Source organism: Billgrantia montanilacus, from assembly GCF_003336675.1.
Lineage (GTDB): Bacteria > Pseudomonadota > Gammaproteobacteria > Pseudomonadales > Halomonadaceae > Halomonas > Halomonas montanilacus.
Genome location: NZ_QPII01000002.1, coordinates 288,358 through 345,012, shown reverse-complemented (window position 1 = coordinate 345,012; position 56,655 = coordinate 288,358). Strand labels below are relative to the sequence as shown.

Below are 56,655 nucleotides of genomic sequence, written 5' to 3'. Positions count from 1 at the left end.
CGGGCATTTCGCTCGCGCCATTCATCGAGGCGTGTGAAGAGTTGCTCGATATCACCACCGCTTTCGCGCACCAGGTTGGCGAGCACCAGCCAGCCCAGGCCCAGGGCATCCATCTCGTCACGCATGCTGGCAAGCTCGGACCCCTCGAGGCGAGAGAGCGAGGCCCAGATGGGGTCGTTCAGTGCCTCGCTGTCCGTTTCGGCCTGTACGCCGATCAGGATCCTCGCGGCAGCGCGATGTTCGTCGACCTGGGCCAGGGCCCGGCCGTGCCGTTCGCGGAGTATCAAGGCGGCGTCTCGTGGTATCTCGATTTCGTCTAGTAGCTGCGCGGCCTGAATCACGGCCCAGGGTTTCCCCTCGGACTCGCCGAGTTCGGAGAGCAGCATCGCCCACTGCAGGCGATATTCGGTGGGTAGCCGCTGATCGTCGATCTCCATGGCCACTTCGAGTGCCTGGGTACGCTGACCCTGGCGTGCTAGGATGTCGGCCGCTTCGAGGCGGCTGAGCGCTGCCTGTTCGGGCTCCTGTTGCCGGGCCTGCTCGAGGAGATAGCCCGGGTCGTCGTCGGGAACACGATCGACGATGCCGGGAGGCGCACAGCCGGCCAGCAGTATGGCCAGAAGTGCAGTGGCCAGCAGGCCGCGGGGCATTTTCAGCATGATTCTTCCTTGTCCGGGGAGCTTGCCAGGGAGCCGACATGACTGATGTGAATCAGGGAACATTGTACGTGGTCGCCACGCCAATTGGGAATCTGGAAGACCTCTCGCCGCGTGCAGCCAGGGTGTTGAGCGAAGTGGCGGTGATTGCCGCCGAGGATACTCGCCATACAGCGCGGCTGATGCGCCACCTGGGGCTTGCCATGCCCATGCTCTCGCTCCATGAGCATAACGAGGCGGCGCGCGTCGCTCAACTCGACGAGCGGCTGGCCGGCGGCGAGGATATCGCCCTGGTCTCGGATGCCGGCACGCCGTTGATCAGCGATCCCGGTTTCGTGCTGGTGCGGGAGCTGCGCGCCCGGGGGCGGCGCATCGTACCGGTGCCAGGCGCCTGTGCCCTGGTGGCGGCGCTCTCGGCTGCTGGCTTGCCCACGGACCGTTTCCTCTTCCAGGGTTTTCTGCCGGCAAAGGGTGGGGCGCGCCGCTTGCGCCTGGAGGGGCTTGCCGCCCGCGAGGAGACGCTGGTGTTCTACGAGTCGCCGCACCGTATTCGCGATACCCTGGCGGATATCGCCGGTACGCTGGGTGGGCGACGAGTGGTATTGGCGCGGGAGCTGACCAAGGCCTTTGAGACCTTTCTGGACGGCAGTGCGGAGGCGCTCCTGGCGCGCATGGAGGAGGACCCGGACCAGGCTCGGGGGGAGTTCGTGATCATGATAGCCGGGGCTGAGCCGCGCGACGCGCCCGAAGCCGGCGATGTCGAGGCCGATGCCTTGCTGGATGCGATGCTGTCGGAGGATGTCGGTGTCAAGCAGGCGGCAGCCGTGGCCGCACGGCTGCTGGGTGGCCCGAAGAAGGTCTGGTATGGCCGGGCCCAGGCGCTCAAGGATGCGCGCTGACTTGCTCTGTCCCATCCAAGGCAACACGGAAAGACATTGAGAGGGCCCCGGCGCGCTGTTATTCTTGCGCTCGGAGTCGGCCAGACAGTCGCCGCCGTGCCGGCCCTCGCGGTCGGTCGGGGGAGGAAAGTCCGGGCTCCATAGGGCAGGGTGCCAGGTAACGCCTGGGCGGCGTAAGCCGACGGAAAGTGCAGCAGAGAGCAGACCGCCTACGTCTCCTTCGGGAGGCCGGTAAGGGTGAAAGGGTGCGGTAAGAGCGCACCGCGCGCCTGGTAACAGTGCGTGGCATGGTAAACCCCACCCGGAGCAAGACCAAATAGGAACCCAATGACGTGGCCCGCGTCGGGTTCGGGTAGGTTGCTCGAGGGCCGTGGTGACGCGGCCCCTAGATGAATGGCTGTCCTCGACAGAACCCGGCTTATCGGCCGACTCCCCCTGATTTCAATCTTCCGTTACCGGTCCTAGGGAAGCGCTGAATAAATTGGCGAGCGGGATGAAGCACAAGGCGCACGGAGCGCAGAAACCGGAGCCTATGGGGTAGTAGGTGAGGATTTCGAGCACCGCGCAACGCAGTGATTCGCACGCAGCAGACATTTATGCAGTGTTTCCCAGGCCGGTAGGTACACCCAGCGACCGACCATCCAGAGAAGCGCATGTCGTCAACCGCACCTGAATCGGCCCACCGCGGCTTTCGCCATGCCAGCGTATTGCTGGACGGCGCCGTGGAGGCGCTCGTTCACGACCCCCGCGGCGCCTACCTGGACGGCACCTTCGGCCGAGGTGGCCATTCCCGGGCCATTCTTGCCCGGCTGGCCCCCGAGGGGCGCCTGTTGGCCATCGATCGTGACCCCCACGCCATTGCCGAAGCGGCGGACATCGACGATGCCCGCTTCACCATCGAGCAGGGAGAATTTGCGCGACTGGGTGAGCTGGCCGAGCGCCATGGCCTGCACGGAAGGCTGGATGGCGTTCTGCTCGACGTCGGTGTCTCTTCGCCACAGCTGGATGATCCCGAACGTGGTTTCAGTTTCCTGCGCGACGGTCCGCTGGACATGCGCATGGATCCGACCCGTGGCGAGAGCGTGGCCGCCTGGCTGGCTCGTGCCGGTGAATCGGATATCGCCCATGTCTTCAAGACCTACGGCGAGGAGCGTTTTGCCAAGCGGTTGGCCAGGGCCGTGGTAACGCGTCGCGCCGAGCGTCCCTTCAGCCGGACGGCGGATCTGGCCGATGTGCTGAAGGTCGCTCATCCAGCCTGGGAGAAGGGCAAGCATCCAGCGACTCGAGCCTTTCAGGCGTTGCGTATCCACATCAACGGCGAACTGGAGCAGCTCGATGCGGCTCTCGAGGCTGCGCTGGAAGCCTTGGCCCCCGGTGGTCATCTTGTGGTAATCAGCTTTCACTCGCTGGAGGACCGTCGGGTCAAGCGATTCATTCGTGAGCACGTGCGTGGGGATACTGACTTGCCTCGCGGGGTTCCGATCCGTGATGATCAGCTCGCCAGGCGCCTGGCCCCGCTGGGCAAGGCCCAGCGCCCGACACCAGAGGAGGTCGATTCCAACCCCCGAGCCCGTAGTGCGGTCATGCGCGCCGCGCGCAAGCTGGTCTGAGGTACGGCATGAAGCAAGGACTGCAATCCTCACGCGCCAACCTGTCCCGCTGGGCGCCTGACAGCATGCCGAGTACTGGTCTTCTGGTCGTGGCGGGGCTGGTGGTGGCTTGCCTGATCACTGCCACTGTGGTGATCAACGTCAGCCACCTGACCCGCGAGCAATACGCCCGCCTGCAGGATCTCGAGCGTGAGCGCGACCAACTGCAGACCGAGTGGGGGCAGCTGCTGCTGGAAGAGAGCGCCTGGTCATCGCCGGCGCGAATCGAACGCCTGGCCATCGAGAGGCTGGAAATGCGCTTGCCCCATGTCAACGAAGTCGAGGTCATCCGACCATGAGCACGGAGACCCGTAACGGTGTGTCGCCACGCCGTCGTGCCCCTTCGGCCCCCATGGGCGGCGCGCGCTACAACTTGATTCTCTTTCTGGTTCTTGTCGGCATGTTGCTGTTGGCGGGGCGCATCGTGACGCTGCATGTCATCGATCGCTCGTTCCTGCAAGGGCAGGGAGACGCGAGGACGCTACGCACCGAATCCCTCACTGCCCACCGCGGCATGATCAGCGACCGTAACGGTGAGCCGCTGGCCATCTCCACGCCGGTGGTGACGCTATGGGCAAACCCCCAGGAAGTGCCCGAGGATCGTATCCAGCGGCTGATGCTGGCCCAGGCCCTGAACATGTCTCTGGACGATCTCGATGCGCGTCTGGAGCGCTTCAGCGAGCGTGAATTCATGTACCTGCGGCGGCAGCTGACGCCGGAGGCGGCACAGCGCGTTCTCGGCCTGCGCATGGCTGGAGTCTATGCCCAGCATGAGTACAAGCGCTACTACCCGGCTGGCGAGGTGACCGCTCAGCTGCTTGGCGTGACCAATGTCGACGACCTGGGCCAGGAGGGCGTGGAGCTTGCCTATCAGCCCTACCTGGCGGGTACGCCGGGGCAGCGGCGCGTGATCAAGGATCGTCGCGGCCGCCTGGTCCGCGACCTGGCCGTACTGCGCGAGGCGCAGCCGGGCGGCGAGCTGGTGCTCTCCATCGATCAGCGGCTTCAGTACATGGCCTATCGTGAACTCAAGGCCGCGGTGGCTGAGCATGAGGCCGATGGTGGCGTCGTGGTGATGATGGATGCCCGCACCGGCGAGGTGCTGGCCATGGCCAACCAGCCCTCCTATAACCCCAACAACCGCGCCGGTCTCGACCCTCGGGGGCTGCGCAACCAGGCCATCGTCGATGTCTTCGAGCCGGGTTCGGTGATGAAGCCGCTGGCCATGGCGGCGATCATGGAGAGCGGTCAGTTCGACCTGGATGTCGTGGTCGATACCTCGCCCGGCTGGATGATGCTGGACCGCTTCACCATTCGCGATATTCGCAACTATGGTCGGCTGGATCTTGCCGGGATTCTCGAGAAGTCCTCAAATATCGGCATGTCGAGGCTGGTGCTTGAGCTAGACGAACCCCTGGTGCCCGAACTCTATCGTCGCCTGGGCTTCGGCCAGAGCACCGAAACGGGCTTTCCTGGCGAGGCCGTTGGCCACATGCCGGCACCGGTACGCTGGTCGCGAAGCCAGTGGGCCGCTCTCTCCTACGGCTATGGCCTCTCGGTTTCTGCTCTGCAGCTGGCGAGTGCCTATACGGCACTCGCCAACGACGGGGTGCGTATGCCCCCCTCGCTGCTCAGGTTGCCGGAAGGCCCGCCCGGCACGCCGACCATCGATCCGACGATAGCCCATAACCTGTTGCGCATCATGGAGGAGTCCGTCCAGCCTGGAACGGGGGGGCGCCGGGCGGCGGTGCCGGGCTATCGGGTGGCCGGCAAGACAGGGACGGTGCGCAAGACCTCGGCCAGCGGCTACGAGCAGGATGCCTACCGCAGCCTGTTCGCCGGGGTTGCGCCGGTTTCCGACCCTCGCATTGTCACCATTGTGATGATCGATCACCCCCGTGCCGGTGACTACTTTGGCGGTGCCGTGGCGGCTCCGGTATTCTCTCGTGTCACCGGCGGTGCGCTGCGGCTGCTCGATGTGCCGCCAGATCAGCGCATACGATGACGCTATCCTGCTTTTCCTCGGAGGTGACCCCATGGAGGTGAGTGCTTCCCGTTTTCAGGCGGCGCTGAAGCGATGCTGGCCCGGCCTGGCAATCCCCGATATCACCTCGGAAGAATCGGTACGGCTGGTGCTCGACAGCCGCCGCCTGTCGCAGGGAGACATCTTCGTGGCCGTCCCGGGGGTCAGTGTCGATGGACGCGCCTTCCTTCCTGATGCCCTGGCCGCCGGGGCCGGACGGGTGCTCTACCATACCGAGCCAGGGGAGGCCCTGCCGGCCTCTGCCCAGGAGCAGCGAGTGCTGGCCTTGCCCTTTCTGCGCCAACGCCTGGGCGAACTGGGCCACGAGCTCTTCGCGGTCCCCGAGGGGCTCGAATTGATCGGCGTCACCGGCACCAATGGCAAGAGTTCGGTGACGCACTATTTGGCCGAGCTGAGTGCCGCCGTGGGGCGGGATGCGGGGGTCGTCGGGACCTTGGGCCATGGCCGCCCTGCCGCTCTGGCAGAGGCCGGGCTGACCACGCCTGGGCCGCTGGACCTGCAGGCGTCGCTGGGCAACATGGCCCGGGACGGCATTGGCCGCGTCGCCATGGAGGTGTCCTCCCATGCCCTGGAGCAGGGTCGGCTGGACGGCTGCCGGCTAAGGGCAGCGATCTTTACCAACCTGAGCCGTGACCATCTCGACTATCACGGCAGCATGGCGGCCTATGCCGCCGCCAAGGCACGGCTGTTCCGGCGCCCCGAGCTGTCGCTTGCCGTGGTCAATGCCGACGACCCCCTGGCACGCCTGATGCTGGCCGGCGTGGCGCCAGGGGTGCGGGTGCTGGCCGTGGGCGACGATGCCGCAGCGACGCTGCGGGTGCTCGACTGGAAGCCCTCCGAGCATGGTCAGCTGGCGTTGGTGGCCACGCCCGAGGGGGAAATGGCCCTGGAACTGCCGCTGATGGGCCGCTTCAACCTCGACAACGTGCTGTTGGCCATTGCCACGCTCTACGGTCTGGGAGACCCCCTGCCAGCGCTGTTCGAGGCAGCAACACGACTGGCGCCGGTGCCGGGGCGAATGCAGGCGGTGCGTCGGCCTTGCTGCCCCACGGTGATCGTCGACTACGCACACACGCCGGATGCCCTGGAAAATGCCCTGATTGCCCTGCGCCACCACCTCCCCGGCGAGGGGCAGCTCTGGTGCCTGTTCGGCTGTGGCGGTGATCGGGACGGCGGCAAGCGGCCAATGATGGCAAGGGCCGCCGAGCGCCATGCGGATCGGCTGGTGGTAACCGATGACAACCCCCGCAGCGAGGACCCTGCTGCCATTCGCGACCAGGTGCTGGAGGGCCTGTCGGCTGAAGCTCGCCGACAGGCCTGGGTCATCGCCGGGCGCGGCGAGGCCATCGATCGGACGCTGGCAGAGGCGGGCGCCGACGACCTGGTGTTGATCGCCGGCAAGGGCCACGAGACCTATCAGGAGATCGATGGCGTGCGCCAACCGTTCTGCGATACGCAACGGGCCGAGGCAGCACTGCTGCGGCGTGGGAGCGACAACGATGCCTAGGCCCGGACTGACGACACTGGCGGAGGTGGCCGAAGCGCTCGGGGTGGCCCTTCCCGGGGAAGATAGGCGGTTGGATGACATCGTGACCGATTCACGCAGGCCGGTCCCCGATGCCCTGTTCGTGGCGCTTCGCGGCGAGCGTTTCGACGCCCATGACTTCATCACCCAGGCGCGGGAAGCCGGGGCGGCAGCGGCGCTGGTCGAGGAGCCGATAGACGACCCGCTGCCGCAGCTGGTGGTGCCGGATACCCGCCTGGCCCTGGGGTTGCTGGGGCGGGCACGGCGCCGGGCCTGGGGTGGACCGCTGGTAGCAGTGACCGGCAACAGCGGCAAGACCAGCGTCAAGGAGATCCTCTCTCAGCTGCTGGGCGGCCCCGGCGAGACCCTGGCCACCCATGGCAACCTCAACAACGATATCGGTGCACCGCTCACCCTGATTGCGCTGAGTTCCAACCATCGGCAGGCGGTGGTGGAGCTCGGTGCGAATCATCTGGGCGAAATCGCCTGGACCACGATGCTCGCTCAGCCGCAGGTGGCGATCATCACCAACGTCACCGGCGCGCATGTGGGCGAGTTCGGCGGCATGGGACAGATCGCCCAGGCCAAGGCGGAGATTCTCGCCGGCCTGGGCGACGACGGCATCGCGGTGCTCAATCGCGACGATCGCTACTTCCCGCTCTGGTCGCGGCTTGCCACTCCGCGGCCGGTGATGGACTTCGGCTTTGGCCCGAAGGCGCGGGTGCATGCCGTCGAGCTGGCCTGTGACGCCATGGGGCGCTATGCTTTCACGCTTGTCGTGGACGGGCGTCGATGCGGACGGGTGCAACTGGCCCTGCTGGGACGTCATGGGGTGGCCAATGTGCTGGCGGCAATGGCGGGTGCCATCGCGTTGGGGCATGCCCCCGAACCACTGCTGGCCCGGCTGGAGGCCGTCGTACCCATGCCAGGCCGCCTGAGCCCGGAACCCGGTATCAACGGATGCCGGCTGCTCGACGATACATATAATGCCAACCCCGGCGCGGTGAAGGCGGCCCTGTCGCTGCTGGCCGAATTGCCGGGGCCGCGATGGTGCCTGCTGGGGGCCATGGGCGAACTGGGGGAGGCATCGGACCGACTGCATGCCGAAGTCGGCCGCTATGCGCGGGAACTGGGAATCGACGTGCTCGGCACCTGCGGCGAGCTGGCGCAGCCAGCCAGCAGCGCCTTCGGAGAGGGCGGGTGCCATTTCAACGACCGCGACGCGCTGACGCGCCACGTCCTGAATCAACTCCCCCCCGGGGCAAGCGTACTGATCAAGGGATCGCGCAGTGCCGGAATGGAGCGGGTCGTGGCCACACTACGCGCTGACGCATCAAGGTGAACGCAACACATGCTGCTTTTTCTGGCTAATATCCTGGCGCAATACCAGAGCGCCTTCAACGTCTTCAATTACCTTACCCTACGGATGATCCTGGGGACCATGACGGCCCTGCTGCTCTGTCTGTGGCTAGGTCCATGGATGATTCGCCGGCTGGTCGAGCGCCAGATTGGCCAGGCGGTGCGCGATGACGGCCCCCAGTCCCACCTGTCCAAGGCCGGCACGCCGACCATGGGTGGCGCCATGATCCTGATGGCCATCGCCGTCAGTACGCTGCTGTGGTCGGACCTGAGTGTGCACTACGTCTGGGTCGTGCTGGTGGTGACCCTGGGCTTCGGTGCCATTGGCTGGGTCGACGACTATCGCAAGGTGGTGGAGAAGAATCCCAGGGGGTTGCCGGCACGCTGGAAGTACCTGTGGCAGTCCGTGATTGGCCTGATCGCCGCCCTGGTGCTGTATTACACTGCGGGCAGTCCGGTGGAAACCAGCCTGATCGTGCCCCTGTTCAAGGACATCGTGATACCGCTGGGGGGCTTCTACATCGTATTGACCTACCTGGTGATCGTCGGTAGTTCCAATGCCGTCAACCTCACCGATGGCCTGGACGGGCTGGCGATCATGCCCACTGTGATGGTTGCCATGGGCCTGGCGGTATTCGCCTACGCCAGCGGCAACGCGGTATTCGCCAACTACCTGCAGATTCCCAATATCGTCGGGGCCGGCGAGCTGGCGGTCTTCTGCGCCACCATTTCGGGAGCCGGCCTGGGCTTCCTGTGGTTCAACACCTATCCGGCCCAGGTCTTCATGGGCGACGTCGGAGCGCTGGCCCTGGGGGCCGCGCTGGGGGTGGTGGCGGTCATCGTTCGCCAGGAGATCGTGCTCTTCATCATGGGCGGAATCTTCGTCATGGAGACGGTCTCGGTGATCCTTCAGGTAGGCTCGTACAAGCTGACGGGGCGCCGTATCTTCCGCATGGCGCCGCTGCACCATCACTTCGAACTCAAGGGATGGCCCGAGCCGCGTGTCATCGTGCGCTTCTGGATCATCACCGTGGTAATGGTGTTGATCGGCCTGGCTACCCTGAAGATACGCTGAGTCACCAGGTCTGGCCTATTCTGTGCAACGGACAGGAGTCGAGCATGCATAAGGTGCCGAAGGGTATGACCCTGGTGGTCGGGCTCGGTATATCCGGTCGTGCCATATGCCGGCACCTGTCGCGCCAGGGGGTGCCCTACATGGTGGCCGATACCCGTGCCGTTCCGCCCGATGTCGACGATTTCCGTGCGGCGCATCCCGGTGTCGAGATTCATTGTGGCACGCTGACGTCGCTTGACCTGAGCGAAGTGGAGGAAGTGGTGCTCAGCCCCGGGGTGGATCCTCGCGCCCTGGGGCTCGCCGAACTTGCCGGGCGGGTGCGCGATGCTACCGGCGATCCCCTGGTGGTCGGCGAGATCGCGCTCTTCGTGCGCGCCTGTGGCGCGCCCATCGTCGCCATCACCGGCTCCAATGCCAAGTCCACCGTCACCACCCTGATCGGAGAGATGGCCCGGGAAGCCGGCCGCCGCGTCGCGGTGGGCGGCAACCTGGGTACGCCAGCACTGGACCTGCTCGATGACGAGCCGAATGCCGACTGCTACGTGCTCGAACTTTCCAGCTTCCAGTTGGAGACCACGCCACGCCTGGGGGCCGAGAGCGCAGTCTTCCTCAACCTCTCCGAGGACCACCTCGATCGCCACGGCGACATGGCCGGCTACCGGGCCGCCAAGCTCGGGATATTCCGTGGCGCTCGCCATGGGGTGGTCAACGCCGAGGATCCCATGACCTGGCCCGAGACCCGCCTGCCGGCGCAGGATCGCTTCACCACCCGCGCCCCCGCGGCCGGTGAGTGGGGCGTCGGCCGCCGTGAGGGTCGTGACTGGCTGATGCACGGCGACAAGCCGCTGATGCTCGCCGACGAGGTGCGCCTGCCGGGGCGCCACAACCAGGCCAATGCTCTGGCGGCCCTGGCCGTGGGGCGCCACCTCGCGCTGCCGCTGGACGCCATGCGCCGCGTGCTGCGCCGCTTTCCCGGATTGCCGCACCGCTGTGAGTGGATCGCCGACATTGGCGGGGTGCGCTGGATCAATGACACCAAGGGCACCAACGTGGCGGCCACCCTGGCCGCCATCGCCGGTCTCGGCCCGACCCTTGAAGGTCGGCTCGTGCTGCTTGCCGGCGGCATGGGTAAAGGGGCCGATTTCCGTCCGCTTGCCGATCCCCTCGCCCGGTATGGCCGTGAAGCGATCCTCTTCGGCCTGGACGCCGGGCGCCTCGAAAAGGCGCTTGGAGGGGCCGTGCGCGTGACCCAGGTCGACGACCTCGAGGCGGCCATGGTGCGGGCACAGGCCATCGCCGAGCCGGGAGACTGTGTGCTGCTATCGCCGGCATGTGCCAGCCTGGATCAGTTTGCCAACTACCAGGAGCGCGGTGAGGTATTCCGGCGCTGGGTCGGCCTCTGTGCCACAGGAGTCTCTTCGTGACCCGTCTTTCCAGGCTGCGCCAGCGTCTCTCGACCGAGCACCAGTCCTTCGACGGCTGGCTGGTATTCGCCGCCGTAGCGCTGATGCTCATTGGCTGGGTGATGGTGACATCGGCCTCCACGGAAGTGGCTGCCGGGTTGACCGGCAATCCCTGGTACTTCAGTCAGCGCCATGCCCTTTTCGTGGTCGTTGCCCTGGTGGCGGCCGGCTTTACGCTGCGCACCCCGCTGGCCTGGTGGCGGGCCAACGGCCCGCTGCTGCTGCTGGTCAGTATTGTCCTCCTGGTACTGGTTTTATTCGTCGGCCGCGAGGTCAACGGCAGCCGGCGCTGGCTCTCTATTCCCGGGATACCCTTCAACCTGCAGGTGTCGGAAATCGCCAAGCTCTGCCTGATTGCCTACCTGGCCGGCTATCTTGAACGTTTCCTGCCCCAGGTGCGGCGTCAGTGGGGCGCCTTCCTGCGTCCCCTGCTGGTGATGGGCGTCATTGCCGTGCTGCTGATTCTCGAGCCCGACTATGGCGCCGTGGTGGTCATGACAGGGTGTGTGATGGGCATGCTGCTGATGGCCGGGGCGCCCTGGGTTCGCTTCGTGCTGATACTCGGCGGTATCGGGGTGCTGGGTTTCTATGTCGCCATCGCCGAGCCCTATCGCCTGGCCCGACTGACCAGTTTTTCCGACCCCTGGGCGGACCAGTTCGCCAGCGGTTACCAGTTGACCCAGGCACTCATCGCCTATGGCCGAGGCCACTGGCTGGGCATGGGGCTGGGCAATAGCGTTCAGAAGCTTTTCTACCTGCCCGAGGCCCACACCGATTTCGTGTTCGCCGTGCTGGCTGAGGAGTTGGGGCTGTTCGGTGCGATTGGCGTTGTAGGACTCTTTGCTCTGTTGATCTACCGGGCCATGGCGATAGGGCGGCGTGCGGAACTGGCCGGTAAGGCGTTCGCGGCTTACCTCTGCTATGGCATTGCCCTGGTGGTGGGAGCCCAGGCTTTCATCAACATTGCTGTCAGTACCGGCATGCTCCCCACCAAGGGCTTGACCCTGCCGCTCTTGAGCTACGGAGGGTCGAGCCTGTTGATCAGCGCCATGATGATGGCGCTACTGCTGCGTGCCGATATCGAGACTCGGCTGGCGCAGCAAAAAGCGAAGCCCGTCGCGCGTCGTGAGACCGAGGCCGGGCGCCGGGTGCCCGAAGCACAAGGAGTCGGCAAGTGAGCGAGGCGAAGACACGGCGCGTAGTGATCATGGCGGGAGGCACCGGAGGACATGTCATACCTGCTCTGTCCCTGGCCAGAGGGCTTCAGGCACAGGGAATGGAAGTCCACTGGCTGGGTAGCTCACACGGCATCGAGAACCGCCTGGTCCCCGCCGCCGGTATCCCTCTTAACCGCATCTCCGTGACCGGACTGCGTGGCAATGGCCTGACCGGCTGGCTGCTGGCCCCCTTCAACCTGACCCGTGCCATATGGCAGGCTGCCGGTATCCTGCGAGGGCTCGATCCGCAGCTGGTGGTGGGGCTTGGCGGCTTTGCCAGTGGACCTGGCGGGCTTGCCGCCTGGCTGATGCGGCGTCCGCTGATCATCCATGAGCAGAACGCCGTGGCGGGCTTGACCAACCGGGCTCTGGCGCGGCTTGCGAAGCGGGTCTACGGCGCCTTCGATCACGCCTTTCCCGGCCGTGCCGAGGTGATCGGCAACCCGGTGCGCGCCGATATCGCCACCTTGGGAGAGACCCCGCGGGACAGTGGAACGATGACCGGCCGCCCTCTGCGACTGCTGGTAGTTGGCGGTTCGCTGGGGGCGCAGGCATTGAATCAGCGTGTGCCGGAAGGTTTGGCACAGCTGCCGGAAGCGTTGCGGCCCGCGGTGAGGCACCAGGCCGGACGTAACAAGGAGGCGGCCACCCGAGCGGCCTATGCCGCACAAGGGGTCGAGGCTGAAGTGGTCGACTTCATCGATGACATGGCGGCGGCCTACGACTGGGCCGACCTGGTGGTGTGCCGTGCCGGGGCGTTGACCGTTTCCGAGCTGGCTGCCGCCGCCAAGCCGGCTCTGTTCGTGCCTTTGCCCCATGCGGTCGATGACCACCAGACCGCCAACGCTCGTGCCCTGGTCGCGGCGGGGGCGGCCGAACTGCTGGCACAACACGACATGACGGCAGTGTCACTCGCCAATCGCCTGACGACACTGCTGCAACCCGATACCCTGGCCACCATGGCGCAGCGCTCGAGGGCGTGTGCGCATCTCGACGCCGTCGAGCACCTGGTGGCCGGTTGCATGGAGACAGCTCTTGAGCGATAGCACCCTGAGGCCGGTTCCCGGCCAGGCAGCCTTGCCCCATCATGGGCGTGGCCTGGGCATGCGCCGTATCCGGCGCATCCATTTCGTGGGCATCGGTGGTGCCGGCATGTGCGGCATCGCTGAAGTGCTCGCGAATCAGGGCTACCGAGTCAGTGGCAGCGATCTCAAGGCCTCTCCGGTCGTCGAAAGGCTGCGGGAGAAGGGCATCCAGGTCGCCATCGGCCACGGCGTGGAGAACGTGATGAGCGCCGATGTGGTGGTGGTCTCAACCGCCGTGGACGAAGCCAACCCGGAGATCCTCTGGGCGCATGAGCATCGTGTGCCGGTGGTGCGCCGCGCCGAAATGCTGGCCGAGCTGATGCGCTTTCGACATGGCATCGCGGTTGCCGGCACCCATGGCAAGACCACGACCACCAGCCTCACGGCGACGCTGCTGGGCGAAGGGGGGTTGGACCCGACCTTCGTGATCGGCGGACGGCTGACCAGTGCCGGCACCAACGCGCGGCTGGGGGAGGGGGACTACCTGGTGGCCGAGGCCGACGAATCCGATGCCTCCTTTCTCCACCTTCAGCCCATGGTGTCGATTGTCACCAATATCGACGCCGACCACATGAGCACCTACGGCGGTGACTTCGATCGTCTCAAGAACACCTTTATCGAGTTTCTGCACAATCTGCCCTTCTATGGGCTGGCCATTCTGTGCATCGACGATGAGCACGTGCGTGGCCTGCTGGAGCAAGTCCAGCGCCAGTTCGTGACCTACGGTTTCAGCGAGGATGCCGATTACCGCATCGCGGACTTCGTCCAGCAGGGTGGCGAGGTCTGCTTTACCGCACTGCGTCCGGACGGATTCGCACCGCTGTCGGTGCGCCTGGCGATGCCGGGGCGCCACAACGCCCTCAATGCCTTGGCCGCGATTGTCGTGGCTACCGACGCAGGCGTCGAGGATGCCGCCATACTTCGCGGCCTGGCCGGCTTTGCTGGGGTGGGGCGTCGGTTCCAGGTCCATGGCCACTTCCCGCCGCCCGACGGTGAAGGGGAGGTCATGCTGGTGGACGATTATGGCCACCATCCGCGGGAAGTGGAGATGGTCATCCGCGCGGTTCGCGCTGGCTGGCCAAAGCGCCGCCTGGTGATGGTCTATCAGCCCCATCGCTACACTCGCACCCGTGACCTCTATGAGGATTTCGTGAAGGTGCTTGGTGAAGTCGATACGCTGCTGTTGCTTGACGTCTATAGTGCCGGCGAGGCACCGATTCCCGGCGCCGACGGCCGGACACTGGCGGGCTCCATTCGCCAGCGGGGCGGGCTCGATCCGATATTCGTACAGCACAAGTCGGAGCTGCCCGACCTGCTTGCCCGGGTACTTCGTTCCGGAGACATCCTGATCACCCAGGGTGCCGGCGATGTGGGTGGCATCGCCCTGGGGCTGGCCGAGAGTCGGCTCAAGCTCGATGAGGTGTCGCTATGATCCAGGCAAGGGATTTTGGGCGAGTGGTGGTGCTCTATGGGGGTGACTCCGCCGAGCGTGACGTGTCGCTCAGGAGCGGGGCGGCGGTATTGAGAGCGCTGGAGCGCAGCGGTGTCGACGTCATCGGCTACGACCCCGCGGATGGCGGGCTGGGCGGGCTCGAGGCGCTGGCGCCAGATCGCGTCTTCATTGCCCTGCATGGCCGCGGCGGCGAGGACGGCACCTTCCAGGGGGCGCTGGAACTGCTGCGCATTCCCTATACCGGCAGCGGCGTGCTGGCCTCTGCCCTGGGGATGGATAAGCGGTTGACCAAGCAGATATGGCAGTCGGTGGGCCTGCCGACGCCGGAGTCGTTGATGCTCGAGCCGGATGCTGACTGGGATGACGTGATCGCCCACCTGGGCCTGCCACTGATCGTCAAGCCCGTCCATGAGGGATCGACGCTGGGTATCGGTATCGTCGACAGCCGGGAAGCGCTGGTGGCAGCCTACCGTGATGCCGTCCGCTACGACGCACGGGTGATGGCCGAACGCTTCATTGAGGGTGAGGAGTACACGGTCTCGTTGCTTGGCGACGTGGTGCTCCCCGCCATACGCGTCGAGGTGCCTGGTGGCTTCTACGACTATGACGCCAAGTACGTCTCCAACGATACGCTTTACCACTTGCCGTGCGGGCTGGAGGCCCATGAGGAGGCGGAGCTGGGTGAGCTCTGCCGCCAAGCCTTCGATGCCGTTGGCGGTGAAGGCTGGGGGCGGGTCGATGTCATGCGCGATGGGGAAGGCCGCTTCTGGCTGATCGAGGTCAATACCTCGCCGGGCATGACCGATCACAGCCTGGTGCCCCAAGCGGCCGCCCACGCGGGGATCGATTTCGATACCCTGGTGTGTCGTATCCTGGCCACCACTTTGCCAATCGAGCGGACATGAGCAAGCGCGGCTCGCTGACGGGACTGCTGCTGCTATTGATCCTGCTCGGGGCCGGGGGGCGGGCGCTCTGGACGTGGCTGGACCGACCCATAGAGCGGGTCTCGATTCGTGGGGATCTCACCCATGTCAACGCCGACTACCTTCGCTCGCAGCTGGCACCCCTGGTACAGGGAGAGACCTGGCTGTCGGCGGATCTGCCTGCACTACGCCGGCGGGCGAGGGCGGTCAACTGGTTGGCGGAGGTCCGCGTGGCGCGGGAGTGGCCTTATGCCCTGGCCTTCGAACTGGTCGAACAGGTCCCGGTGGCCCGTTGGAACGACGACTACCTGCTGAACCCCGAAGGTGAGCCCTTCGCCTATGCGCCGGTACTGCCTCCTTCCGGCCTGCCCGATCTCGCCGGTCCCGTGGGCAGTGGGGCCGAAGTGCTGGCCTATCATGACCGCCTGGTACCCCGCTTCGACGCCCTGGGGCTGACCATCAGCCAACTTCGGCTCGAACCCCGTGGCGCCTGGCGACTGCAGCTCGATGACGGGGTCTGGGTCATGCTGGGACGCAGCGATCGCGAGGCTCGTCTGGCACGCCTGGGGGCCGCCTGGCAGCGACAGCTGGGTCAGCAGGCTGAGCATATCCGCTATATCGACCTGCGTTATCCCAATGGCGTTGCGGTGGCCTGGCACGGTGAAACGGATATCGAAGAATCGGATAACGACGATGCAGGATGAGTCCTTTTTTGAATGCACGGCTACAGGATTCGAACGAAGCCGGTGTTCCTTTTGTGAGAAATAACCCGTATCGTGAGCGCAGTTTTACGTATTGGACTGGTGGTTTAACGCTAGTTGTTCCTATAATGGGCGCAATGACCATTTAAAGCAGTTAGTGGAATTCCCAGCGGGTCAAGTTTTAGGAGATACCCCGGCGCATGGCAGTCACTTCCAATTCATCTAACATGGTAGTCGGACTGGATATCGGAACATCCAAGGTGGTGGCGATCGTCGGACAGCCAACCGATGATGGCGGCATCGAGATCGCTGGCATCGGCTCACACCCCTCCCGCGGTATGAAAAAGGGTGTCGTGATCAATATCGAATCCACGGTGCAATCTATACAGCGTGCTGTGGAAGAGGCCGAATTGATGGCCGGTTGTGATATCCATTCGGTCTATGTCGGCGTTGCCGGCAGTCATATCAGCTCGATGAATTCGGACGGCGTGGTTGCGATAAAAGATCGCGAAGTCATGTCAACCGACATCGATCGGGTTATCGACTCGGCAAGGGCAAGGGCAATATCGGAAGGGCAGCGAGTCCTGCACGTGTTGCCCCAGGAGTTTTCCATCGACACCCAGGGCGGTATTCGCGAGCCGCTGGGCATGTCAGGTGTTCGCCTCGAGGCACGCGTCCACTTGGTAACGGCGGCACTCAACGCGGTCCAGAATATCGACAAGTGCGTTCGTCGCTGTGGCCTGGAGGTGGATGCCATCATCCTTGAGCAGCTTGCCTCCAGCATGGCGGTGCTCACCGAGGATGAGCGGGAGCTGGGTGTCTGCATGGTGGACATCGGCGGTGGCACCACCGATATCGCCGTTTTCACTGAAGGGGCCATTCGCCATACGGCGGTGATACCCATTGCTGGCGATCAGGTCACCAATGATATCGCCATGGCATTGAGAACGCCGACCCAGTACGCTGAAGAGATCAAGGTCAAGTACGCCTGCGCATTGACGCAGCTGGCTTCCAGCGACGAAATGATCAAGGTACCCAGCGTTGGCGACCGTCCGGCCAGGGATCTCTCCCGCCAGGCGTTGGCAGAGGTGGTCGAGCCCCGCTACGAGGAGCTGTTTACCCTGATCCGTGACGAGCTGCGTCGCAGCGGCTTCGAGGATCTGGTGGCGGCTGGCGTGGTGCTGACCGGCGGGACGTCGCGGATGGAGGGCGTGGTCGAGCTGGCCGAGGAAATATTCCATATGCCGGTGCGCATTGCCTGTCCGCTCAACGTGCGCGGCCTGGCCGATGTGGTCCGCAACCCGATTTATTCTACCGGCGTGGGTTTGCTACATTATGCCCTTCAGGAGGTGCGGAATGGGCGAGGTCGCGAAGGCAGATTGGTTACGACACAACCCGGGCGTGATGACGTCTCCCGGCGTGGGGTAGTGGAAGGGATTCCGGCGCTGGCAAGAATCAAGGGCTGGTTGAAAGGAAATTTCTGACAGGGCCGCGGCGCGGTCCAGGAGACGGGGCTTATGTTCGAACTGGTAGATAGCGCACCCTCGAGCAGTGCGGTCATCAAGGTCGTCGGCGTGGGCGGTGGCGGTGGCAACGCCGTCAACCACATGGTCGAAAGTAATATCGAAGGCGTGGAGTTCATCTGCGCCAACACCGACGCCCAGGCGCTCAAACGGGTGTCGGCCAAGACCGTGCTCCAGCTCGGTGGCGAGATCACCAAGGGCCTGGGCGCGGGTGCCAATCCCGATGTCGGCCGGCAGGCCGCCATGGAGGATCGTGAGCGCATCGCCGACTTGATCCGCGGTGCCGACATGGTCTTCATCACTGCGGGCATGGGTGGCGGTACCGGCACGGGCGGTGCACCGGTGGTCGCCCAGGTGGCCAAGGAGCTGGGCATCCTCACCGTGGCGGTGGTCACTCGCCCGTTCCCGTTCGAGGGGCCCAAGCGCATGCGTGTCGCCGAGGAGGGCATGAAAGAGCTCTCAGAGCACGTCGACTCCTTGATCACCATTCCCAACGAGAAATTGCTGTCGGTGCTGGGCAAGAACGCCAGTCTGCTGACGGCGTTCAGTGCTGCCAACGATGTGCTGCTGGGCGCGGTACAGGGCATCGCCGAGCTCATCACCAGCCCCGGCATCATCAACGTCGACTTCGCTGACGTGCGCACCGTGATGTCCGAGATGGGCATGGCGATGATGGGAACCGGCGGTGCTACCGGTGAGAATCGTGCCCGCGAGGCCGCCGAGAAGGCGATCCGCAGTCCGCTGCTCGAGGATATCGACCTGCATGGGGCTCGCGGCATTCTGGTCAACATCACTGCCGGACCGGATCTCTCCATCGGTGAATTCAACGATGTAGGCGCCACCGTCCAGGAGTTTGCCTCCCAGGATGCCACCATCGTGGTGGGCACCTCTATCGACATGGACATGACCGACGAACTTCGCGTCACCGTCGTGGCGGCTGGTCTGGAAGGACGCCAGCAGAAAGTGGCCGGCCGCGAGAGTGCCAAGCGTTCCGAGGGCAGCGACTATCGCCAGCGTGCTCAGCCGGCCATGCGCCAGCAGGGCGCAGCGGCCAAGGCCGAGCCCCAGGAGGCCCCGAAGCCGCAGCCCGAGAAGCGCCGCACCCCTCAGGAGTTGGATGACTATCTCGACATCCCGGCCTTCCTGCGACGCCAGGCTGATTGATAGCGGCTGTTTGCGCGATCAGGCAGGGTCAGGAGATGTTTTTTTGTTGAAACGCCTGTTCGGTGTTATAGTGAACGGTGTTTGATAACTAACAACTGCCTGGCTACTGCCCATGATCAGACAACGCACTCTGCAAAACAGCATCCGCGCCACCGGCGTCGGACTCCATTCCGGCAAGAAGGTCTATCTGACGCTGCGCCCGGCACCGGTAAATACCGGTATCGTGTTCGTGCGTACCGACCTCGACCCGGAGGTTCAGGTACCGGCTATCGCGTCCCTGGTTACCGATACGACGCTGTGTACCGCGCTGTCGCGGGATGGCGTCAAGGTCGCCACCGTGGAGCATCTCATGTCGGCCCTGGCGGGCCTGGGCATCGATAATGCCTACGTGGATGTCAGCGCCCCCGAAGTGCCGATCATGGATGGCAGCGCCGGCCCCTTCGTTTTCCTGATTCAGTCGGCGGGTATTGCCGAACAGGAAGCACCGAAGCGATTCATTCGTATCAAGCGTGAGGTGCTGGTCCAGGAGGACGACAAGGAGGCGCGCTTCCTGCCCCACCAGGGCTTCAAGGTGTCGTTTGCCATCGAGTTCGATCACCCGGTGTTCGAAGACCAGAAGCAGACTGCCGTGGTGGACTTCTCCACCACCTCCTTCGTCAAGGAGGTGTCTCGGGCGCGTACTTTCGGCTTCATGCGTGATCTGGAGTACCTGCGCGCTAATAACCTGGCGCTGGGCGGGAGCCTCGACAACGCCATCGTGGTCGACGATTATCGCATCGTGAACGAGGGCGGCCTGCGCTACGAGGACGAGTTCGTCAAGCACAAGGTGCTCGACGCCATCGGCGATCTCTACCTGCTGGGCTACAGCTTGATCGGTGAGTTCCGTGGCATCAAGTCGGGCCATGCGCTGAACAACCAGCTCTGTCGTGCCCTTCTGGCCCAGCCCGATTCCTACGAGATCGTGACCTTCGAGAACGAGCGCGAGCTGGCGCCGATCTCCTACGCCCAGCCCGCCATGGCCTGACCGCCGACGACGCGCCCCCTAGCCAGGCAGAACAAGCGCCGCGCTCCGTGAGGAGTGCGGCGTTTGTGCATCAGGAGAACCAGGCTTTCATCACGCCGGTGATGCGGCGCATGTCCTCTTCCGCGGTGATATAGGCCGGCATGGTATAGAGCCAGCGGCCGAAGGGGCGCAGCCAGACGCCCTGGCGGCGGGCGTACTCCGCGACGCCTTTCAGCGAGGCGGGATCCCGGACTTCGATCACGGCGGTGGCGCCGAGGGCGCGGACATCGGCAACCAGGGGATGCGCGCGCAGCCGTGTGTCCAGCACCAACTCCTCGCGCAGTATCCGATGAAGGACGGCAATACGGTCCAGGTAGTGCTCCTCCTCGAAGATGGCGAGACTCTCCAGCGCGACCCGGCAGGCCAGCGGGTTGCCCATGAATGTGGGGCCATGCATGAAGGCATGATAGGGGCTGTCGCCGATGAAGGCGTCATGCACCCGGTCAGTGGCCAGCGTCGCCGCATGGCCGAGGTAGCCGCCGGTCAACCCCTTGGAGAGCACCATGATGTCCGGCGTGATGCCGGCGTGGTCGGCGGCGAACAGGGTGCCCGTGCGGCCAAAGCCGGTTGCCACCTCGTCGAAGACCAGCAGCACGTCGTACGTCTCGCATAGCGCCTGCGCGCCAATGAGGTAGAGGGGGGAGGTCATGTTGAGACCACCCGCCGCCTGCAGCAGCGGCTCCATCAGCAGGGCGGCGATCTCCTGATGGTGACACTCCAGCACCGCTTCGAGGCGGTCGAGATCGGCCTGGACCGAGGCCGGATCGGCGTCGAAGGGTGCCGTGGGGGCGGGGGCGAAGTGGTGCCGGGGCAGGTAGCCGGCGAACAGTGAGTGCATGCCCTCCTCGGGGTCGCAGACCGCCATGCAGCCAGCCGTGTCGCCGTGATAAGCCTTCATCAGGGAGAGCAGCCGGTGCTTGCCGGGCTTGCCTCTCAACTGGTGATACTGCACCGCCATCTTCATGGCCACTTCCATGCCCACCGAGCCGCTGTCCGAGAAGAAGACATGGTTGAGGCCCTCGGGGGTCACGCGAACCAGCTCCCCGGCCAGGCGATCGGCTGGTTCATGGCTCAGCCCGCCGAGCATGACATGGCACAGCTCGCCGGCCTGTTCGCGTATCGCCGCCACCAGGCGGGGGTGGCCGTAGCCATGGATCATGCACCACCAGGAGCAGGTGGCGTCGAGCAGCCGTTCCCCGTTCTCCAGGGTAAAGCGTGGACCTTCGCCGCCGATTACCTTTGGCGCAGGCGACTGTGTCTTGAGGTGGGCATAGGGGTGCCAGACGTGGGACATCAACGAGCCTCCGTTGAGTGGCGACGGACGGGAAGGGAGCGGGGGCGCGCGTTCAGGACGGTACGGTACCAGGCTACCAGGCACGCGAAATGCATGCCTCTCATTGCGAAGCGGCAAGAAACGAGGGAAATCAATGTATTGAAATGGTGCGGATGGGGAGACTTGAACTCCCACGCCCGAAGGCACCAGAACCTAAATCTGGCGTGTCTACCAATTCCACCACATCCGCAGGGTTGGGCAGGCGTCCACATTGTACGGACGCCCGCCGGCAAGTCAATCGTCATCGGGCAGCACGAGACAGGTAGCGGCGGACTCGGGGCGCCTCTGCTCATCGACGGCGTCCAGGCGTGGCAGTATGCCGAGACAGGGACCGGGGAGGGTGCGCTCGAGGGTGTCCAGATTCTCTTCATAGAGGGGTGCATCGGTGGCAAAGTCGGCGTCGAGCAGGTTGCCTATCCAACCGGCGAGGCGCAGGCCATCGGCTTGGATCGCCTCCGCCGTCAGTCGCGCATGGCTGATGCAGCCAAGCTTCAGGCCGACGACGAGGATCACCGGTAGCTCGAGGCGCAGGGCTAGCCCGGAGAGGTCCTCGCTGTCATTGAGCGGCACCCGCCACCCACCGGCACCTTCAAGCAGGATCAGGTCCTGGGGGCCTTCCAGCAGCGGCTCGACATGGCTTGCCAGGGCCGTCAGGGTGACGACGCGGTCGTCCCGCCTTGCCGCCAGGTGGGGGGCGATGGCGGGCGCGAAGGCGAAGGGGTTGACGACGGCATAGGGCACGGCCGGCTCGCTGCGCGACTGCAGGGCAAGGGCATCGTCGTTGCGCAGCCCTGCTGGAGTGAGCCGACAGCCTGAGGCGACGGGCTTCAGCCCCAGGGTGGTGAGGCCCTGGCGACGAGCCAGGGCCAGCAGGCCGGCGGTGGCCAGCGTCTTGCCGGCGTCGGTGTCGGTTCCGGTGACGAAGTAAGCAGGCATCGTGCTTATTTCCTGTCGAGAATCAGGGTCAGGCGCGTGTAGCTCACCGGCAGGCCCTGGGATTCGCGCAGGGGCTCGTAGCGGCGTTTGGCTTGGGCCAGATCGGCTCGGGTGAGGCAGGCGTCGGGGCGTGCCGTCTGAGCGCCGACCCCCTTGATGGATGCCATCACCGCGGCCAGGTCCGGATAGAAGAAACGCTCGACTTTCTCCTCCAGCCGGACGGCGTCGAAGCCCGCCAGTTGCGCACCGAACAGGTGGTGCTCGCGGGAGCGGAAGCCGAGCAGGGCGGCGGAGGACCAGGCATGGGCCACCTCGCCCAGGGTGCCCGGCCCCAGGGTGTTGATGAGGGCGCGGCCGCCTGGGCGCAGTACGCGCTGAATCTCCGACAGCACGACATCCAGGTCGGGACACCACTGAATGGCCAGGTTGGAGAAGACGAGGTCCTGCGTCGCATTGTCCAGCGGCAGAGCGCCGGCATCGGCCTGGAGCCACCGGATGCCCTCGCCATGGTCGTCGCGAGCCTTTGCGAGCATGCCGGGGGCCAGGTCGAGGCCGGTTACCCGGGCACTCTGCCCGTAGCGAGAGGCCAGGCGCGCGCTCCAGTGCCCTGGGCCGCAGCCGAGGTCGAGGATGGCTGTGGCACGCGAGGGCAGATGGCGCCAGAGTGCCTCGCCCATGGATAGCTGTGCTCCGGCCAGGATGGCATAGCGGGAAGCGGCGCGGGAGAAGGCGTGCGCCACCCGGCTGCGCCATGTCTCGGCTTCGACAGGGGTGATGACCACTTGAGCGGCCCCCGTCATGAGACTTCCTCCCTGCTGTCGGTGATTTCGTTGCGGCCATCGCCAGCGCGCTGGGCGATATCTACCAGGTGGTCTGCCAGCAGGTCTGGACGGGTGAGCATTGGGCAGTGCCCTGTTGCGCTGAGTGTGACGTCGGCGGTGTGTCGCGAAGCGGGCGAGAGCAGGGGGTCCTGTTGACCTGCCATGCGCAGTACGCTGCAGGGAGGGGCGGCCAGTATAGGGGCAACATCGAGCGTGGCCAGTTGGATGAGCCCCGCGGCCATTGTCGCGTGGGATGCGCTGGGCTTTCTGCCGATCAGGTCCAGCAGGCGCCGATGTGCGGTGCGTGCATCGGGTTCGCCCTGCAGCTGCCAGCGCAGGAAGTGTTGCCAGGTCGCATTCGGGTTGCGTGCGAAGGCGCGTTGGAAGGTGCCCAGTTCCTGCGGAGTGACACCCTCCGTGCTGCAGAATCGGGGGCCGGTTCCCAGCATGGCCAGGGAGCGTGGTGCAGGCAGGTACGCAAGCAGTGCACAGGCAAGCAACCCGCCCAGCGACCAGCCGACCCACACCGCATCGGCAGGAAGTGCCGCCGCCATCCGGCGACCAAGGCCGGCCAGGTCATCGGGGGCCAGCATTTCATCAAGCGCCTGACCGGCATAGCCCGGCCAGTCGGGTGTCGTTACCTCGACGTCATCGGGCCAGTAGGGGGCAAGGGGCTGCCAGATACGGGCATCGATGCCCCAGCCGGAGAGTAGTACCAGTTTCGTCATGCCTCACGCTCCGCCTGTTGAAGGCCGGCCAGGGCTTCCAGCAGGGCATCGAGGGTGTCGTGGGTATGTCGCGCACTGAGGGTAATACGCAGGCGCGCCTGGCCTTGCGGTACGGTGGGCGGTCGAATGGCACCGACGAGAAAGCCGGCTTCCCGCAGCGCGGCGGCCCAGCGCAGGGTGCGAAGGCTCTCGCCCAGCAGCAGGGGCTGTATCGGCGTGTCGGAGTGGGCAAGCGGCAGCCCGACCCGCTCGGCCTCATGGCGAAAATAGCGTACCAGGCTCAGCAGCCGGGTGCGTCGTTCGGGTTCGGCAGCGAGAATGTCCAGCGCCTTCAGGGTGGCGGCGGCCACACCCGGGGGCTGGGCCGTGGTATAGACATAGGGGCGAGCGAACTGGATCAGGTGGTCGATCAGTTCATGGCTGCCGGCGACGAAGGCACCGGCGGTTCCCAGCGCCTTGCCCAGGGTGCCGACCAGGATCGGTACCCGCGCGGCATCCTGGGCTCGTCCTGCACACCCTTCCCCGCGGTCGCCGAGGACACCCAGGCCATGGGCGTCATCGATCATCAGCCAGGCATCGTGTCGGGCGCTGACGGCGGCCAGGCCCTCGATATCGGCCACGTCGCCATCCATGCTGAAGACCCCGTCGCTGATCACCAGCTTGAGGTTGTCGGACGGCACCCGTGCAAGAAGGCGGTCAAGGTCATCCAGGTCTCGGTGGTGAAAGCGTCGCGACCGGGTACCGGCAAGGCGCGCGCCATCGAGCAGCGAGGCGTGATTGAGACGGTCTTGGAAGAGGTGGGTATTGGCATCGCAGAGCGCCTGCAAGGTGCCCAGATTGGCCATGTAGCCGGTGGAAAAGAGCAGCGCCCGTGGCCGGCCGGTAAGCTCGGCCAGGCGCTGCTCCAGGGCCTCATGGACGCCGAGGTGGCCGCTGACCAGGTGCGAGGCGCCGGCACCGGCACCGAAGCGTCTGGCGCCTTCGGCCTGGGCCTGGGCCAGGCGTGGGTCCCGGGCCAGGCCGAGGTAGTCGTTGCCGGCGAAATCATGCATGCCGCTGTCGGGTCCGTACGTATCTCGCTGGCGCCAGAGCCCCTGGAGCCTTCGCTCCTGTGCTCGGGCAGCAAGCCGCCGGGACCAGTGGTACTGCTGGATCACGGCGCGCCTCAGGCCAGGGTGGCGTCGTAGGCGAGGGCATCGGCTCTGGACTGGCCCGTCTTGAGGGCCATGGCCGCTTCCAGGGTTTCCTGCTGGCGTGAGTCGTCCGTGCAGGTCTCGCGACGCTCGGGGTGCAGGCCGAGCTTGTCGAAAAGGGCGCGGTCGCGCTCCGCCTGGGGGTTGGCGGTGGTCAGCAGCCGCTCGCCGTAGAAGATGGAGTTGGCGCCTGCCAGGAAGGCCAGCGCCTGGGTGGACTCGCTCATCTGCTCGCGCCCGGCGGAGAGTCGCACGTGGCTCCTCGGCATCAGGATGCGGGCCACGGCGATGGCGCGGATAAAGACGATGGGATCGAGGTCCTCGACGTCCTCCAGCGGCGTGCCGGGTACCTTGACCAGCATGTTGATGGGCACCGACTCGGGGTGCGGCTCCAGGCGGACCAGCTGCTGAAGCAGGGCCGCCCGGTCACGAGGGGCCTCGCCCATGCCCAGTATCCCCCCCGAACAGACCTTCATGCCCGCTTCCCGCACGCTCGCCAGCGTCTCCAGCCGGTCGCCGTAGGTACGCGTGGTGATGATCTCGCCATAGTACTCAGGGGAGGTATCGAGGTTGTGGTTATAGTAGTCGAGCCCGGCGCCGGCCAGGCGCTTGGCCTGATCGCTGTCCACCATGCCCAGGGTCATGCAGGTCTCGAGCCCCAGCGACTTGACCCGGCTGACCATCTCCATTACCACCTCGAGGTCCTTCTCCCGGGGGCTGCGCCAGGCGGCCCCCATGCAGAAGCGGCTCGCACCGGCGTCGCGTGCCGCTTGGGCCTGTTCCACCACCTTCTCGATTTCCAGCAATTTTTCCTTGTCGAGGTCGGTATTGTAATGCCCTGACTGGGGGCAATACTTGCAGTCCTCGGGGCAGGCGCCGGTCTTGATCGACAGCAGGGTGGACACCTGCACGGCGTTGGGGTCGAAATGGGCGCGGTGCACCTGTTGTGCCCGAAACAGCAGGTCATTAAAGGGCAGGGCAAACAGCGCCTCGATTTCGTCCAGGGACCAGTCGTGGCGGACCTCGAGATTTCCGGCTAGGGTCTGCTCAGAAGGGCTGGGAAGAGTAGGCGCTGAGGACATGATCAGACTCGCTGTTGGTCAACCGGTTGAATAGATTTGGTTGACGGTAGGATTGCGTAGAGGCTTATTACTGTCAACCCTTGGCTGCTTCAGTGTTGACAAAGTCGAGGATGGGTGGGGAACGCGATGGAGAAGAGGGCGAACAAGGCGACGGCGAAGCGGCGGGCGCTTGGCACCGGGCATGGCTGGACGCATTGGCCCCGGCTGGCGCTGTCGGGTCTGGACGGTGGCCTGAGGCGCGTGCTGCCCGGGCGCTGCGCCTTCTGCCTGGCGCCCGGAAAATCCGGGCAGCCCTGGTGCCAGCCCTGCTTCGAGGCGTTGCCCTGGAACCTCCCGGCCTGCCCGCGCTGCGCCGAGCCGCAGCCCCCCGGTTCGCTGGCTGGGCGGCTCTGCGGTCGCTGCCTGGAGCACCCCCCGGGCTTCGATCGGGCCTGGGTACCGTTGCGCTACCAGGACGAGGTGGCGTCCCTCATGCAACGCTTCAAGTTCCAGGCCTCGCCGCGAGCGGGCAGCGTGCTGGTGGCGATGCTCGAAACCCGGCTGGCCGACATCACGTGCCCTGATGCACTGCTCGCCGTGCCGCTGCATCCGAACCGGTCACGACAGCGGGGGTTCAACCAGGCCGAGTGGCTGGCCCGGCGACTGGCCCCGCGCCTCGGCGTTCCGCTTCGGTCGGCCAGGCGCCTGGGCGACACTCCCTCCCAGCGGGGGCTCGACCGCAGCGAGCGCCGGCGCAACCTGAAGGATGGCTTCGACGTGGCCGGGCCGTTACTGGGAAGGGTAGTGCTGCTGGACGATGTCATGACCACCGGGGCGACGCTGGATGCCCTGGCCCAGGCATGCCGCCGCGCCGGCGCAGAGGAGGTGGAGGCCTGGGCGGTGGCGCGTACGCCAATTTCGCAACTCTGGTAGCATGCTACTCCCTGACTGGTCCCTTACTGGAACTTCGGAGGCAGCATGGCGTCGACGCACCCCTTTGCCCGGCTTGAACCGTCACGAATCGTGGCGGCGGTGGAGTCCCTGGGCCTGTGGCTGCCCGGCGAACCCTTCGCCCTGAACAGCTATGAGAACCGTGTGTTTCTGGTGCATGACGACGAGCGCAGGCGCTGGGTGGTCAAGTTCTACCGCCCCGAGCGTTGGAGCGACGCCCAGATCCAGGAAGAGCACGACTTCCTGATCGAGCTGGAAGAGGCCGGGGTCGCGGTATCAGCGCCCTGGCGGGATGCGGCAGGGCAGTCGCTGCATCATGACCAGGGGTTTCGTTTCACGCTCTTTCCCCAGGTGTCGGGGCAGGCCCCCGAGCTGGAAAACCCCGCGCACCTGTTTGCCATGGGCGAGGTCATCGGCGCGCTGCATGCCGTTGGCGAACGATCGTCATTTCGGCACCGCAACACGCTCGATCTCGATACCATGGTACTGGAAGCGAGGGAGCGGGTGCTTGGCAGCCACTGGCTGGGGCGTCAGCAGCGCCGAGCCTATGAGCGGGTGACCACTGCCCTTCACGAGGCCCTTCAGCCGCATGCCTGGGCTGGGGAGAAGGCGATCCGCGTGCATGGCGACTGTCATATCGGCAATGTGCTCGGACGCGACGAGGATTTTACCCTGGTGGACTTCGATGACTGCCTGACGGCACCCGCCATTCAGGATCTCTGGATGCTGCTCACGGCGGAGCACGACGCCGAGTGGCAGATGCAGCTGTCAGAGGTGATGGAGGGCTACGAGCAGCACCGCGACTTCGATCGGCGTGAGCTGACGTTGATCGAGCCGCTGAGGACCCTTCGGCTCCTGCGCCACAGTGCCTGGCTGGTGGCGCGCTGGGAGGATCCCGCGTTTCCGCCGGCCTTCCCCTGGTTGGCCGATGCTGGTTACTGGGACGGCCATATCCGCATACTGGAGCAGCAGCGGCTGCTTCTGGAAAAGGCGCCGCGCTGGCTGGCGTGAGTCATTGCTGGAGTGGCCTACGAAAGCAGACGCGCCCCTGGGGGCGCGTTCGCGTGTGTTGTAGCGAGAGGGTCACTGGTCCGGGTCGGGGCGCTCGGCTGGTATGGGATTGGCAACGCCGGCGCCATCCGTCTGGCGCCGTTGTTCATTGATACGAGCCGCCGGGTTGTCCTGCCGCTCGATGTCGAGGGCGCTTGCCAGCTTGAGCTGAAAGGCGTGCTCCGGCGTCAGCTCGCAGCGGCCGGCGTCACAGGCGTCTAAGCCATAGCTGCCGTCCATCTCGTAGGCGGCGGCCGAGATCTCGCCACTGAATATCTCGCTGTCCGCGCCCTCCGTCTCGATGCAGGTCAGTGATTTGGCGGTAATACGGAGCCGTTCAGCGTCCAGCCGGGCATCACCCACCAGCACACAGTATTCAGGCAATTCGTGGGAGGTTCCGGTATCGCCGCTGACCGGGCTGAGCAGGATGTCATCCTGACGCGGATTGTCCGCGTCGAGTGTCAGTTCATCGATGACCTGAACGGCGACGCTGGCATCGGTGGGCAGCGACAGGGTAGCGGCAGATGCGGCAAAGGGCAGAAGCAGCAGGGACAGGCCGGCGGCTGCCAGGATCGGGATATGGATCATGTCGGGCTCTCGATAGACACGGCTGCGCATAAGGCAGTTATTCGAAGGATGCGATTCTAGCATAGCTCCCGAAGGGGCCGTAGCGTAGGAATGTCGCAGGGAGGAGTCCGCTAGGTACACATGGCCTGCGAACGGGCCGTGGTTGCGATAGAATCACCGTTCCAAGCAAATTTTTATTATACAAGATGATTTTCTTGTATATTATTTGTGCATTAAGTGGTGGCCAGGCCATCACCAAACCACCGGTAAGCGTAGGGCCTGACCATGATCGAAGAACTTGCCAACCACTACCGCCAGATCATTCTCGAACTGGGCGAGAACCCGGAGCGTGAAGGGCTACGTGATACGCCCAAGCGGGCTGCCAAGGCCATGCAGTTTCTCAATCGAGGCTATGCCCAGACGCTTGAGGACATCATCAACGGGGCGGTTTTCGAGTCCGAAACCGATGAAATGGTGCTGGTCAAGGACATCGAACTCTATTCGATGTGCGAACACCACCTGCTGCCGTTCATCGGCAAGTGCCATATCGCCTATCTGCCCAACGGCAAGGTGCTTGGGCTCTCCAAGTTTGCGCGTATCGTCGACATGTTTGCCCGGCGCATGCAGATCCAGGAAAATCTGACGCGGCAGATCGCCGAGGCGGTCCAGCAGGTGACCGATGCCAGGGGGGTGGCCGTCGTCGTCGAAGCACGGCATCTCTGCATGATGATGCGAGGCGTCGAGAAGCAGAACTCCAGCATGACGTCATCGGTGATGCTGGGGGCCTTTCGTGAAAACCAGCCGACTCGGCAGGAGTTTCTTACCCTCGTCAACAGCCGCTGACGGCTCGGGCCATTGGCGACTGGGGGTTCCCGCCGCACCGGTTGCGCCATGTCCTTTCACTGGAGTTCGCCATGACGCTGCACGCCCTGGATGACCAACACTTCGATCACGACCTCGCGACCATACGCATCAAGAATCTTCGTTTACGCACCCATATCGGCATCAAGGAAGACGAGATACTCAACCGCCAGGACGTGGTGATCAACGCCGTCATCCGCTACCGGGCGGACAATGCCGTGGCATTCAATCACATCGAGCAGGCACTGAACTACCGGACCATCACCAAGGCGGTCATTGCCCTGGTCGAAGAAAACCGCTTTCAGCTTCTGGAGCGCATGACCCGTGAGGTCCTCGATCTGGTCATGTCCCATGCAGCCGTACTCACCGCCCAGGTCGAGATTGACAAGCCCCATGCGCTGCGCTTTGCCGACTCGGTGTCGGTCACGCTGTCGGCGAGCCGTGAGCCCCGCCGGCTGCGTTGATCTCGCTTCATGCTGCCTGAACTTGGTGCATGGGAGCTGAGCGCGTAGCATGGAGGGTATCCTGTCCGGATTCACAGGGAGTGAAGACTCGTTGCATAGTGACAATGCCAACCGTTCCTCGCCGCGCCGACACTATTCCCCCTGGGCCATGGCATCCATCGTCACGGCGCTCATCGCACTGCTTCTTGCGGGCAGCATGCCCCCGGTGAACATTGCCGCCGCCATCTTTGGGATCATGGGATTGCGCCAGATTCGCCGCGACCCCGGGCGCTATATTGGCCGCGCTTTCTGCTGGATTACCATCGCACTGGTGCTGATACTTGCCATACTGACGGCCATGGTCCAACCCCCGCTTCAGGAAGGGGCCGAGCAGCATATGGTGCCGGAACAGGGCGTCGAGCCGATCGAGTGACAGCGACACCGCCTCGCATGCACCGCTTACACATGAACACTGACAACAGGGCCGTTCGTCGGCCGGGAGAGACGATCATGGAAGCCTTGAAGGAAACGCAGCTCTACTGCCCCTTTGCCTACATCGACGGCAGCTGGGTCGCCGCCGACAGCGGTGAGCAGATCGATGTCGTCAACCCCGCCACTGGAGAGTCCTTCGGCAATGTACCGCGTCTGGGTCGTGCCGAGACGGAGCGAGCGATCGCTGCCGCCGAAGCGGCGCTCCCCGGATGGCGAGGCCTCACTGCCCAGGAGCGGGCCGATATCCTCATGAAATGGCATGACCTGATGCTGGACCATCAGGATGACCTGGCCATGATCATGACCCATGAGCAGGGCAAGCCGCTCAAGGAAGCCGCTGGCGAGATCGCCTACGCGGCGAGCTTCCTGCGCTGGTTCGCCGAAGAGGCGCGGCGCGTCTATGGCGAAACGATTCCCGCCGCAAAATCCAATCAGCGAATCGTGGTCACCAAGCAGGCGGTGGGGGTCGTGGGTGCGATCACGCCGTGGAACTTCCCCGCAGCAATGATCACCCGCAAGGCCGGGGCGGCGTTGGCGGCCGGTTGTACCATCGTGGTCAAGCCAGCCAGCCAGACTCCGTTCTCTGCGACCGCGTTGGCGCTGCTGGCCGAGCGCGCCGGCGTTCCCCGTGGCGTATTCAACGTGGTGCCTGGGCGGGCAAGCGAGATTGCGGCGGCGATGACCGAATCGCCCATCGTACGCAAGATCACCTTTACCGGCTCCACTGAAGTGGGGCGCCAGCTGATGGCGCAGGCGTCACAGAACATCCAGAAGATATCGCTGGAGCTGGGCGGTAACGCCCCCTTCATCGTCTTCGAGGATGCCGATCTGGACGCTGCCGTGGAAGGCGCCATGGCGGCCAAGTTCCGCAATGCCGGCCAGACCTGTGTCTGCACCAACCGCTTCCTGGTGCAGTCCAGTGTGGTCAACGCCTTCTGTGAGAAGCTGGCGGTTGCCATGAACAGCGAGCTCAAGGTGGGTGACGGCACCGAGTCGGGCGTCAATATCGGGCCGCTGATCGACAGCAAGGCGGTGGAAAAGGTGAGCGAGCACGTGCATGACGCCGTGGACCATGGTGCCCAACTGCTGCTGGGGGGGAACCCCCACCCGCTGGGGGGCAACTTCTTCACCCCGACCCTGATCAGCTTCGCCACCGATGAGATGAAGGTGGCCCATGAGGAGACCTTCGGCCCGCTTGCCGCGGTCTTCCCCTTCGAGGATGAAGAGGATGCCGTGCAGATGGCCAACGATACCCAGTATGGGCTGGCGTCCTATTTCTATTCCCGCAACCTGGGTCGGGTATGGCGTGTGGCCGATGCGCTGGAGTACGGCATGGTGGGCATCAACACCGGCCTTATCTCCAACCCCACCGCGCCCTTCGGCGGGGTCAAGGCGTCAGGGCTCGGTCGCGAGGGCGGCCATCAGGGGCTGGAGGAGTTTCTCGAGACCAAGTACCTCTGCATCGATCTTGGTTGATAGTTAAAACCCCGCCAAGGCCAGCGGCTCCAAGCCGCGGCTGAACCGGCGACAGGCGCTACGCGGAGGCGCTGTGAACCCTTCCATGGGCGCTACCTTTTCCATCCCTGGAAAAGGACCTCCGCTTCGGCCTGTCCCCGGCGCCGCTCGCGTCGGCAATCAAGGCAAACCCCCATCGGTTCAAACCGATGGGGGTTTCCATTATGCGGCTGAGAAAACGGCTGGGCGAAGGTCAGGCTAGGCAAAGGTCGGCGAAACAGCGGAGTTTGTTGTTGCAAATGAGCATGTTGAGTCGACCTTTAACGATGCATGACCGAGATCCAGCGTTTTCAATGCTTAAAATGGCGCATGCCGGTAAACACCATGGCAATCCCCGCCTCATTGGCGGCGTCGATCACCTCCTGGTCGCGCATCGAGCCGCCGGGCTGGATCACCGCCGTGATACCGGCCGCAGCAGCGGCATCGATACCGTCCCGGAACGGGAAGAAGGCATCGCTCGCCATGACCGAGCCGGGCACCGTCAGCCCCTCGTCGGAGGCCTTGATGCCGGCGATCCTGGCGGAGTAGACGCGGCTCATCTGGCCGGCGCCCACGCCGATGGTCTGGCCGCCCTTAGCGTAGACGATGGCATTGGACTTGACGTACTTGGCCACCTTCCAGGCAAAGGCCAGGTCGCGCATCTCCTGCTCGCTGGGCACCCGGTCGCTGACCACGGTCAGCTCGTCGCGACCGACCATGCCCAGGTCCCTGTCCTGAACGAGCAGGCCGCCCGTCACGCGCTTGAAGTCATGGCCGTGTTCGCGCTTGCCGGGCCAGCTGTCGCCGACGTCAAGCAGACGCACGTTCTGCTTCTCGGCGACGATGGCCAGGGCCGCCTCCTCGATGCCGGGGGCGATAATCACCTCGACGAACTGCCGGTCGATGATGGCGCGGGCAGTGTCGGCGTCCAGCGGCACGTTGAAGGCAATGATGCCGCCGAAGGCGCTGGTGGGGTCGGTGGCGAAGGCCTTGTCGTAAGCCTCGATGGCATTGGCGCCCACCGCCACGCCGCAGGGATTGGCATGCTTGACGATCACGCAGGCGGTATCGGTGAAGGTCTTGACGCACTCGAAGGCGGCGTCGGTATCGGCCACATTGTTGAAGGAGAGCGCCTTGCCTTGCAGCTGGGAGGCAGTCGCCACGCTGGCTTCGCAGGCATCGGCTTCCACGTAGAAGGCCGCACTCTGGTGTGGATTCTCGCCGTAGCGCATGGATTGCTTCTTGTGAAGCTGAAGGTTGTAGGTCCGCGGGAAGCCGTCTTCGCCGCCGCTCACCCGCTGGCCCAGGTAATCGGCGATGGCGGCATCGTAGCCTGCAGTGTGCTCGAAGGCCTTGACGGCCAGGTCGAAGCGGGTGGTATCGCTGACGGTACCTTGCAGTTCGCTCATCTCGGCCAGAACGCGATCGTAATCGCCGGCATCCACCACGATGGTGGTATGGGCGTGGTTCTTGGCGCAGGCGCGCACCATGGTGGGGCCACCGATGTCGATGTTCTCGATGGCATCTTCCAGGCTGCAGCCCGGCTTGGCCACGGTCTGGGCGAAGGGGTAAAGATTGACCACCACCATGTCGATGGGGGCAATGTCATGTTCGGCCATGACGGCATCGTCCTGGCCACGGCGGCCAAGGATGCCGCCATGGATCTTGGGGTGCAGTGTCTTGACTCGCCCATCCATGATCTCGGGAAAGCCGGTGTGTTCAGAGACTTCCGTCACGGCGACACCGCTTTCGGCAAGCAGGCGAAAGGTGCCGCCGGTTGAGAGCAATTCGACCCCTTGTGCACTCAGGCCCCGGGCGAAGTCGACGATGCCGTCCTTGTCGGAAACACTGATCAGGGCGCGGCGAACCGGTCGGGAGGCGGGGATATCGGACATGATACGACTCTATGTTGGTGGTGAGGGACGGGGTGACGCGGTGGGGTGCGACCCGGCTGGCCCAGGGGGCCGACCGGATCAGATCAGGTCATGCTGCTTGAGCTTCTTGCGCAGCGTGCCACGGTTGAGACCCAGGATCTCGGCGGCGCGTGTTTGATTGCCCTGGGTATAGTCCAGAACGGCAGCCATCAGCGGTGCCTCGACCTCGGTCATCACCATGGCGTAGAGATCGGTTGCGGTCCCGCCATCGAGGTGGTCGAAGTAACGTCGCATGGCGCAATCCACGGCTTCTCGCAGTGGCTGTTCTACCGACGCTGACGGTGAAGACGGCGCGTCGAGGCCGGTCAGTTCGGTGCACGGGCCGATGTCGATATCCGACAGGTCGGGGTTCCTGTTGAAGGCTTCACGATTCATGCGGCACTGATTCCATTCGCTATCCCTGGGTCGGCATGGCCGCTTCCGGGGCAAAAGAGGTCGTCGATGAAGTCATACTGCTCGGCTGGGTGCTCGAGGATGTTGAAGGCAGCGCGGAGCTCGCGCTGCTGGCCCTCGCCGAAGCGACGGTCCGATGCGAGGTACCAACCGAGGTGTTTGCGCGCGATACGCGCCCCCATTGTCTCTCCGTAGAAGGCGTGCAGGGCCGACAGGTGACCACGCAATACGTCTGCGCGCTCGCGTTCCGCGGGAGGGGGCAGTGCCTGTCCATGGCGAAGGTAATGATCGACCTCTCGGAAAATCCAGGGGTTACCCTGGGCGCCGCGGCCGACCATTACCGCATCCGCTCCAGTATAGTCGAGAACGAAGGCGGCCTTCTGTGGAGAGTCGATATCGCCGTTGGCGAACACCGGAATGTTCACCCGTGACTTGATATCCGCGATGGTGTCGTACTCGGCCTCACCGCTATAACGCTGCTGACGGTGGCGTCCATGCACTGCCAGTGCCTGGATACCGGCCGATTCGGCGAGGCGGGCCACGCGTACTCCGTTGTTGCTGTCGGCACACCAGCCGGTTCGTATCTTGAGGGTCACCGGCACGTCCACCGCGGCAACCACCGCCTCGAGAATCTCAGCCACCAGGGCTTCGTTGCGCAGCAGTGCCGAGCCGGCGGCCTTGTTGCAAACCTTCTTGGCCGGGCAGCCCATGTTGATGTCGATGATCTCGGCCCCCTGCTCGGCGTTCAGGCGAGCGGCTTCGGCGAGCATCGTCGCATCGCCACCGGCAATCTGCACCGAGCGTGGACCTGGCTCGCCGCGGTGATCCATGCGCTGGCGGGACTTCCTGGTATGCCACAGCGTGGGGTCCGAGGTAACCATTTCGCTCACCACGAGGCCGGCACCAAGTCGACGGCAAAGCTGCCGAAAGGGGCGGTCTGTCACGCCGGCCATGGGCGCAAGGACCACCCTGTTTGGGAGGCGATGGCGGCCAATCTGTGGCAGGGGGCGGCTATCGGACATGATGCGGTCCAGTGGCTCGGGGGCTGCATATCATACGCCCCCGCCGTCGTATGGTGAAGGTGGCAATAGGTGTTGTTACCCAGCTCAGGCTGGGCGGCGGCCACTCAGGCGCACCCAGCCTTCGCGAACCACGGGCTCGTCCATGAACAGGCCCTGCTCACGGTAGGCCTCGAGTACCTCGTCGGCCTGGCTCTCGAGGATGCCCGACAGCACCAGCCGGCCGGCCGGTGCCACATGTCCGGCAACGGTCGCTGCCAGGTCGATCAGCGGGCCGGCGAGGATATTGGCGATCACGAACGGGAATGTCGCCATGGTTTTGCCTGCTTCGTCCAGTTCCTCGGGGTAGCAGAGTCTGAAGTCGTCATCGGCAATGGCGTTTCGGGCGGCATTGTCACGGCTGGCTTGCAGCGCCTGGGGGTCGATATCGGTGCCGGTGGCCTGTCCCGCGCCCAGCTTGAGGGCGGCGATGGCGAGAATGCCCGAGCCGCAGCCGATGTCGAGCACCTCGCGTCCCATCAGCTCGTCCGAAAGGGCCATGCCGTCCAGCCACTCCAGGCAGAGCGCGGTGGTGGGATGGGTACCGGTGCCGAAGGCAAGCCCCGGATCCAGGTGCAGGTTGACCGCGTCAGGATCGGGCGGCTCGTGCCAGCTCGGCACGATCCACAGCCGCTGCCCCATGCGCAGGGGCTGGAAGTCGTCCATCCACTCCCGCTCCCAGTCTCGATCGGCAAGCAGCTCATGCTCGATTTCCGGGCAGGGTTCGCCTGGCATCGCCTGTGCCCAGGCTACCGCCAGTCGCTCCAGCATGGTCGTCAGGCCTTCCAGGTCGTCGTAGAGGCCGCTCAGTACTGTCTCGTCCCATAGCGGCGTGGTGCCGCGCTCGGGCTCGAAGACGGGGTCGTCATGGGCGTCCTGCAGGGTGATGGCGGTGGCGCCCTCCGCCATCAGAAGCTCTTCTAGTAGCTCCGCCTGCTCCGGGGCGATGCGGGCTTTCAGCTGCAGCCAGGGCATGGTGGTTCTCCGTGCGTAACGCATGCGGGGTGGCCTATGGCCACCCCGCAGGGATCGAAAGTCGAGCTCAGGCTCAGGAGCCGAGCTTCTTCTCCAGGTAGTGGATATTGACGCCACCCTGCTGGAAGTAGCCGTCGCGAACCAGATCCTTGTGCAGGTCGATATTGGTCTTGATGCCTTCAACCAGCAGCTCATCGAGACCGTTGCGCATGCGCGTCAGGGCGATCTCCCGGTTGTCGCCCCATGTAATCAGCTTGCCGATCAGCGAATCGTAGTGGGGCGGAACCGTATAGCCGGTGTAGAGATGCGAGTCCATGCGCACGCCAAGGCCGCCGGGAGGATGGTAAAGCGTCACCTTGCCGGGCGAGGGCATGAAGGTGCGAGCATCTTCGGCATTGATGCGGCATTCGAAGGCATGCCCATTGAGCTTCACGTCTTCCTGGGCGATCGACAGCGGCAGCCCGGAAGCGATGCGAAGCTGCTCGCGGACGATATCGACGCCGGTCACCATCTCGGTGACCGGATGCTCCACCTGAACGCGGGTGTTCATCTCGATGAAGAAGAACTCGCCATCCTCATAGAGGAATTCGAAGGTACCGGCGCCGCGATAGTTGAGCTCGATACAGGCCTGTCGACACGCCTCCAGCACCCGGGCGCGTGCCTCGGGGTCGATGCCGGGGGCAGGTGCCTCCTCCAATACCTTCTGGTGGCGTCGCTGCAGCGAGCAATCGCGATCAAAGAGGTGGATGGCGTTGCCCTGGCCATCGGCCAGTACCTGAACCTCGACATGACGGGGTTTCTCGAGAAACTTCTCCATATAGACGGTGCCGTCGCCGAAGGAGGAGTGTGCCTCGGTTCGTGTCACATTGACGGCCGAGAGCAGGTGCCCTTCGGTATGCACCACCCGCATGCCACGGCCACCACCACCGGCGGCCGCCTTGATGATCACCGGGTAACCAATGCGCCGAGCGATGGCGATGATATCGCCTTCGTCATCGCCCAGCGGGCCATCCGAGCCCGGCACCGTGGGCACGCCGGCTACCTGCATGGCCTCGATGGCGCTGACCTTGTCGCCCATCAGGCGAATGGTCTCTGCTCGGGGTCCGATAAAGACGAAACCGGAGCGTTCCACCTGTTCGGCAAAATTGGCGTTCTCGGAGAGAAAGCCGTAGCCGGGGTGTATGGCGCTGGAATCGGTGACCTCAGCGGCGCTGATCAGCGCTGGGATGTTCAGATAGGACTGAGCCGAGGGGGCCGGTCCGATACACACGGCCTCGTCGGCCAGGCGCACGTGCATGAGCTCACGGTCTGCCTTGGAGTGAACGGCCACGGTCTTGATGCCCAGCTCCTTGCACGCACGCAGGATACGCAGAGCGATCTCGCCGCGGTTGGCGATGAGAACCTTGTCCAGCATGATGGAGTCCGCCAATTCTGGGTGAAAGATCAGGTGATGACGAGCATCGGCTGGTCGAATTCAACGGGTTCTCCGTCCTCGACCAGAATTGCTTCGATCACGCCGTCACGATCGGCTTCGATCTGGTTCATCATCTTCATGGCCTCGACGATGCACACGGTCTCGCCTTTCTTGACGCTGGAGCCGATTTCCACGAAGGGCTTCGAGCCCGGCGCAGGGCTGCGATAGAAGGTGCCGACCATGGGGGACGTCAAGGCGTGACCCTGGTAGAGGGGGGCTGTCTCGGCAGCCGGCTCAGGCGACGCTGCAGTGGCAGCCGGAGCGGGAGCGGGCTGAGGTGCACCGTACTGGGGGGGCATGTGGGGCTGCGGCCAGCTCACGCCATTGGGGTGACGGCTGATGCGGACAGACTCCTCGCCTTCCTGAATCTCGATTTCGCTGATATTGGATTCTTCGAGCAGCTCGATCAGTTTCTTGACCTTGCGAATGTCCATGACTCTGTCTCGATCGGTGGGTAGGTGACGGCTGGCCGGGACGCTGTTAACCCAAGCCAACTTTCGATAGATCCCGGCAAGATGTCGAATATTGCCGACGCTATCGGCCTTGATAAGTGTTGTTGGCGGAGTGTGCCTAAAATTGTGAGCGATGTCCAGCCAGAGGGAACGGTGTTCGCCATCCCGGCTGGAGGGGAGTACGGACAAGGTTCATGACAGGCGTGGTGCGCCTGGGTCAACTGCTGCGTTGCCCAAGCCAGTCGAGGACGCCCTGCAGGTGACCGGCAAAATCGTTGGCTCGTACTTCGCCTTGGATACGGGCCTCGCGAATCTCTTCGCCCTGGTCGAAGAACATCAGGCTGGGTGGGCCGAACAGGCCGAAGTGATCCAGCAGTTCGCGGGACGATTCGCCGGTGTCCGTCACGTCGACATTGATGCGAGCGAATTGCGACAACGGCTCTGCCACCTGGGGGTCGGGGTAGACCTGTCGTTCCATCTGCTTGCAGGAAATGCACCAGTCGGCGGTGAAGTGGACGAAGGAGGGGATGGCCTGCTCGGCGTTGCGCTGCAGGGCGGCCTCCAATGTCGCCAGGTCATCGACGGTGGTGATCTCGGCCGCCTGCTGGGCGCCGCCCGTCTGGGCCAGCGGTGGGGCCAGGGGACGCAGCGGATCATGGCCTCCGCGTGCTGCGCCGATCACCAGGGCAATGCCCCAGGCGAGCAGCAGCAGGCCCGCGGCCTGGCGGACCCGTGGCCAGCCCTGTGCAAGGTTGAGCGACAGTGCGCCCAGGGCCAGGGCGCTGCCAATGGCAAGGGCGGCCCACAGCAGCAAGGTGACAGGAGCCGGTAGCAAGCGTTCCACCAGCCAGATCGCCACCCCGAGCAGCAGGATGCCGAAGAGTATCTTGACGCCGTTCATCCAGGCACCGGTGCGTGGCAGCGATGTTGCGCCAAAGGTGCCGACCAGCAGCAATGGCACGCCCATTCCCAGGCCCAGCGCTAGCAGGGCGGCGCCGCCCATGATGGCGTCTCCAGTGGTGGAGATAAACACCAGGGCGCCAGCCAGCGGTGCCGAGACGCAGGGCGAGACCACCAGCACCGAGAGTGAGCCGGCGCCGGCCAGGCCGAGAGGTCCGCTCCGCTGGGCGCGAGCCTGCCAGGCATCGACGCGCCCGGCCAGTCGAGGGGGAAGGCGCAGGTCAAAGGTGCCGAACATGGCCAGGGCGAAGAGGGTGAAAAGGCCGGCGAAGGTGATCAATACCGGCGCCGACTGCAGATGGGCCTGCAGGTTGAGGCCGGCGCCGAACAGTCCCATCAGTATGCCGACCGCGGCGTAGGTCAGTGACATGCCGCCGACATAGCTGGCCGAGAGGACGAAGGCGCGGGACCGGGTCGGATTCTGGCCGACGATGATCGAGGAGAGAATCGGGACCATAGGCAGCACGCAGGGCGTGAAGGTCAATGCCAGGCCGGCCAGGAAGAACAGGCCGAGGGTCAGCGGCAGGCTGGCGTTACTGATCAGGGCATTGAAGCGGCCGTCTTCGCTCTGCGGTGCCTGCGGCATGCCGGGTGCATTCGTGGTGCGATTCGCGTCGCCGGCGCCCTCGGCGGCGTCACGCCAACCCAGGAATGCGGCGGGCATGGCGCGCTCCGGTGCCTCCAGGTCGACCTGCTCCGGGGGGTAGCAGAGCCCGGCGTCGGCACAGCCCTGGAAACGGACCGTGATATCCAGCGGACCGGCGGCGTCGCCGTCGATGGGGGCTTCGAATACGACCCGGTCATAGAATACATAGACGTCGCCAAGGAACTCGTCGCTCTTGAACTCGCCCGGCGGTATTTCCGGCTTGCCCAGTTCGGGGCCGGCGTTACGGCTTTCGACGTCGAGCTGATGGCGATAGAGATAATACCCCGTGGCATTCTCGAAACCGATGTAGAGCGTCTCGCCGTCATGCCAGGCGCTGGGCTGGAAGGCCTCCATGACCGGCAGGAAGTCACCCTGGTTGCTCGATGAGGAGGAGAACCACTGCGCGTGGGCGACGAGTGGCAGACACAGGAGCAGACCCAGGGCCAGCCATCGAATCGGGTAGCGGATCGGCAACGCAGTCATCCTTTTCAGGCCAGGTTGGGCGCCATTGAGACTCGCCTTGCAGAGCGGAGTTCACCAAGGGTGGCGCAGGGGGCGTTAACAGATTAACTCACGTCTATATGGCATTTGAACCGTAGAGGGCCTGGCCGGCTGCGTTCGTTTGTCGCACTGGCGATTCGTCATGCCACTGGCCCGGGGTGCGGCCGAGCTGGATTGGATGCCGATAACGACACGGGCCGCCTGGTGGGCGGCCCGTGGCATCATGCTGGACGAGAAGCGGAATCAGGCTTTTTCGTAGGCTGCCACGGATTTTTCAATGGCCTTGCGCGCGGCATCGGCACCTTCCCAGGACTCCACCTTCACCCATTTGCCCTTCTCGAGATCCTTGTAGTTCTCGAAGAAGTGGGCGATCTGCTGACGCAACAGCTCGGGCAGGTCGGTGACCTCATGCACGTCGTCATACAGTGTGCTCAGCTTGGCGTGGGGCACGCAGACGAGCTTGGCATCCTCGCCGGCTTCATCGGTCATGTTCAGGATGCCTACTGGCCGGGCACGGATGATGCTGCCTGCCTGGACCGGAACGGGAGTGACCACCAGGGCGTCAAGTGGGTCGCCATCGTCGGCCAGGGTGTGGGGGATGAAACCGTAGTTGGCCGGGTAGAACATCGGGGTGGCCATGAAGCGATCCACCAGCAGGGTGCCCATTTCCTTGTCGATCTCGTACTTGACCGGAGCATGGTGGGCAGGAATCTCGATCGCCACATAGACATCATTGGGGAGATCTTTGCCGGCAGGGATGTTATCGAAGTTCATCGTCGCTTCCTTGGTTTGGCGGAAATGCTTTGGCGAAAATGCGGGTGGCCTGAAATGCGGCAAATTATACGGAGCCGGGCTGGGGATTATCAATGCGACATAGGTGATGAGTCGGCTTTTTGTCACCGGCTTGGGCTTTGGTTGACAGGCTTGGGTCTTGGCAAGCGTGTATGATGTCCTGCGCAAGTAGCAGTAGACAGGCCGATCGACGGCAGCACCTGGCAACACATAGCGCAAGCGGCAATCGTGAGGAGCGTGCCTTGGTATCTTCCCAGCTGTCATTGAATGTCGGTCAGGCCTTCGTGGCCCCGGACCGCCGTCGCCACCGCAGCTCCATGTCGGTTCGGATCCCCGACGAGGCTGCTCAGCTCGCAGCGAAGGGAGCCTGCGCCCTGATCAGCGATACCAGCTCGCGCAACGCCATTGCCAAGCAGGCGGGTGACCTCAGCGTGCGTGGCTTTCTTGCCGACTATTTTTCCACCCCCGATCACTGGGATGTGAAGACCTCAGCGACACGCGTGCTGCGTGCCCTCAATGGCTGGTGCTATAGCCAGAGCACCTTCGTCGAGGGCGGTAGCTATGTCTCGTCCCTCTCCGCCATGGTCTTCCAGTCTCGCGAGGCCCACCTCTTTCACATGGGCGACACCCTGGTCTTTCGCCTGCGCGGAGCGGAATTCGAGCAGCTGTCGCGGGATCACATCACCGATCTGGGCGGGTATCGTTATCCGTCCCGTGCGCTGGGGTTGGATGGCAGCATCGATATCGATTACCTGCAACTCCCCCTAAAGCAGGGCGATATCTTTCTGTTCACGACTCAGGCGGTACGGGGCACGTTGATGCCGTCGGACTATGTCCAGCTGATACGCCAGGATGCCAGTGACCTCGATGCCGCCTGCGAACGGCTGGCCAGCGCGGCGAGTGACCGCGCCCAGTCTCGGGGCTACGGCGCCGATCAATTCTGTTTTCAACTGGTGCGCATTGACCAGCTGCCGGATGAGGGCCGCGACCACCCTGGCCGCATCTATGGGGACCTGCCGATCCCTCCGGAGCTTTCGCCCGGCGAGCGCATTGATGGTTTGGAAGTGCAGGAGGTGCTGTCGCGCACCGCCCAGTCGCGTGTCTATCGGGTGCGTGATACGCGAACCGAGCGTGAGATGGTAATGAAGGCCCCAAGCCCGGAGCTCTCCACCCGCAACGCCTACCTCGAACACTTCCTGCTGCAGCAGTGGGTGGTTGAGCGGGTCAAGTCGCCCTTCGTGGCTCGCGTCATGGAGCCTTCCCGACCGCGCCGGTATCTCTATTACCTGATGGTCTACGTGGACGGCATGACCCTGGCCGACTGGGCCAGGCGCCATCCCCAGGCCAGCCTGGCGCAGCGGCTGGACATGGCGGTTCAACTGGGCAAAGCCGTACAGGCGCTCCACCATCGCGATCTACTGCATCAGCGCATTCATCCTGAGAACGTTCTCATTGATGTCCATGGCCAGGTCGTGCTGACCGATTTCAGTGCCTGCCACATGCGTGATCTGGAGGGGCATCGTCGCTCCCGCGAGCTGGCCCGCCAGCTCGGACTCAGCGAACACAACGCCCCTGAATATGCACTCGGTGATAGCGTAGGCCGGCGCAGTGACCAGTACTCGCTGGCATCCACCGTCTATTGGCTGTTGACCGACAAGTTGCCCTATGAGCTGCCACCGAACCAGCTGCGGGGGCACACCGACCTCGAGCAATTGAGCTATCGCAGTGCCCGACTGTTCAATCCCGAGGTCACGCTGGAATTGGACGATACCCTGCGCCGGGCGCTGGACCCGCAGCGCCCGCTGCGTTTCCGGCGCATGTCGGAGTTTCTCTATGCATTGCGGCATCAGGACGGCCGGGGGAAGACGGTGGTGAAACCTTCTCGCCTGCTGCGCGAGCCGGCCAATTTCTGGCAGGGTATCGCCGGGATCCTGCTGCTGCTGCTGGTACTGTCCTGGTTACTGCGATAAGAGTGACAGAGACATGTCCTGAACGGTTTGAGAGAGGGGGTACGTACCGGATCAGGGCTGGCCGTCCCTGGCCAGGACCGGTGCTCAGAGCTTGAATTCCTTCAGCTTGCGCTCGACCTTGGCGAGCTTGAGGCGGGCGACCTTGGGCAGGCCGTTCTCGTAGGGCGGGTAATCCTCGCCCTGGATCAGTGGTGACAGGTATTGACGGCAGGCTTCAGTGATACCGAAGCCGTCCTCGCGGATGTATTCGGCGGGCATGAATTTCTCTCGGTTGGCCACCTCGGCCAGCGGTGCCGCTTCGATGCGCCACTCGTAGGGCGTCTCGCTGACCCGCTTGATGGCCGGCATCATCGAGTTCTTGCCTTCGATGGCCAGCTCCACCGCCTTCTGCCCGACCGCATAGGCCTGTTCGACGTCGGTCTTCGAGGCCAGGTGGCGGGCGGCGCGCTGCAGGTAGTCGGCCACGGCCCAGTGGTATTTGTAGCCCAGGTCCTGCTTGACCATGCCTGCCAGGGTGGGTGCCACGCCGCCCAGCTGGCGATGGCCGAAGGCATCGGTGTTGCCCGAATCAGCCAGGAAGGTGCCATCCTCGTAGCGTGCGCCCTCGGAGACCACGATCACGCAGTAGCCATACTTCTGGACTGCCTCTTCCACCCGGGCCATGACCCGAGCGCGATCGAAGGCAACTTCGGGAAAGATCACCAGGTGGGGGGGCTCGCCTTCACCGTTCCCCGCAAGTGCTCCAGCGGCGGCGATCCAGCCGGCATGGCGACCCATGACCTCGAGCACGAAGACCTTGGTCGAGGTGGCGCACATGGAAGCGATATCCAGCGAGGCCTCGAGTGTGGAAGTGGCGATGTACTTGGCCACGCTGCCGAAACCCGGTGAGTTGTCGGTGATCGGCAGGTCGTTGTCGACGGTCTTGGGCACATGAATCGCGGTCAAGGGATAGCCGAGCTTTTCGGAGAGCTGGGACACCTTGAGACAGGTGTCGGCGCTGTCGCCGCCGCCGTTGTAGAAGAAGTAGCGGATGTCGTGGGCGCGGAAGACCTCGATCAGGCGCTCATACTGGGCGCGGTGCGACTCGATGTCCTTGAGCTTGTAGCGACAGGAGCCGAAGGCCCCGCCGGGCGTATGACGCAGCGCAGTGATGGTTTCGTCGCTTTCCTGGCTGACGTCGATCAGGTCTTCGGTCAGGGCGCCGATGATGCCATTGTGTCCGGCATAGACCTTGCCGATGCGGTCGGAGTGACGCTTGCAGGCTTCAATCACTCCGCATGCGCTGGCATTGATCACGGCGGTGACACCGCCAGACTGGGCATAGAAGGCGTTATGCTGGGCCATGGGGCTTGCTTGCTCCTGATCACGTGCGGGGGAATGGTCCGTTTCATGCTTCACGAAAAGGCGCATTATTCTAGTTGAAAGTCGACGTGGCTGCACGCCGCTGGAGGCGTATCGTCGGGCCGTGATAGTCTGCCGACTCTTCTGCATAGGGCCTTGGCGCCCGTTTCCCTGTCGATAAGGTCGGATTCTGATGCACCTGCATATTCTCGGCATCTGTGGCACATTCATGGGCAGTCTGGCGCTATTGGCACGCGAGCTGGGTTTCCAGGTCAGCGGTTCGGATGCCGATGTCTATCCGCCCATGAGCACCCAACTGGAGGAGGCCGGCATCGCGCTGCGCGAGGGGTATGCCGTGGCCAATCTCGTCCCTCGCCCGGACCTGGTGATCGTCGGCAATGCGCTCTCCCGCGGCAACCTCGAGGTGGAGGCGGTGTTGAACCAGGGGCTACCCTACGTGTCAGGCCCCCAGTGGCTGGCGGAACATGTCCTGCCGGGGCGGCGGGTCATCGCCGTAGCCGGCACTCATGGCAAGACCACCACGGCGAGCCTGTTGGCCTGGCTGCTGGAGTCTGCCGGCCTTGCGCCAGGCTTCCTGATCGGAGGGGTGCCTCGCAACTTCGGTATCTCTGCTCGCCTTGGGGCGGCGGAAGCCCCCTTCGTGGTCGAGGCCGACGAGTACGATACGGCCTTCTTCGACAAGCGCTCCAAGTTCGTTCATTACCGCCCGGAGATCGCGATCCTCGGTAATCTGGAATTCGACCATGCGGATATCTTTGCCGACCTCGCCGCCATCGAACGCCAGTTCCATCATCTGGTGAGAACCGTTCCCGGCCGCGGAAAGCTGCTGGTGGCCGATGATGAACCGGCCCTCGATCGCGTTCTTGCCCAGGGATGCTGGACGCCCGTCGAACGACTGGGCGGTGCACCCTCGAGCCCATGGCGGTTCGCGCTGGAGCGCGATGATGCGAGTCGCTTTCGGGTGATTCACCAGCAGGCGGAAGTCGATGAGGATGCGGTGGTCGACTGGCCGTTGACGGGTACCCATAACGCACGCAATGCCCTGGCGGCTCTGGCGGCGGCCCATGCGTGCGGCATCGACCTGGCCCGGGGCTGTGCGGCGCTGGCACGCTTCGAGACGCCGCGGCGGCGCCAGGAGGTGCGTGGCGAGGTGGCCGGCATCCAGGTCATCGATGACTTCGCCCACCACCCCACGGCGATCGCGACAACGCTCGAAGGTCTCCGTGCCGCCACGACACGGGGGCGGCTGCTGGCGGTGATCGAGCCGCGTTCCAATACCATGCGTCTGGGCACCTTGAGTGCCCGGCTGGCGGCGAGCGTCGCCGCCGCCGACCAGAGCTTCTGGTATCAGCCTGCCGGGCTTGACTGGTCTCTGGAGTCGGTGTTGTCGGCCATTCCCCAGCCGGCTCGGCTGGTCTCGGATATCGATGCGCTGGTTGCTGAGCTGGTCGCCGAGGCCAGGCCGCTGGACCGTATCGTGGTGATGTCCAACGGCGGGTTCGGCGGCATCCATGAGAAGCTGCTGTCGGCCCTGGAGGTGGCGCATGGCTGAGGCGGTATCGGATAAGGGCTTCAAGGCGCCGGTCACCGTCGCCATCACAGGGGCTTCGGGGGCCCAGTACGGACTGCGCCTGATCGAGGTGCTGGTCGCGGCTGAGCATGAGGTGTGGGTGATGGTGTCCAAGGCGGCGCATCTGGTCATCGCCACCGAGACCGAACGGGAACTGCCGGCGAGGCCCGAACGTCTGGTTCAGGCGTTGGCCGAGCTTACCGCCGCGGCGCCGGGCCAGATTCGCTGCTTTGGGCGCGAGGACTGGCTGGCCCCGGTGGCCTCCGGCTCAGGTGCCCCGTCGGCCATGGTGATCTGCCCCTGTTCCACCGGGACGCTATCGGCAGTGGCGACCGGTGCCAGCAACAATCTGATCGAGCGGGCCGCGGACGTTGCCCTTAAGGAGCGCCGACGCCTGATACTGGTGCCCCGTGAGACCCCGCTGTCGGCGATCCATCTCGAGCACATGCTGGCTTTGTCCCGGCTAGGTGCGGTGATCCTGCCCGCCGCGCCAGGGTTCTACCATCGACCCCAAGGGGTCGGCGACTTGATCGACTTCATCGTCGCCCGAATTCTCAATCAGCTCGAGATCGAGCATCGCCTGATGCCCCGCTGGGGGGCGTCGGAAGGCGGAGAGAGCGGTGGAGAGAACGCTTGATCAAGCTATCGATCCTGTCGGTCTTCATTCCGACCTTCCTTTTCGTCTCTCTGACGCCGGGCATGTGCATGACGCTGTCGATGGTGCTGGGCATGACCCAGGGCGTGAGGCGCACCCTGTGGATGATGGCCGGCGAGCTGGTGGGCGTGGGGCTGGTGGCCTTTGCCGCTGGTGCCGGTGTCGCCACGCTGATGCTGCGCCAGCCGGAGCTCTTTGCCCTGTTCAAATGGGTCGGGGGTGTCTATCTGGGCTATCTGGGTGTGATGATGTGGCGTTCTCGGGGTCGCATGGCGATTCCTCTCGAAAACGTCGACCTGCCGCCGGCCTCACGCGGCCAGTTGGCGCTGCAGGGGTTCGTCACCGCGGTGGCCAACCCCAAGGGCTGGGCCTTCTTCGTGGCGTTGCTGCCCCCCTTTCTGGATGCCTCTCGCGCATTGCCGGGCCAGCTGGCTGTGCTGATCACGCTGATTCTGACGATCGAATTCCTCTGCCTGCTGCTCTATGCCGCCGGCGGGCGAAGCCTGCGACGCCTGCTCGGCGAGAGCGGCAATGTGAGGCTGCTCAATCGAATCGCCGGTTCGCTGATGGTCGGGGTGGGGCTGTGGCTGGCACTGGGCTGAGCTGAGCAATGAATGAGCGAAGCATGAGCCGTGCCGCCACCGGGCAGCACCTATACCGGTGGCAGCCAGGCCACCCGGGCCCCGATCAGGACCAGCGACGCTGCGGTCAGCGAGATCCAGGGGCAGGGCGCCAGGGTCGGGCGGGGCCTGCGCTGCCAAGAGAGTCGGACGAGCGCGCAGACCACCAGTCCCAGCAGTGCACCGCCGATCAGGTCGCTGAGCCAGTGTACGCCGATGGTGAGACGAGACAGGGCCATCGGGAGCGTCAGTGCAATGGCGACCCAGTAGGCCCAGAAGCGCCGCTGGTGCGGCAATTCCTGAGCCAGGAAGGCGGCGGCCAAGCCATATAGCACCACGGCGGAGGAGGCGTGGGCGCTGGGGTAGGCCAGCGAGCCGGTGAGATAGTCGGGGGAATCCGGTCGCGATCTGCCAATGATCGCTTTCCCCAGGGTGTTGAGCAGGGCGATGGCACCTAGGCCGGCGGCGAAATGGGTGAGAGCCGCCAGGTGTCGCCTCGCCAGTAGCCAGAGCCCCCAGGGGATGACCAGAGCCAGAATGCCGTACATGTCACCGATGCGCGCCAACAGTTGCCCGGCAGCGGGCAGGGCCGGAACCACCAGGTTGTCGAACAGGGCGTGCACCTTGAGATCAAGCTCGAAGGGGCCGCGCTGGCGTATCACGGCGATGGTAAGGCCAGAGAGCCCTGCTAGTGAGAAGATCAGCAGCAACCAGCTTGCCAGCGGGATTTCGCTGCGGCCACGCCAGCTGTGCGTCAGCCACAGTCGTCGCATTACCGGATGGCGTCTAGCCCCGCTTGCCAGCAGGCGGTAGAGTCGGCCGCGGCGGCTGAACTGCTGGCGTAGCCAGGAGAAAGTGACCGCCAGTGCCACCACCATCAGTGTCAGGGCGATCAGCAAGCCACCCAGGCCGGGGGGCAGGCCGAGGAGTTGTTGCCAGGTCTGGCCCAGCAGGTAGCCGGGCAGGACATAGGCGGGCGCCCATAGGGCCGCCGAGGCGACGTTGGCCCAGACGAAGGCCCGCGGCGACATGTGCAGCATGCCGGCAATCAGCGGTATCACCGGACGTACCGGACCGACAAATCGTCCGAAGAACACTGAAAGGCTGCCGTAGCGCTGGAAGAAACGGGCGCCTCGTGCCAGCCACTCCGGGTGGCGCGAGAAGGGCCAGAGTCGCGTGACCCGCTCCCGCTGGGTATAGCCCAGGACGAAGCTCAATCCGTCGCCGATGACCGCGCCGGAAAAGGCCGCCAGCAGAATGGCCGTGATGGCCAGGTCCTGGTGCCCTGCCAGCGACGCAGCGGCGGTAATCAGGATCACGCCGGGGAGTATCAGGCCCACCAGCGCCAGGGACTCGAGCAAGGCGATCAGGCCAATGAGGAAGAGCAGCATTCCCGGCGAAGGGGCGAGCTGATAAAGGGTCTCGGTCAGGCTCAAGCATCGGCTCCTTTAGGGCAACGGCATGCGTCATTGCTCAGTGAGTCGTCGGGTCATTGTCAGCAAGCGTTGTTCGAACCGCTGCCATGATTCACCGGCGAAGCGCTGGCAGAGCACGGTGGGCGCGCGAAGTGGCCCGGTGTCCACCAGTACCGTGCGGTCGATGGCCTGCTCGATTCGCTGCTGGACCATCTGGGCACCGCTCTCGCTGGTATCGGGCAACACCAGCCAGAAGGTAGCTGGGCCATGGCGTCCCAGGAAGTCATGCCGTCGGGAGCAACGATTGACCTCCCAACAGAGTGCGTCCAGTAGCGATTGGCGTGCCCGGCTGCCGAACTGCTCGCTGGCCATCTCCAGCTGAGGCAGGTGAATGGCCAGAACGGCAAGCGGTTGGTGAAGCAGTTCGGTGCGCTGGTATTCACTGGCGAGGAGTTCGTCCAGGGTATCCTTGGCCAGCGCGTTGCACTGCGGGTCCCTGGGATCGGTGGCCTTCAGCAAGGCATGCTGGCGACTCTGCTCCCAGGGCGCCAGCGCTGCAACGACCATCAGCGCGAGGTAACCCAGGACCAGCTCGCCATCGAGATGACCATCGTCGACCAACACCAGCCAGACCGGTGCCAACAGGATGTTGAGCAGTATGGCTGGGGGCAGAGGCACCAGCAGTAGCGTCAGCAGGGGGGCCAGGCCCGCCCAGAAGGGGGCGGCGCTATCGAGCTGCGGCAGCTCGAGCGCCAACATCAGGTAGCCAGCAATCAGCACCAGATAGGCCGAGAGACGCGCCTTGTTGGCCAGTGCGAGACGCAGCAGCGTGGCGACCAGTATCAGCAGGGCCAGGATGGCAGGGATCAGGATGCGGTCGTAGTCGCCCATCAGGTAATGCCACAAGGCATAGCCGCCCAGCAGCAGGGAACCGGCGGCATAGGCAATGGCAATCCGGGTTGACGACCACTTGCTCTCATCTTCCATGGTCGGGCTCCGGGTCGATCGCAAGGACGCTGTCCTGCTTGTCGAATCGAGCCAGTTGCTCGTCGAGAGAACCGGCGACTTCGAGGAAGGTGAACCTTGCCTTCACCGGGGCTCGCAAGCCGTCGAGGAGTTCCTGGCGACGGGAACTGGCCTGCTCCGGGTCCCGGCTGAGCAGAAGGGCGGCCAGCGTACGCTGGTTGAGCCGGTAGCAGGTTTCGAAATCGTGCGTGTGTCGACACAGGTCCTGAGCCAGCGGCCAAAGCAGGTGGCGAGATGTGCCGAGCAGCAGCAATTCACCATGCACCCCTTCACGGCGGCAACGTGCTCGTTCACGGCGCAGGTCGGTGGCCAACTGGTGCGCGGTCCATAGCGGAAGGCCGGGAGCCAGGCGGACGCGTTGGCGTGAGGCGTGTCGCAGCGGCTGGAGCTGAAGATTGCGAGCCAGCCCGAGCAGCATCAGAGTCAGCAGGAGAAGCCCCGAAAAGAGGGCCTGCTCGAAGCCGAGTATGTCGATGAGTGACCACCAGGCAAGGCTGGCCAGCACGAAGGTGAAGCCCAACATCCACCCCGGTTGAGGCAGCATCAACAGGGCCGGCCAGCTCCAGATCCATAACGCGTGGCGCTCGGGGTCGGTCCACAGCAGGCCAGCGAGCAGGAGGCCGGGAAGCAGCTGCCAGGGGACAGTGGCGGGGCGTCGATGACTGAATTCGAGCAGGGTTGCCGTGACGGCCAGCCAGGCAACAGCCAGCCATAACAGCAAGGTACTGGCGAAGAGTTCCGTCTGGTAGGCCAGCAGTGCCAGCAGCATCGCAGCGGCCAGCAGGTTCAGGCGCATCAGCCCAACTTTGTACTTGCTTTGCATGGTGCCTTACTATCTATGGTGATCGACACGACGTCGCGCCAGTATAACGTCCACAGCCCATCTGAGGCTGTAGCTCAGGAGATATTGATACCGCATGTCCGCTCACGCCTCACGAACCGCATCCTCCGCCGAACAGGCCGTCGGCGATGTCGATGCCTACATGGCTAGCCTGGGCCTGGCCGCCCGTGCCGCCGCCAGCCAGATGCGCCGCGCTGTCACTGCCGACAAGAACGGCGCCCTGCGGGCCATGGCCGACCATCTTCGGCGTCATCGTGGCGAAATACTCGCCGCCAACGAAAGAGACCTTGCCCGGGGCCGCGACAGCGGACTCGATGCCGCCCTGCTTGACCGCCTGGCGCTCGATGATGGACGACTCGACGCCATGGTGGAAGGCCTGCTGCAGGTTGCAGCCCTGCCCGACCCGGTGGGTGAGATCGATGGCATGAGGATGCGTCCCAGCGGCATCCAGGTCGGCCAGATGAGAGTGCCGATCGGTGTCATCGGCATCATCTACGAGTCGCGGCCCAATGTGACCCTCGAGGCTGCCAGTCTGTGTCTCAAGTCCGGCAATGCCTGCATACTGCGTGGCGGCTCGGAGGCTCGTGATTCCAATGCTGCCATTTCGACCTGCATCCGCGAGGGCTTGCGCGATGTCGGGCTGCCCGAAAGCGCGGTGCAGGTAGTGGCGACCACGGATCGTGCGGCCGTTGGGCGCTTGATTGCCATGCCGGAGTACGTGGACGTGATCATTCCCCGCGGGGGGAAGTCGCTGATCGAGCGTATCACCCGGGAGGCGCGTGTGCCGGTGATCAAGCACCTGGACGGCGTCTGCCATGTCTATATCGACGCCACCGCCGATCCGGAAAAGGCCCTGGCCATCGCGATCAATGCCAAGACCCAGCGCTACGGTACCTGCAATACCATGGAAACGCTGCTGGTCGATGCGCCGCTGGCCGAATCGCTGTTGCCTCGGTTGGCGGCGGCCTATGCCGAGCATGGGGTCGAGCTGCGTGGCTGTGAGCGGACCTGCCGTATGCTGAGGGACGCCACTCCCGCCAGCGAGGCGGACTGGGAAGCCGAGTACCTGGCGCCGGTGTTGGCGATTCGCGTGGTCGACGGCATGGACGCCGCGATCGCGCATATCGAACGCTACGGCTCTCACCATACCGACGCCATTGTCACCGAGCACTATGGCCTGGCCCGGCGCTTCATGACCGAGGTCGATTCCAGTTCGGTGATGGTCAATGCCTCGACCCGCTTCGCTGACGGCTTCGAATATGGCCTTGGGGCGGAAATCGGGGTTTCCACTGACAAGCTGCATGCCCGTGGCCCGGTAGGCCTCGAAGGCCTCACCACGCGCAAGTACGTGGTGCTGGGCGACGGTCAGGTAAGAGGGTGAAACGGTCACGCCAAAGGGGACCGGCAGGCCGAGAGGGCGCCGGCGGGTCCAGGCCGCAGCGTATCGCCATGCTGGGAGGAACCTTCGACCCGGTGCACCTGGGCCATTTGCGCAGCGCCGTCGAGTTGCAAGAATGCCTGATGCTGGACCGGGTGCACATGGTGCCTGCCAGCATGCCGCCGCTGCGTGATGAACCCTCGGTGCCGCCAGAAGAGCGCCTCGCGCTGCTGAGGCTCGGCATCGGCCAGACCCCGGGCCTGACGGCCGATGCCCGTGAGCTCGAGCGCCACGGGCCCTCCTATAGTGCCGATACCCTGGCCAGCCTGCGGGAGGAGTACGGCGCCGAAGCGAGGCTGGTGATGGCATTGGGGCACGACGCCTTCCTTCGCCTGGTGGAATGGCGAACGCCGGAACGCCTCTTCGAACTGGCCCATCTGGTGGTGATCGATCGCCCCGATCACGATGCCCCCTTGCCCGATGCCCTGGTAGAACTGATCCACCGGCGGGAGGTCGATTGTAGCGAGGCACTCTTTCAAGAACCTGCGGGAAGCTTGTTGCGCCTGGCGCTGCCGACGCGAATGGCGATCTCGGCTACCGAGGTGCGCCGTCGTCTCCTCGAAGGTAGCAGTATCCGCTACCTGCTCCCCGAGGCCGTGGAGGCGCGAATTCAAGAAAGAGCACTATATCGGCGTCATTGAACGCTGCCAGGGGACGCGCAAGACGCTACAATGGGCATCGACCAAGACTTCCCGTTGACGAGGGGCTATGCACAACGATTCGCTCAAGACATTGGTGGTAGATGCACTGGAAGATCTCAAGGCCAAGGACGTGGCCATGCTGGACGTATCGCGACTCACCAGCGTGACCGACCTGATGATAGTGGCTAGCGGTACTTCCACCCGGCACGTGGCAGCGCTGGCCAACCATGTTGTCGAGCAGTCCAAGGCGGGAGGCCATCCGCCCTTGGGTGTGGAGGGGCAGGCCGGCTCCGACTGGGTACTTGTGGACCTTGGTGACCTGGTCGTGCATGTCATGCTTCCCGAAACCCGGCAGCTCTACGACCTTGAGCGCCTCTGGGCAGACCTGCCAAGCGACATCGAGCTCAAAGAGGAGCGCGGCGGCGCATGAGGATCCGCCTACTGGCGGTGGGTACCCGCATGCCTGCCTGGGTCCATACAGGCATAGAAGAGTATCGCAAACGATTGCCTCGGGACTTTGCCCTTGAAATCGAGGAGATCGCTCCGGGGCAGCGGGGCAAGAATGCTGATGTGGCTCGCGCCGTTGCCCTCGAGGCGCAGCGCATCCGCGAACGCCTGCGGGGGGATGAACTCACGGTGGCACTGGAAGTCGAAGGCCAGGCCTGGAATACCGAGCGCCTGGCCCGCGAAGGCGAGGCTTGGCGCCTGGAGGGCCGCGACGTGGTGCTCATGGTGGGGGGCCCCGATGGCCTCTCCCCGGAGCTCTCCGCCAGCGCCGACCGACGATGGTCGCTGTCGCCGCTGACCTTGCCGCATCCGCTGGTCAGGGTGATCCTGGCCGAACAACTCTATCGTGCCTGGACCTTGATGGTGGGGCATCCCTATCACCGCTGATCGGCGGGTCCCCCAGAACACTCATTAGAGGTCATTGTCGGCATGCGCGATCGCCGTGACACCCTCAAGAATCCGCAGCAGGAGCTGCGCATCTTCCGAGTCCGTTCGCTCCTTGCCGCCTTGTTGATCGTGGCACTGACGGGCTTGTTGATGGGTAGGCTTGTCTACCTGCAGGTGGTACAGCATGAGGTCTACAGTACTCGCTCTGAAAAGAATCGCGTGCGGGTCGAACCCCTGCCCCCGACCCGTGGCCTGATCCAGGATCGCAATGGCGTGCTGCTCGCCGAGAACCGGCCCACCTACAACCTGACGCTGACCCGCGAACGGGTCGAGGATCTGGACGAGACACTCGACCTGCTCGAAGCCTTGCTTGAGCTCTCCGAAGAGGAGGCCGAGGCCTTCCGCCTGCGCTCACGGCAGCGTCAGCGTCCCTTCCAGCCGGCGCTGTTGATGAGCGATCTGGATGAAGCCCAGATCGCTCGCCTGGCCGTCAACCGGCATCGTCTGCCAGGTATAGAGATCGAAGCTCAACTGCTGCGCTACTACCCCGATGCCAATATCACGGCGCATGCCCTGGGCTATGTCGGACGCATCAACGCCGAGGAGCTGAAGACACTGGATCTTGGCCGCTATGCCGGGACACACTTTATCGGCAAGACCGGTGTCGAGCGATTCTACGAGGATGTGCTCCACGGCCAGGCTGGGTTACGCAAGGTCGAGACCAATGCCCGGGGGCGGGTATTGCGCGAGCTGGGGCGTACGGATCCTGTGCCGGGCCAGGACCTGACCCTTACCCTCGACATGAAGCTCCAGACCCTGGCGTACGAGCTGCTCGACGGGCGGCGTGGCTCCATCGTGGCCATCGCCCCCGCCACTGGCGAGATCCTTGCCATGGTCTCGGCTCCGGGCTTCGACAGCAACCAGTTCGTCACCGGTATCGACTTCGCCTCCTATCGGGCGCTGCAGGAAGACCTCGACCTGCCGTTGTTCAACCGGGCTATCCGCGGCCAGTATCCACCGGGGTCGACGATCAAGCCGTTCCTGGCCATGGCGGGCCTGGCCGAAGGCGTGATAACCCCGGACCGCACCATCAACGACCCCGGTTTCTACCAGTTGCCCAACGACAGTCGCCGCTATCGCAACTGGCTGCGCTGGGGGCATGGGCGTGTCGATATGGAGCGCTCGATCGCTGTCTCCAACAACACCTATTACTATTCGCTGGCCCACGACCTCGGCATCGATCGGCTGCATGACCAGATGAGTGGCTTCGGCTTCGGTCAGCGGGTGGGTCATGACGTCTTCGGTGAAAGCGCCGCTCTGATGCCTTCGCGGGATTGGAAACGGGGCCGTTTCGGTCAGCCCTGGTATCCCGGCGAAACGCTGTCGGTGGGCATCGGCCAAGGCTACTGGCAGGTCACCCCGCTTCAACTGGCTACCGCCACGGCCGTGCTGGCCAACCGGGGCGAGTGGGTGAAGCCGCGCCTGGCAAGTCGTATCGGGGATGAGATCGTGGAGCTCGATTTGCCGGCGACCCCACCCGATTTGAAAATCGAGAACGACCAATGGTGGGACAGGATCTTTTCCGGCATGGAGAAGGTGCTCACCGGCCACGAGGGGACTGCCCGCCGAACCGGCGTGGAACTCGAATACCGCATGGGGGGCAAGTCGGGTACCGCCCAGGTCTTCTCGCTGGGGCAGGACCAGCGCTATAACGCCGAGGAATTGGCCGAGCGACTGCGTGACCATGCGCTGTTCATGGCCTTCGCGCCGCTGGAAGACCCGCAGATTGCCGTGTCGGTGATCGTGGAGAATGCCGGTGGGGGCAGTACCCATGCGGCGCACCTGGCCAGGGCCATGACCGACGCCTGGCTGCTGGAAGAAGAGGAAGTGGATGTCGAGGAACTGCGGGAGGCGTTGGAGCATGACACCGGCACCGTGGCGGGAAACTGACCGATGGCGTTGACGTATCTGACCAGAAGTCTGCGCCGCCGGCCGGTGCGCCCACCCGAGAGCGGCATAGCCCGTCGCAAGAGCATCTGGGAACGTAGCCATCTCGATCCCTGGCTATTGATCATGCTGCTGGTGCTGATGGTGGCCGGTCTGGGTGTGCTCTACAGCGCAAGCGGGCAACACATGGATGCGGTCATCGCCCAGGGGTCCCGCTTCCTGATAGCGGTGGTGGTGATGCTGGTGCTCGCACAGCTGACGCCAACCACGCTGCTGCGCTGGGCTCCGCTGGTCTACGGTGGCAGCCTGCTCATGCTGGTGGCGGTCGAACTGATGGGCGACATGGGCATGGGGGCGCAACGCTGGTTGACGATACCCGGGGTGGTGCGTTTCCAGCCATCGGAGCTGATGAAGCTGGCCATGCCATTGATGGTGGCGGCCTGGCTGAGCCGCCGGGAATTGCCGCCCCGCTGGCATGATCTGTTGGTCTGTGCCTTGCTGATCGGCGTCCCGGTGATGCTCATCGCGCGTCAGCCCGACCTGGGTACCTCCCTGCTGGTTACCTCCGCTGCGATCTTCGTGGTGCTGCTGGCCGGCCTCTCCTGGCGCTTCATCGCCTTCCTGGCCGTATTGGCCGCCGCCGCCTTGCCGCTTCTGTGGCTGAATCTGCACAACTATCAGCGCCAACGAGTTCTGACTTTTCTCAACCCCGAAAGCGATCCGCTGGGTTCTGGCTGGAATATCATCCAGTCGACGACCGCCATCGGCAGCGGCGGCGTATGGGGCAAGGGTTGGCTCCAGGGTACCCAGTCCCAGCTCGAGTTCCTGCCGGAACGGCACACGGATTTCATCGTTGCCGTACTGGGCGAGGAGTTCGGGCTCATGGGCATGCTGGTCGTACTGGTGCTCTACCTGATGATCGTCACCCGTGGCCTGTGGCTGGCGGCAGGGGCGCACGATACCTTCGGCCGGCTGCTCGGTGGCAGCATCATCCTGACGTTCTTCATCTATGTTTTCGTCAATGTCGGCATGGTCAGCGGGATCCTGCCGGTGGTGGGCGTGCCCCTGCCGCTGGTCAGTTACGGCGGGACCTCCAGCGTGACCTTGCTGGCGGGTTTCGGTATTCTCATGTCCATTCATGGTCACCGTCGCCTGTTGCCGCGTTAGCGATAGTGCACGATGATCATATCCGACCGACAAGCCCCAGCAGGAGTGGCTAGCGAATGATGCCAGTGGGTAAGTGGAAAAGGGCGAGCGGTAGCGCCGTGGCGGCATTGGCCTTGTGGGCACTGGCGCCAGGGTTGATTGTCGCTGACTTTGATCCTGCGGAGCACGAGGGAGCGAGGCAGCTTGTCGATACTC

Annotated in this window: 53 protein-coding genes, 1 tRNA gene and 1 other RNA gene (2 of these 55 cut by a window edge); 34 read left to right on the top strand and 21 right to left on the bottom strand. The window is 64.5% G+C overall.

Annotated features, from left to right (window positions below; translation table 11 throughout):
- Nucleotides 1-659 carry the 5' end (the start) of a penicillin-binding protein activator gene (locus DU505_RS04205; RefSeq protein ID WP_114477739.1) on the bottom strand. 1,141 nt of this gene lie to the left of the window's left edge, so the window shows 659 of its 1,800 coding nt (coding positions 1-659); the start codon lies at nt 657-659; the stop codon falls past the left edge of the window.
- Nucleotides 660-697: 38 nt separating this feature from the next.
- Here DU505_RS04205 and rsmI point away from each other — a divergent pair, with 38 nt between their 5' ends.
- The 17 genes from rsmI to lpxC all read left to right on the top strand — a co-directional run bounded on the left by rsmI (nt 698) and on the right by lpxC (nt 19,760).
- Entirely contained in the window at nt 698-1,555 is an 858-nt protein-coding gene (gene rsmI, locus DU505_RS04200) for a 16S rRNA (cytidine(1402)-2'-O)-methyltransferase (RefSeq protein WP_114477738.1), read from the top strand.
- 72 nt (nt 1,556-1,627) lie between these two features.
- An RNA gene (gene rnpB, locus DU505_RS04195) (RNase P RNA component class A) lies at nt 1,628-1,992 on the top strand.
- 216 nt (nt 1,993-2,208) lie between these two features.
- Nucleotides 2,209-3,165 carry a 16S rRNA (cytosine(1402)-N(4))-methyltransferase RsmH gene (gene rsmH / locus DU505_RS04190; protein WP_114477737.1) on the top strand — a complete coding sequence of 319 codons (957 nt, stop codon included), beginning with the start codon at nt 2,209-2,211 and terminating at the stop codon, nt 3,163-3,165.
- An 8-nt stretch (nt 3,166-3,173) separates the two neighbouring features.
- Nucleotides 3,174-3,503 (top strand): cell division protein FtsL, encoded by a 330-nt coding sequence (ftsL, locus tag DU505_RS04185; protein WP_114477736.1) that lies wholly within the window; start codon nt 3,174-3,176, stop codon nt 3,501-3,503.
- Nucleotides 3,500-5,209: a peptidoglycan D,D-transpeptidase FtsI family protein gene (locus tag DU505_RS04180; RefSeq protein WP_114477735.1), complete on the top strand. Its 1,710-nt coding sequence runs from the start codon at nt 3,500-3,502 to the stop codon at nt 5,207-5,209. The genes ftsL and DU505_RS04180 overlap by 4 nt, the downstream gene beginning before the upstream one ends.
- Before the next feature lie 31 nt (nt 5,210-5,240).
- Complete coding sequence (locus DU505_RS04175) at nt 5,241-6,755, top strand: UDP-N-acetylmuramoyl-L-alanyl-D-glutamate--2,6-diaminopimelate ligase (RefSeq protein WP_114477734.1); 1,515 nt, start codon at nt 5,241-5,243, stop codon at nt 6,753-6,755.
- On the top strand, nt 6,748-8,115 hold the full coding sequence (locus DU505_RS04170) for a UDP-N-acetylmuramoyl-tripeptide--D-alanyl-D-alanine ligase (RefSeq protein WP_114477733.1): 1,368 nt from the start codon (nt 6,748-6,750) through the stop codon (nt 8,113-8,115). Before DU505_RS04175 ends, DU505_RS04170 begins: the two co-directional genes overlap by 8 nt.
- Before the next feature lie 9 nt (nt 8,116-8,124).
- On the top strand, nt 8,125-9,207 hold the full coding sequence (gene mraY / locus DU505_RS04165; protein ID WP_114477732.1) for a phospho-N-acetylmuramoyl-pentapeptide-transferase: 1,083 nt from the start codon (nt 8,125-8,127) through the stop codon (nt 9,205-9,207).
- Nucleotides 9,208-9,251: 44 nt separating this feature from the next.
- Nucleotides 9,252-10,631, top strand: a complete 1,380-nt coding sequence (murD, locus tag DU505_RS04160; RefSeq protein ID WP_114477731.1) for a UDP-N-acetylmuramoyl-L-alanine--D-glutamate ligase — start codon at nt 9,252-9,254, stop codon at nt 10,629-10,631.
- Nucleotides 10,628-11,848 carry a putative lipid II flippase FtsW gene (gene ftsW, locus DU505_RS04155; protein WP_114477730.1) on the top strand — a complete coding sequence of 407 codons (1,221 nt, stop codon included), beginning with the start codon at nt 10,628-10,630 and terminating at the stop codon, nt 11,846-11,848. Before murD ends, ftsW begins: the two co-directional genes overlap by 4 nt.
- Before the next feature lie 29 nt (nt 11,849-11,877).
- Entirely contained in the window at nt 11,878-12,933 is a 1,056-nt protein-coding gene (murG, locus tag DU505_RS04150; RefSeq protein WP_422666999.1) for an undecaprenyldiphospho-muramoylpentapeptide beta-N-acetylglucosaminyltransferase, read from the top strand.
- Between the two features lie 58 nt (nt 12,934-12,991).
- On the top strand, nt 12,992-14,404 hold the full coding sequence (gene murC / locus DU505_RS04145) for a UDP-N-acetylmuramate--L-alanine ligase (RefSeq protein WP_114477958.1): 1,413 nt from the start codon (nt 12,992-12,994) through the stop codon (nt 14,402-14,404).
- Complete coding sequence (locus DU505_RS04140; protein WP_114477728.1) at nt 14,401-15,330, top strand: D-alanine--D-alanine ligase; 930 nt, start codon at nt 14,401-14,403, stop codon at nt 15,328-15,330. The genes murC and DU505_RS04140 overlap by 4 nt, the downstream gene beginning before the upstream one ends.
- On the top strand, nt 15,327-16,052 hold the full coding sequence (locus tag DU505_RS04135; RefSeq protein ID WP_114477727.1) for a cell division protein FtsQ/DivIB: 726 nt from the start codon (nt 15,327-15,329) through the stop codon (nt 16,050-16,052). The genes DU505_RS04140 and DU505_RS04135 overlap by 4 nt, the downstream gene beginning before the upstream one ends.
- A 197-nt stretch (nt 16,053-16,249) precedes the next feature.
- Nucleotides 16,250-17,533, top strand: coding sequence for a cell division protein FtsA (gene ftsA / locus DU505_RS04130; RefSeq protein WP_114477726.1), 1,284 nt, complete (start codon nt 16,250-16,252; stop codon nt 17,531-17,533).
- Nucleotides 17,534-17,566: 33 nt separating this feature from the next.
- Nucleotides 17,567-18,736: a cell division protein FtsZ gene (gene ftsZ / locus DU505_RS04125; RefSeq protein WP_114477725.1), complete on the top strand. Its 1,170-nt coding sequence runs from the start codon at nt 17,567-17,569 to the stop codon at nt 18,734-18,736.
- A 112-nt stretch (nt 18,737-18,848) separates the two neighbouring features.
- Entirely contained in the window at nt 18,849-19,760 is a 912-nt protein-coding gene (lpxC, locus tag DU505_RS04120) for a UDP-3-O-acyl-N-acetylglucosamine deacetylase (RefSeq protein ID WP_114477724.1), read from the top strand.
- A 70-nt stretch (nt 19,761-19,830) separates the two neighbouring features.
- Here lpxC and bioA read toward each other — a convergent pair whose 3' ends face one another.
- The 7 genes from bioA to bioB form a co-directional block, all read right to left on the bottom strand.
- Entirely contained in the window at nt 19,831-21,096 is a 1,266-nt protein-coding gene (bioA, locus tag DU505_RS04115) for an adenosylmethionine--8-amino-7-oxononanoate transaminase (RefSeq protein ID WP_114477723.1), read from the bottom strand.
- Nucleotides 21,097-21,237: 141 nt separating this feature from the next.
- A tRNA-Leu gene (locus DU505_RS04110) sits at nt 21,238-21,322 on the bottom strand.
- Nucleotides 21,323-21,366: 44 nt separating this feature from the next.
- Nucleotides 21,367-22,068, bottom strand: a complete 702-nt coding sequence (gene bioD / locus DU505_RS04105) for a dethiobiotin synthase (RefSeq protein ID WP_114477722.1) — start codon at nt 22,066-22,068, stop codon at nt 21,367-21,369.
- 5 nt (nt 22,069-22,073) lie between these two features.
- Entirely contained in the window at nt 22,074-22,868 is a 795-nt protein-coding gene (locus DU505_RS04100) for a methyltransferase domain-containing protein (protein WP_114477721.1), read from the bottom strand.
- A complete protein-coding gene (locus DU505_RS04095) occupies nt 22,865-23,617 on the bottom strand; it encodes an alpha/beta fold hydrolase (RefSeq protein WP_114477720.1) in 753 nt (250 codons plus the stop codon). Before DU505_RS04095 ends, DU505_RS04100 begins: the two co-directional genes overlap by 4 nt.
- Complete coding sequence (bioF, locus tag DU505_RS04090) at nt 23,614-24,669, bottom strand: 8-amino-7-oxononanoate synthase (RefSeq protein WP_114477719.1); 1,056 nt, start codon at nt 24,667-24,669, stop codon at nt 23,614-23,616. Before bioF ends, DU505_RS04095 begins: the two co-directional genes overlap by 4 nt.
- Before the next feature lie 113 nt (nt 24,670-24,782).
- Nucleotides 24,783-25,892 carry a biotin synthase BioB gene (bioB, locus tag DU505_RS04085; RefSeq protein ID WP_114477718.1) on the bottom strand — a complete coding sequence of 370 codons (1,110 nt, stop codon included), beginning with the start codon at nt 25,890-25,892 and terminating at the stop codon, nt 24,783-24,785.
- A gap of 126 nt (nt 25,893-26,018) precedes the next feature.
- Between bioB and DU505_RS04080 the strand changes: the two genes are divergently transcribed.
- Together DU505_RS04080 and DU505_RS04075 are read left to right on the top strand one after the other, a co-directional pair.
- Complete coding sequence (locus DU505_RS04080) at nt 26,019-26,804, top strand: ComF family protein (RefSeq protein ID WP_114477717.1); 786 nt, start codon at nt 26,019-26,021, stop codon at nt 26,802-26,804.
- Between the two features lie 45 nt (nt 26,805-26,849).
- Complete coding sequence (locus DU505_RS04075; RefSeq protein ID WP_114477716.1) at nt 26,850-27,833, top strand: serine/threonine protein kinase; 984 nt, start codon at nt 26,850-26,852, stop codon at nt 27,831-27,833.
- A gap of 72 nt (nt 27,834-27,905) precedes the next feature.
- Here DU505_RS04075 and DU505_RS04070 read toward each other — a convergent pair whose 3' ends face one another.
- Nucleotides 27,906-28,460, bottom strand: a complete 555-nt coding sequence (locus DU505_RS04070) for a hypothetical protein (RefSeq protein WP_114477715.1) — start codon at nt 28,458-28,460, stop codon at nt 27,906-27,908.
- Nucleotides 28,461-28,724: 264 nt separating this feature from the next.
- Here DU505_RS04070 and folE point away from each other — a divergent pair, with 264 nt between their 5' ends.
- The 4 genes from folE (at nt 28,725) to DU505_RS04050 (ending at nt 31,711) form a co-directional block, all read left to right on the top strand.
- The gene (gene folE, locus DU505_RS04065; RefSeq protein WP_114477714.1) at nt 28,725-29,282 is read left to right on the top strand and encodes a GTP cyclohydrolase I FolE; all 558 of its coding nucleotides are present in this window, start codon (nt 28,725-28,727) and stop codon (nt 29,280-29,282) included.
- Between the two features lie 71 nt (nt 29,283-29,353).
- Nucleotides 29,354-29,764, top strand: coding sequence for a dihydroneopterin triphosphate 2'-epimerase (gene folX / locus DU505_RS04060; RefSeq protein ID WP_114477713.1), 411 nt, complete (start codon nt 29,354-29,356; stop codon nt 29,762-29,764).
- A 91-nt stretch (nt 29,765-29,855) separates the two neighbouring features.
- Nucleotides 29,856-30,176 carry a DUF4190 domain-containing protein gene (locus DU505_RS04055; protein WP_114477712.1) on the top strand — a complete coding sequence of 107 codons (321 nt, stop codon included), beginning with the start codon at nt 29,856-29,858 and terminating at the stop codon, nt 30,174-30,176.
- A gap of 77 nt (nt 30,177-30,253) precedes the next feature.
- Nucleotides 30,254-31,711, top strand: coding sequence for an NAD-dependent succinate-semialdehyde dehydrogenase (locus DU505_RS04050; protein WP_114477711.1), 1,458 nt, complete (start codon nt 30,254-30,256; stop codon nt 31,709-31,711).
- 329 nt (nt 31,712-32,040) lie between these two features.
- Here the strand turns inward: DU505_RS04050 and purH are convergent, their stop codons facing one another.
- From purH to ppa, 8 genes are all read right to left on the bottom strand, one after another.
- Entirely contained in the window at nt 32,041-33,624 is a 1,584-nt protein-coding gene (gene purH, locus DU505_RS04045; protein WP_114477710.1) for a bifunctional phosphoribosylaminoimidazolecarboxamide formyltransferase/IMP cyclohydrolase, read from the bottom strand.
- Between the two features lie 78 nt (nt 33,625-33,702).
- A complete protein-coding gene (gene fis, locus DU505_RS04040; protein WP_114477709.1) occupies nt 33,703-34,038 on the bottom strand; it encodes a DNA-binding transcriptional regulator Fis in 336 nt (111 codons plus the stop codon).
- Entirely contained in the window at nt 34,035-35,078 is a 1,044-nt protein-coding gene (dusB, locus tag DU505_RS04035) for a tRNA dihydrouridine synthase DusB (protein ID WP_114477708.1), read from the bottom strand. The genes fis and dusB overlap by 4 nt, the downstream gene beginning before the upstream one ends.
- An 84-nt stretch (nt 35,079-35,162) precedes the next feature.
- Nucleotides 35,163-36,089 carry a 50S ribosomal protein L11 methyltransferase gene (gene prmA / locus DU505_RS04030; RefSeq protein ID WP_114477707.1) on the bottom strand — a complete coding sequence of 309 codons (927 nt, stop codon included), beginning with the start codon at nt 36,087-36,089 and terminating at the stop codon, nt 35,163-35,165.
- 73 nt (nt 36,090-36,162) lie between these two features.
- On the bottom strand, nt 36,163-37,503 hold the full coding sequence (accC, locus tag DU505_RS04025) for an acetyl-CoA carboxylase biotin carboxylase subunit (RefSeq protein WP_114477706.1): 1,341 nt from the start codon (nt 37,501-37,503) through the stop codon (nt 36,163-36,165).
- Nucleotides 37,504-37,532: 29 nt separating this feature from the next.
- Entirely contained in the window at nt 37,533-37,997 is a 465-nt protein-coding gene (gene accB, locus DU505_RS04020) for an acetyl-CoA carboxylase biotin carboxyl carrier protein (RefSeq protein ID WP_114477705.1), read from the bottom strand.
- A 235-nt stretch (nt 37,998-38,232) separates the two neighbouring features.
- Complete coding sequence (gene dsbD / locus DU505_RS04015; RefSeq protein WP_114477704.1) at nt 38,233-40,104, bottom strand: protein-disulfide reductase DsbD; 1,872 nt, start codon at nt 40,102-40,104, stop codon at nt 38,233-38,235.
- A gap of 261 nt (nt 40,105-40,365) precedes the next feature.
- Nucleotides 40,366-40,896, bottom strand: coding sequence for an inorganic diphosphatase (gene ppa, locus DU505_RS04010; RefSeq protein WP_114477703.1), 531 nt, complete (start codon nt 40,894-40,896; stop codon nt 40,366-40,368).
- 335 nt (nt 40,897-41,231) lie between these two features.
- Here ppa and DU505_RS04005 point away from each other — a divergent pair, with 335 nt between their 5' ends.
- On the top strand, nt 41,232-42,884 hold the full coding sequence (locus DU505_RS04005) for a bifunctional protein-serine/threonine kinase/phosphatase (protein WP_422666998.1): 1,653 nt from the start codon (nt 41,232-41,234) through the stop codon (nt 42,882-42,884).
- 84 nt (nt 42,885-42,968) lie between these two features.
- Here the strand turns inward: DU505_RS04005 and DU505_RS04000 are convergent, their stop codons facing one another.
- Nucleotides 42,969-44,228, bottom strand: a complete 1,260-nt coding sequence (locus tag DU505_RS04000; RefSeq protein ID WP_114477701.1) for a 6-phosphofructokinase — start codon at nt 44,226-44,228, stop codon at nt 42,969-42,971.
- A 190-nt stretch (nt 44,229-44,418) separates the two neighbouring features.
- Here DU505_RS04000 and mpl point away from each other — a divergent pair, with 190 nt between their 5' ends.
- The 3 genes from mpl to DU505_RS03985 are packed head-to-tail and all read left to right on the top strand — an operon-like array spanning nt 44,419 to nt 47,073.
- Complete coding sequence (gene mpl / locus DU505_RS03995; protein ID WP_114477700.1) at nt 44,419-45,798, top strand: UDP-N-acetylmuramate:L-alanyl-gamma-D-glutamyl-meso-diaminopimelate ligase; 1,380 nt, start codon at nt 44,419-44,421, stop codon at nt 45,796-45,798.
- Nucleotides 45,791-46,453 (top strand): flavin prenyltransferase UbiX, encoded by a 663-nt coding sequence (locus DU505_RS03990; protein WP_114477699.1) that lies wholly within the window; start codon nt 45,791-45,793, stop codon nt 46,451-46,453. Before mpl ends, DU505_RS03990 begins: the two co-directional genes overlap by 8 nt.
- Nucleotides 46,450-47,073, top strand: coding sequence for a LysE family translocator (locus DU505_RS03985; protein ID WP_181872724.1), 624 nt, complete (start codon nt 46,450-46,452; stop codon nt 47,071-47,073). The genes DU505_RS03990 and DU505_RS03985 overlap by 4 nt, the downstream gene beginning before the upstream one ends.
- A gap of 50 nt (nt 47,074-47,123) precedes the next feature.
- Here DU505_RS03985 and DU505_RS03980 read toward each other — a convergent pair whose 3' ends face one another.
- The 3 genes from DU505_RS03980 to DU505_RS03970 are packed head-to-tail and all read right to left on the bottom strand — an operon-like array spanning nt 47,124 to nt 50,355.
- On the bottom strand, nt 47,124-48,527 hold the full coding sequence (locus tag DU505_RS03980) for a bifunctional DedA family/phosphatase PAP2 family protein (protein WP_114477698.1): 1,404 nt from the start codon (nt 48,525-48,527) through the stop codon (nt 47,124-47,126).
- Nucleotides 48,528-48,557: 30 nt separating this feature from the next.
- Complete coding sequence (locus tag DU505_RS03975; RefSeq protein ID WP_114477697.1) at nt 48,558-49,493, bottom strand: diguanylate cyclase domain-containing protein; 936 nt, start codon at nt 49,491-49,493, stop codon at nt 48,558-48,560.
- Entirely contained in the window at nt 49,483-50,355 is an 873-nt protein-coding gene (locus tag DU505_RS03970) for a hypothetical protein (protein ID WP_114477696.1), read from the bottom strand. Before DU505_RS03970 ends, DU505_RS03975 begins: the two co-directional genes overlap by 11 nt.
- 94 nt (nt 50,356-50,449) lie before the next feature.
- Between DU505_RS03970 and DU505_RS03965 the strand changes: the two genes are divergently transcribed.
- The 7 genes from DU505_RS03965 to mltB form a co-directional block, all read left to right on the top strand.
- Nucleotides 50,450-51,754, top strand: a complete 1,305-nt coding sequence (locus DU505_RS03965; RefSeq protein WP_114477695.1) for a glutamate-5-semialdehyde dehydrogenase — start codon at nt 50,450-50,452, stop codon at nt 51,752-51,754.
- Nucleotides 51,755-51,822: 68 nt separating this feature from the next.
- Nucleotides 51,823-52,452, top strand: coding sequence for a nicotinate-nucleotide adenylyltransferase (gene nadD / locus DU505_RS03960; protein WP_114477694.1), 630 nt, complete (start codon nt 51,823-51,825; stop codon nt 52,450-52,452).
- Nucleotides 52,453-52,519: 67 nt separating this feature from the next.
- Entirely contained in the window at nt 52,520-52,882 is a 363-nt protein-coding gene (gene rsfS, locus DU505_RS03955; RefSeq protein ID WP_114477693.1) for a ribosome silencing factor, read from the top strand.
- The gene (rlmH, locus tag DU505_RS03950) at nt 52,879-53,346 is read left to right on the top strand and encodes a 23S rRNA (pseudouridine(1915)-N(3))-methyltransferase RlmH (protein ID WP_114477692.1); all 468 of its coding nucleotides are present in this window, start codon (nt 52,879-52,881) and stop codon (nt 53,344-53,346) included. The genes rsfS and rlmH overlap by 4 nt, the downstream gene beginning before the upstream one ends.
- Before the next feature lie 42 nt (nt 53,347-53,388).
- Complete coding sequence (gene mrdA / locus DU505_RS03945) at nt 53,389-55,296, top strand: penicillin-binding protein 2 (RefSeq protein WP_114477691.1); 1,908 nt, start codon at nt 53,389-53,391, stop codon at nt 55,294-55,296.
- 3 nt (nt 55,297-55,299) lie between these two features.
- The gene (gene rodA, locus DU505_RS03940; protein WP_114477690.1) at nt 55,300-56,460 is read left to right on the top strand and encodes a rod shape-determining protein RodA; all 1,161 of its coding nucleotides are present in this window, start codon (nt 55,300-55,302) and stop codon (nt 56,458-56,460) included.
- Between the two features lie 56 nt (nt 56,461-56,516).
- Nucleotides 56,517-56,655, top strand: the start of a protein-coding gene (gene mltB, locus DU505_RS03935) for a lytic murein transglycosylase B (RefSeq protein WP_114477689.1). It continues 926 nt past the right edge of the window; 139 of the gene's 1,065 nt are visible here — the first part of the coding sequence; its start codon is at nt 56,517-56,519; its stop codon lies off the right edge, out of view.

Bases quoted from the DNA above. Each gene is read 5' to 3' on its own strand.
- mpl (WP_114477700.1), top strand. From the start codon at position 44,419: ATGCACCTGCATATTCTCGGCATCTGTGGCACATTCATGGGCAGTCTG.
- DU505_RS04070 (WP_114477715.1), bottom strand. From the start codon at position 28,460: ATGATCCATATCCCGATCCTGGCAGCCGCCGGCCTGTCCCTGCTGCTT.
- DU505_RS04075 (WP_114477716.1), top strand. From the start codon at position 26,850: ATGGCGTCGACGCACCCCTTTGCCCGGCTTGAACCGTCACGAATCGTG.
- rlmH (WP_114477692.1), top strand. From the start codon at position 52,879: ATGAGGATCCGCCTACTGGCGGTGGGTACCCGCATGCCTGCCTGGGTC.
- dsbD (WP_114477704.1), bottom strand. From the start codon at position 40,104: ATGACTGCGTTGCCGATCCGCTACCCGATTCGATGGCTGGCCCTGGGT.
- bioB (WP_114477718.1), bottom strand. From the start codon at position 25,892: ATGTCCTCAGCGCCTACTCTTCCCAGCCCTTCTGAGCAGACCCTAGCC.
- DU505_RS03965 (WP_114477695.1), top strand. From the start codon at position 50,450: ATGTCCGCTCACGCCTCACGAACCGCATCCTCCGCCGAACAGGCCGTC.
- prmA (WP_114477707.1), bottom strand. From the start codon at position 36,089: ATGCCCTGGCTGCAGCTGAAAGCCCGCATCGCCCCGGAGCAGGCGGAG.
- rsmI (WP_114477738.1), top strand. From the start codon at position 698: ATGACTGATGTGAATCAGGGAACATTGTACGTGGTCGCCACGCCAATT.
- folE (WP_114477714.1), top strand. From the start codon at position 28,725: ATGATCGAAGAACTTGCCAACCACTACCGCCAGATCATTCTCGAACTG.
- ftsA (WP_114477726.1), top strand. From the start codon at position 16,250: ATGGCAGTCACTTCCAATTCATCTAACATGGTAGTCGGACTGGATATC.
- rsfS (WP_114477693.1), top strand. From the start codon at position 52,520: ATGCACAACGATTCGCTCAAGACATTGGTGGTAGATGCACTGGAAGAT.
- DU505_RS04135 (WP_114477727.1), top strand. From the start codon at position 15,327: ATGAGCAAGCGCGGCTCGCTGACGGGACTGCTGCTGCTATTGATCCTG.
- purH (WP_114477710.1), bottom strand. From the start codon at position 33,624: ATGTCCGATATCCCCGCCTCCCGACCGGTTCGCCGCGCCCTGATCAGT.
- ftsL (WP_114477736.1), top strand. From the start codon at position 3,174: ATGAAGCAAGGACTGCAATCCTCACGCGCCAACCTGTCCCGCTGGGCG.
- rsmH (WP_114477737.1), top strand. From the start codon at position 2,209: ATGTCGTCAACCGCACCTGAATCGGCCCACCGCGGCTTTCGCCATGCC.
- mrdA (WP_114477691.1), top strand. From the start codon at position 53,389: ATGCGCGATCGCCGTGACACCCTCAAGAATCCGCAGCAGGAGCTGCGC.
- nadD (WP_114477694.1), top strand. From the start codon at position 51,823: ATGCTGGGAGGAACCTTCGACCCGGTGCACCTGGGCCATTTGCGCAGC.
- DU505_RS04005 (WP_422666998.1), top strand. From the start codon at position 41,232: ATGTCGGTTCGGATCCCCGACGAGGCTGCTCAGCTCGCAGCGAAGGGA.
- mraY (WP_114477732.1), top strand. From the start codon at position 8,125: ATGCTGCTTTTTCTGGCTAATATCCTGGCGCAATACCAGAGCGCCTTC.
- bioD (WP_114477722.1), bottom strand. From the start codon at position 22,068: ATGCCTGCTTACTTCGTCACCGGAACCGACACCGACGCCGGCAAGACG.
- DU505_RS04140 (WP_114477728.1), top strand. From the start codon at position 14,401: ATGATCCAGGCAAGGGATTTTGGGCGAGTGGTGGTGCTCTATGGGGGT.
- DU505_RS03975 (WP_114477697.1), bottom strand. From the start codon at position 49,493: ATGGAAGATGAGAGCAAGTGGTCGTCAACCCGGATTGCCATTGCCTAT.
- bioF (WP_114477719.1), bottom strand. From the start codon at position 24,669: ATGCATGATTTCGCCGGCAACGACTACCTCGGCCTGGCCCGGGACCCA.
- murD (WP_114477731.1), top strand. From the start codon at position 9,252: ATGCATAAGGTGCCGAAGGGTATGACCCTGGTGGTCGGGCTCGGTATA.
- DU505_RS04000 (WP_114477701.1), bottom strand. From the start codon at position 44,228: ATGGCCCAGCATAACGCCTTCTATGCCCAGTCTGGCGGTGTCACCGCC.
- DU505_RS04175 (WP_114477734.1), top strand. From the start codon at position 5,241: ATGGAGGTGAGTGCTTCCCGTTTTCAGGCGGCGCTGAAGCGATGCTGG.
- DU505_RS04080 (WP_114477717.1), top strand. From the start codon at position 26,019: ATGGAGAAGAGGGCGAACAAGGCGACGGCGAAGCGGCGGGCGCTTGGC.
- murG (WP_422666999.1), top strand. From the start codon at position 11,878: ATGGCGGGAGGCACCGGAGGACATGTCATACCTGCTCTGTCCCTGGCC.
- DU505_RS04050 (WP_114477711.1), top strand. From the start codon at position 30,254: ATGGAAGCCTTGAAGGAAACGCAGCTCTACTGCCCCTTTGCCTACATC.
- DU505_RS03970 (WP_114477696.1), bottom strand. From the start codon at position 50,355: ATGCAAAGCAAGTACAAAGTTGGGCTGATGCGCCTGAACCTGCTGGCC.
- rodA (WP_114477690.1), top strand. From the start codon at position 55,300: ATGGCGTTGACGTATCTGACCAGAAGTCTGCGCCGCCGGCCGGTGCGC.
- lpxC (WP_114477724.1), top strand. From the start codon at position 18,849: ATGATCAGACAACGCACTCTGCAAAACAGCATCCGCGCCACCGGCGTC.
- dusB (WP_114477708.1), bottom strand. From the start codon at position 35,078: ATGTCCGATAGCCGCCCCCTGCCACAGATTGGCCGCCATCGCCTCCCA.
- DU505_RS04095 (WP_114477720.1), bottom strand. From the start codon at position 23,617: ATGACGAAACTGGTACTACTCTCCGGCTGGGGCATCGATGCCCGTATC.
- DU505_RS03990 (WP_114477699.1), top strand. From the start codon at position 45,791: ATGGCTGAGGCGGTATCGGATAAGGGCTTCAAGGCGCCGGTCACCGTC.
- fis (WP_114477709.1), bottom strand. From the start codon at position 34,038: ATGAATCGTGAAGCCTTCAACAGGAACCCCGACCTGTCGGATATCGAC.
- accB (WP_114477705.1), bottom strand. From the start codon at position 37,997: ATGGACATTCGCAAGGTCAAGAAACTGATCGAGCTGCTCGAAGAATCC.
- DU505_RS04180 (WP_114477735.1), top strand. From the start codon at position 3,500: ATGAGCACGGAGACCCGTAACGGTGTGTCGCCACGCCGTCGTGCCCCT.
- ftsZ (WP_114477725.1), top strand. From the start codon at position 17,567: ATGTTCGAACTGGTAGATAGCGCACCCTCGAGCAGTGCGGTCATCAAG.
- accC (WP_114477706.1), bottom strand. From the start codon at position 37,503: ATGCTGGACAAGGTTCTCATCGCCAACCGCGGCGAGATCGCTCTGCGT.
- DU505_RS04170 (WP_114477733.1), top strand. From the start codon at position 6,748: ATGCCTAGGCCCGGACTGACGACACTGGCGGAGGTGGCCGAAGCGCTC.
- ppa (WP_114477703.1), bottom strand. From the start codon at position 40,896: ATGAACTTCGATAACATCCCTGCCGGCAAAGATCTCCCCAATGATGTC.
- DU505_RS04100 (WP_114477721.1), bottom strand. From the start codon at position 22,868: ATGACGGGGGCCGCTCAAGTGGTCATCACCCCTGTCGAAGCCGAGACA.
- murC (WP_114477958.1), top strand. From the start codon at position 12,992: ATGCGCCGTATCCGGCGCATCCATTTCGTGGGCATCGGTGGTGCCGGC.
- folX (WP_114477713.1), top strand. From the start codon at position 29,354: ATGACGCTGCACGCCCTGGATGACCAACACTTCGATCACGACCTCGCG.